Annotated in this window: 43 protein-coding genes; 27 read left to right on the forward strand and 16 right to left on the reverse strand. The window is 65.8% G+C overall.

The features are described 5' to 3' along the window. Positions 1-56: 56 nt before the first annotated feature. From catC to U4Y90_RS32745, 3 genes are all read right to left on the reverse strand, one after another. On the reverse strand, positions 57-335 hold the full coding sequence (gene catC / locus U4Y90_RS32735; RefSeq protein WP_321800948.1) for a muconolactone Delta-isomerase: 279 nt from the start codon (positions 333-335) through the stop codon (positions 57-59). A 32-nt stretch (positions 336-367) separates the two neighbouring features. Beyond that, entirely contained in the window at positions 368-1,495 is a 1,128-nt protein-coding gene (locus U4Y90_RS32740; protein ID WP_321800950.1) for a muconate/chloromuconate family cycloisomerase, read from the reverse strand. A 104-nt stretch (positions 1,496-1,599) separates the two neighbouring features. Then, positions 1,600-2,523 (reverse strand): LysR family transcriptional regulator, encoded by a 924-nt coding sequence (locus U4Y90_RS32745; RefSeq protein WP_321800951.1) that lies wholly within the window; start codon positions 2,521-2,523, stop codon positions 1,600-1,602. 176 nt (positions 2,524-2,699) lie between these two features. Here U4Y90_RS32745 and catA point away from each other — a divergent pair, with 176 nt between their 5' ends. The 7 genes from catA to U4Y90_RS32780 all read left to right on the forward strand — a co-directional run bounded on the left by catA (position 2,700) and on the right by U4Y90_RS32780 (position 9,361). Further along, positions 2,700-3,635 carry a catechol 1,2-dioxygenase gene (gene catA / locus U4Y90_RS32750; protein ID WP_321800952.1) on the forward strand — a complete coding sequence of 312 codons (936 nt, stop codon included), beginning with the start codon at positions 2,700-2,702 and terminating at the stop codon, positions 3,633-3,635. A 105-nt stretch (positions 3,636-3,740) separates the two neighbouring features. Continuing rightward, the gene (locus U4Y90_RS32755) at positions 3,741-5,099 is read left to right on the forward strand and encodes a Rieske 2Fe-2S domain-containing protein (protein ID WP_321800954.1); all 1,359 of its coding nucleotides are present in this window, start codon (positions 3,741-3,743) and stop codon (positions 5,097-5,099) included. Continuing rightward, positions 5,096-5,584 (forward strand): benzoate 1,2-dioxygenase small subunit, encoded by a 489-nt coding sequence (gene benB / locus U4Y90_RS32760; RefSeq protein WP_321800956.1) that lies wholly within the window; start codon positions 5,096-5,098, stop codon positions 5,582-5,584. The genes U4Y90_RS32755 and benB overlap by 4 nt, the downstream gene beginning before the upstream one ends. Positions 5,585-5,619: 35 nt before the next feature. Then, positions 5,620-6,648, forward strand: a complete 1,029-nt coding sequence (gene benC, locus U4Y90_RS32765) for a benzoate 1,2-dioxygenase electron transfer component BenC (protein ID WP_321800958.1) — start codon at positions 5,620-5,622, stop codon at positions 6,646-6,648. After that, positions 6,645-7,421 (forward strand): benzoate diol dehydrogenase BenD, encoded by a 777-nt coding sequence (benD, locus tag U4Y90_RS32770; RefSeq protein ID WP_321800959.1) that lies wholly within the window; start codon positions 6,645-6,647, stop codon positions 7,419-7,421. Before benC ends, benD begins: the two co-directional genes overlap by 4 nt. Before the next feature lie 20 nt (positions 7,422-7,441). After that, positions 7,442-7,849 carry a RidA family protein gene (locus U4Y90_RS32775; RefSeq protein WP_321800960.1) on the forward strand — a complete coding sequence of 136 codons (408 nt, stop codon included), beginning with the start codon at positions 7,442-7,444 and terminating at the stop codon, positions 7,847-7,849. A 171-nt stretch (positions 7,850-8,020) separates the two neighbouring features. After that, a complete protein-coding gene (locus tag U4Y90_RS32780; RefSeq protein WP_321800962.1) occupies positions 8,021-9,361 on the forward strand; it encodes an MFS transporter in 1,341 nt (446 codons plus the stop codon). Positions 9,362-9,380: 19 nt separating this feature from the next. Here the strand turns inward: U4Y90_RS32780 and U4Y90_RS32785 are convergent, their stop codons facing one another. Beyond that, positions 9,381-9,575 (reverse strand): hypothetical protein, encoded by a 195-nt coding sequence (locus U4Y90_RS32785; protein WP_321800963.1) that lies wholly within the window; start codon positions 9,573-9,575, stop codon positions 9,381-9,383. 59 nt (positions 9,576-9,634) lie between these two features. Continuing rightward, positions 9,635-10,471, reverse strand: a complete 837-nt coding sequence (locus tag U4Y90_RS32790; RefSeq protein WP_321800965.1) for a universal stress protein — start codon at positions 10,469-10,471, stop codon at positions 9,635-9,637. 247 nt (positions 10,472-10,718) lie between these two features. On the opposite strand from U4Y90_RS32790, the gene U4Y90_RS32795 reads away from it, so the two are divergent. The 3 genes from U4Y90_RS32795 to U4Y90_RS32805 all read left to right on the forward strand — a co-directional run bounded on the left by U4Y90_RS32795 (position 10,719) and on the right by U4Y90_RS32805 (position 11,917). Next, on the forward strand, positions 10,719-11,162 hold the full coding sequence (locus U4Y90_RS32795) for a universal stress protein (RefSeq protein ID WP_321800967.1): 444 nt from the start codon (positions 10,719-10,721) through the stop codon (positions 11,160-11,162). 42 nt (positions 11,163-11,204) lie between these two features. Beyond that, positions 11,205-11,516, forward strand: a complete 312-nt coding sequence (locus U4Y90_RS32800; RefSeq protein ID WP_321800968.1) for a hypothetical protein — start codon at positions 11,205-11,207, stop codon at positions 11,514-11,516. Positions 11,517-11,611: 95 nt separating this feature from the next. Continuing rightward, positions 11,612-11,917, forward strand: coding sequence for a DUF1488 domain-containing protein (locus U4Y90_RS32805; RefSeq protein ID WP_321800970.1), 306 nt, complete (start codon positions 11,612-11,614; stop codon positions 11,915-11,917). Here the strand turns inward: U4Y90_RS32805 and U4Y90_RS32810 are convergent. The 5 genes from U4Y90_RS32810 to U4Y90_RS32830 all read right to left on the reverse strand — a co-directional run bounded on the left by U4Y90_RS32810 (position 11,893) and on the right by U4Y90_RS32830 (position 14,063). After that, positions 11,893-12,042 (reverse strand): hypothetical protein, encoded by a 150-nt coding sequence (locus tag U4Y90_RS32810; protein ID WP_321800971.1) that lies wholly within the window; start codon positions 12,040-12,042, stop codon positions 11,893-11,895. The two genes, U4Y90_RS32805 and U4Y90_RS32810, sit on opposite strands and share 25 nt — an antisense overlap. A gap of 22 nt (positions 12,043-12,064) precedes the next feature. Further along, positions 12,065-13,135, reverse strand: a complete 1,071-nt coding sequence (locus tag U4Y90_RS32815; RefSeq protein WP_321800972.1) for a PAS domain S-box protein — start codon at positions 13,133-13,135, stop codon at positions 12,065-12,067. Between the two features lie 44 nt (positions 13,136-13,179). Continuing rightward, on the reverse strand, positions 13,180-13,410 hold the full coding sequence (locus U4Y90_RS32820) for a hypothetical protein (protein WP_321800974.1): 231 nt from the start codon (positions 13,408-13,410) through the stop codon (positions 13,180-13,182). 71 nt (positions 13,411-13,481) lie between these two features. Beyond that, the gene (locus U4Y90_RS32825; protein ID WP_321800976.1) at positions 13,482-13,733 is read right to left on the reverse strand and encodes a hypothetical protein; all 252 of its coding nucleotides are present in this window, start codon (positions 13,731-13,733) and stop codon (positions 13,482-13,484) included. A 159-nt stretch (positions 13,734-13,892) separates the two neighbouring features. Continuing rightward, positions 13,893-14,063, reverse strand: a complete 171-nt coding sequence (locus tag U4Y90_RS32830) for a hypothetical protein (protein WP_321800978.1) — start codon at positions 14,061-14,063, stop codon at positions 13,893-13,895. A gap of 378 nt (positions 14,064-14,441) precedes the next feature. Here U4Y90_RS32830 and U4Y90_RS32835 point away from each other — a divergent pair, with 378 nt between their 5' ends. Further along, a complete protein-coding gene (locus U4Y90_RS32835; protein ID WP_321800979.1) occupies positions 14,442-16,214 on the forward strand; it encodes a pyrrolo-quinoline quinone in 1,773 nt (590 codons plus the stop codon). A gap of 35 nt (positions 16,215-16,249) precedes the next feature. On the opposite strand, the gene U4Y90_RS32840 is transcribed toward U4Y90_RS32835, so the two are convergent. The 4 genes from U4Y90_RS32840 to U4Y90_RS32855 all read right to left on the reverse strand — a co-directional run bounded on the left by U4Y90_RS32840 (position 16,250) and on the right by U4Y90_RS32855 (position 20,229). After that, the gene (locus U4Y90_RS32840; protein ID WP_321800980.1) at positions 16,250-17,578 is read right to left on the reverse strand and encodes an MFS transporter; all 1,329 of its coding nucleotides are present in this window, start codon (positions 17,576-17,578) and stop codon (positions 16,250-16,252) included. A 78-nt stretch (positions 17,579-17,656) separates the two neighbouring features. After that, the gene (locus U4Y90_RS32845) at positions 17,657-18,589 is read right to left on the reverse strand and encodes a 3-keto-5-aminohexanoate cleavage protein (RefSeq protein ID WP_321800981.1); all 933 of its coding nucleotides are present in this window, start codon (positions 18,587-18,589) and stop codon (positions 17,657-17,659) included. A gap of 14 nt (positions 18,590-18,603) precedes the next feature. Next, a complete protein-coding gene (locus U4Y90_RS32850; RefSeq protein ID WP_321800983.1) occupies positions 18,604-19,395 on the reverse strand; it encodes an SDR family oxidoreductase in 792 nt (263 codons plus the stop codon). A 108-nt stretch (positions 19,396-19,503) separates the two neighbouring features. After that, positions 19,504-20,229 carry a GntR family transcriptional regulator gene (locus U4Y90_RS32855; protein ID WP_321801011.1) on the reverse strand — a complete coding sequence of 242 codons (726 nt, stop codon included), beginning with the start codon at positions 20,227-20,229 and terminating at the stop codon, positions 19,504-19,506. A 165-nt stretch (positions 20,230-20,394) separates the two neighbouring features. On the opposite strand from U4Y90_RS32855, the gene U4Y90_RS32860 reads away from it, so the two are divergent. The 4 genes from U4Y90_RS32860 (at position 20,395) to U4Y90_RS32875 (ending at position 26,001) form a co-directional block, all read left to right on the forward strand. Then, entirely contained in the window at positions 20,395-21,084 is a 690-nt protein-coding gene (locus U4Y90_RS32860) for an ABC transporter ATP-binding protein (RefSeq protein ID WP_321800985.1), read from the forward strand. Continuing rightward, complete coding sequence (locus U4Y90_RS32865) at positions 21,081-23,624, forward strand: FtsX-like permease family protein (RefSeq protein ID WP_321800986.1); 2,544 nt, start codon at positions 21,081-21,083, stop codon at positions 23,622-23,624. Before U4Y90_RS32860 ends, U4Y90_RS32865 begins: the two co-directional genes overlap by 4 nt. Next, positions 23,624-24,709 carry a lipocalin-like domain-containing protein gene (locus tag U4Y90_RS32870; protein ID WP_321800988.1) on the forward strand — a complete coding sequence of 362 codons (1,086 nt, stop codon included), beginning with the start codon at positions 23,624-23,626 and terminating at the stop codon, positions 24,707-24,709. The genes U4Y90_RS32865 and U4Y90_RS32870 overlap by 1 nt, the downstream gene beginning before the upstream one ends. A 290-nt stretch (positions 24,710-24,999) precedes the next feature. After that, positions 25,000-26,001, forward strand: a complete 1,002-nt coding sequence (locus U4Y90_RS32875) for a peptidoglycan DD-metalloendopeptidase family protein (protein ID WP_321800990.1) — start codon at positions 25,000-25,002, stop codon at positions 25,999-26,001. Between the two features lie 4 nt (positions 26,002-26,005). Here U4Y90_RS32875 and U4Y90_RS32880 read toward each other — a convergent pair whose 3' ends face one another. After that, positions 26,006-27,169 (reverse strand): GGDEF domain-containing protein, encoded by a 1,164-nt coding sequence (locus U4Y90_RS32880; RefSeq protein WP_321800992.1) that lies wholly within the window; start codon positions 27,167-27,169, stop codon positions 26,006-26,008. A 333-nt stretch (positions 27,170-27,502) separates the two neighbouring features. Here U4Y90_RS32880 and U4Y90_RS32885 point away from each other — a divergent pair, with 333 nt between their 5' ends. The 7 genes from U4Y90_RS32885 to U4Y90_RS32915 all read left to right on the forward strand — a co-directional run bounded on the left by U4Y90_RS32885 (position 27,503) and on the right by U4Y90_RS32915 (position 34,294). Further along, positions 27,503-28,195 (forward strand): RNA polymerase factor sigma-70, encoded by a 693-nt coding sequence (locus tag U4Y90_RS32885; RefSeq protein ID WP_321800994.1) that lies wholly within the window; start codon positions 27,503-27,505, stop codon positions 28,193-28,195. Positions 28,196-28,259: 64 nt separating this feature from the next. Beyond that, on the forward strand, positions 28,260-28,505 hold the full coding sequence (locus tag U4Y90_RS32890; RefSeq protein WP_321800996.1) for an MbtH family protein: 246 nt from the start codon (positions 28,260-28,262) through the stop codon (positions 28,503-28,505). Between the two features lie 55 nt (positions 28,506-28,560). Beyond that, positions 28,561-29,559: a TauD/TfdA family dioxygenase gene (locus tag U4Y90_RS32895; RefSeq protein WP_321800998.1), complete on the forward strand. Its 999-nt coding sequence runs from the start codon at positions 28,561-28,563 to the stop codon at positions 29,557-29,559. Beyond that, on the forward strand, positions 29,556-30,380 hold the full coding sequence (locus tag U4Y90_RS32900; RefSeq protein ID WP_321801000.1) for an ABC transporter ATP-binding protein: 825 nt from the start codon (positions 29,556-29,558) through the stop codon (positions 30,378-30,380). Before U4Y90_RS32895 ends, U4Y90_RS32900 begins: the two co-directional genes overlap by 4 nt. A 94-nt stretch (positions 30,381-30,474) precedes the next feature. Continuing rightward, positions 30,475-32,565: a Fe(3+)-hydroxamate ABC transporter permease FhuB gene (gene fhuB, locus U4Y90_RS32905; protein ID WP_321801001.1), complete on the forward strand. Its 2,091-nt coding sequence runs from the start codon at positions 30,475-30,477 to the stop codon at positions 32,563-32,565. Further along, positions 32,562-33,317 carry a siderophore-iron reductase FhuF gene (gene fhuF, locus U4Y90_RS32910; protein WP_321801002.1) on the forward strand — a complete coding sequence of 252 codons (756 nt, stop codon included), beginning with the start codon at positions 32,562-32,564 and terminating at the stop codon, positions 33,315-33,317. The genes fhuB and fhuF overlap by 4 nt, the downstream gene beginning before the upstream one ends. Continuing rightward, positions 33,248-34,294 (forward strand): ABC transporter substrate-binding protein, encoded by a 1,047-nt coding sequence (locus U4Y90_RS32915; protein WP_415749436.1) that lies wholly within the window; start codon positions 33,248-33,250, stop codon positions 34,292-34,294. Before fhuF ends, U4Y90_RS32915 begins: the two co-directional genes overlap by 70 nt. Positions 34,295-34,326: 32 nt before the next feature. Here the strand turns inward: U4Y90_RS32915 and U4Y90_RS32920 are convergent, their stop codons facing one another. Then, positions 34,327-36,066, reverse strand: coding sequence for a cyclic peptide export ABC transporter (locus tag U4Y90_RS32920; protein ID WP_321801003.1), 1,740 nt, complete (start codon positions 36,064-36,066; stop codon positions 34,327-34,329). 216 nt (positions 36,067-36,282) lie between these two features. On the opposite strand from U4Y90_RS32920, the gene U4Y90_RS32925 reads away from it, so the two are divergent. Genes U4Y90_RS32925 through U4Y90_RS32945 form a run of 5 tightly spaced genes read left to right on the forward strand, consistent with a single transcriptional unit; the run spans position 36,283 to position 55,309 of the window. After that, positions 36,283-45,834 carry a non-ribosomal peptide synthetase gene (locus U4Y90_RS32925; RefSeq protein WP_321801004.1) on the forward strand — a complete coding sequence of 3,184 codons (9,552 nt, stop codon included), beginning with the start codon at positions 36,283-36,285 and terminating at the stop codon, positions 45,832-45,834. 25 nt (positions 45,835-45,859) lie between these two features. After that, positions 45,860-50,821, forward strand: a complete 4,962-nt coding sequence (locus U4Y90_RS32930) for a non-ribosomal peptide synthetase (RefSeq protein ID WP_321801005.1) — start codon at positions 45,860-45,862, stop codon at positions 50,819-50,821. Between the two features lie 13 nt (positions 50,822-50,834). Beyond that, complete coding sequence (locus U4Y90_RS32935) at positions 50,835-52,196, forward strand: lysine N(6)-hydroxylase/L-ornithine N(5)-oxygenase family protein (protein WP_321801006.1); 1,362 nt, start codon at positions 50,835-50,837, stop codon at positions 52,194-52,196. Between the two features lie 48 nt (positions 52,197-52,244). Next, complete coding sequence (locus tag U4Y90_RS32940; protein ID WP_321801008.1) at positions 52,245-54,413, forward strand: TonB-dependent siderophore receptor; 2,169 nt, start codon at positions 52,245-52,247, stop codon at positions 54,411-54,413. Between the two features lie 50 nt (positions 54,414-54,463). Then, entirely contained in the window at positions 54,464-55,309 is an 846-nt protein-coding gene (locus U4Y90_RS32945; protein WP_321801010.1) for a N(5)-hydroxyornithine transformylase PvdF, read from the forward strand. Positions 55,310-55,355 lie beyond the last annotated feature (46 nt).

Here is a 55,355-nt window from a genome sequence, read left to right on the forward strand (position 1 = left end):
CGCGAGCGGCGTCAACGCCGGTTCCGTGTCGCGCTTCATGAGACCCTTTCGCCGTTTCAGCGAATGGACGACGGATGATGCGCGAGCGCGGTCACCTGCATCGTCATGTACGGAAACAAGGGCAGGCCCGAGAGGATGGTGTGCAGCTCGTCGTGCGAGTCGACATCGAAGACGCTGTAGTTCGCATACTCGCCGACGACGCGATGCAACTGCTGCCATTTGCCTTGGCGTTGCAGCGCTTGCGAGTATTCCTTCTCGCGGGCCTTGATTTCATCGGCCTGGGCGGCGGGCATGTCGTGCGGCAGATGGACGTCCATTCTTACGAGATAAAGCATGGTTTCCTCGATCGGGTGTTGAGTGTGGGCAATCAGGCGCGCTTGTCGCGACGATAGAACGCAAGCTTGTCTTCGTCGATCTGGAGACCGAGGCCCGGACCTTCCGGCATATGCAGATCGAAGTCGCGGTATTGCGGGCGGGCCGTGACGATGTCGTCCTTCAGCAGGAGCGGCCCGAACAGCTCCGTGCCCCACGCGAGTTGCGGCAGCGCGCTGAATCCGTGCGCCGATGCAATCGAGCCGATGCTGCCTTCGAGCATCGTGCCCCCGTACAGGGAAACACCCGCCGCATCGGCGATGGCGGCCGTGCGCATCATGCCGTAGATGCCGCCGGACTTCGCGATCTTCAGCGCGAAGACATCGGCGCATGCGTGGCGCACGAGTTCGAGCGCGTCTTCCGGGCCGGTCACCGCTTCGTCGGCCATGATGGGCACGATGAATCGCGACGCGAGCCGCGCGAGCGCGCCGCGCTGCTCGCGCGGCGTCGGCTGCTCGATGAGATCGATGCCCGCTGCCTGCAGCGCATCGATGCCGAGCGCCGCATCGGTCTCGCTCCATGCCTGGTTCACATCGACGGTCACCCTGGCGCGATCGCCGAGCGCGGCCTTGATCTTCGACACATGCGCGACGTCGTCGCGTACGCTGCGCCGGCCGATCTTCAGCTTGAACGTGTTGTGACGGCGCTCGGCGAGCAGCATTTCGGCTTCTTCGATATCGCGCTGGGTATCGCCGCTCGCGAGCGTCCAGAGCACCGGCAGCGTCTTGCGCACGGCGCCGCCGAGCAATTCCGACACCGGCACGTCGAGGCGCTTGCCCTGCGCATCGAGCAGCGCCGTTTCGAGCGCGCACTTCGCGAAGCGGTTGCCGCGCGCGACCTTGTTCAGCCTGAGCATCGCGGCGTTGATGTTGGCCGCGTCCTGCCCGATGAGCGCGGGCGCAAGGTAAGTATCGATGGTCAGCTTGATGCCTTCGGGGCTTTCATCGCCGTAAGACAAGCCGCCGATCGTCGTGGCTTCGCCAATGCCCTCGATGCCGTCGCTCGTGCGCAGACGGACGATGACGAGGGTTTGCTGCTGCATCGTCGCCATCGCGAGCTGATGCGCGCGGATGGTCGGGAGATCGACCAGGATCGCTTCGACGGAGGTGATTTGGGCGTTCATACCTGAAATGTCGGAATGGATGGGTTGTTGAGATATTGCGTGCCCATTAGCCGCCTGTCCAACACCGTTAGCGTCTAGTGTCATACCCGCCAGGTATGGCTTGTTCAGCGACCGCGATCCGTGCGCGGCGTATAGGCGATCTTTTCTTCCTCGTACAGCCGGTAGATCAGCTCGAGCATTTCCTTGATGTCGCGCGATTCGTCGAGCGCGCGCATGCTCATGATGATCGGCGAAACGAGCGTCGGATCGTCCAGTTCCTTGTAGCTCACGTCGTCGCGCTTCAGGCCGTAGACGCTGCTCGGCACGACGGAAATGCCTTCGCCCGCCGCGACGAGACCCAGCGCGATCTGCAGTTCGCGCACCTCATAGATCTTGCGTGGCGCGAGCGCGCGATCCTGAAACGCCGACAGCACCTGATCGGCATAGCTCGGGCGCGGCGCCTTAGGGAAGATGATCAGCGTCTCGTTGATGAGATCGCGCAGCGAGAGAACCGGCTTCGCGAGCGAAAGCGGATGCCCGATCGGCAACGCGACGATCAGTTGCTCTTCGCGCAGGATCACGCGGCGGATGTTGGCATCCTCATGACGAATGCGCCCGAAGCCGACATCGATGCGGCCGTCCTTGAGCGCGCGGATCTGGTCCATCGTCGACATTTCGTGCAGACTCAGCTCGACCGTCGCGTTTTCGTCGCGAAAGCGCCGGATGATCTTCGGCAACATGCCGTACAAGGTCGAGCCGACGAATCCCACCGACAGACTGCGCTCGATATTCCCCACGCGCCGCGTCATCGATTCGAGCTCGGCGGTCTGCGCGAGTAACTGCACCGCATGCGAATAAAAGAACTTGCCGGTCTCGGTGAGCTTGAGCGGACGTGAGTTGCGTTCGAAAAGCTGCACGCCGAGCGTTTCTTCGAGCTGCTGTATCTGCCGGCTCAGTGGCGGTTGCGCGATATGCAGCCGCTCGGCCGCGCGCGTGAAGTTTCGTTCTTCCGCCACCGCCACGAAGTAGCGCAGGTGTCGCAGCTCCATTCAATACCTCCTGGATATGGCCCGATACTAAATCAGTGTTGGACTGGGCTTGTTTGCGTCCATTATCCTGCCTTCACGCTCTGTTTCAACACCCGACTATACCTTCCGAGCATATCTACACCGGTGCTGAAGCAAGGGTTAACCCCACCAGAAAATTGCGAGATTCAGGAGCAGACATGAGCATCAAAGTGTTCGATACGAAGGAAGTGCAGGACCTGCTGAAGGCCGCTGCCAACCTCGGAAGTCAGGACGGCAGTGCTCGCGCCAAGGAGATTACGCATCGCCTGTTGAGCGACTTGTTCAAGGCGATCGACGACCTCGACATGACGCCCGATGAAATCTGGGCCGGCGTCACTTACTTCAACAAGCTCGGTCAGGACGGCGAAGCCGCGCTGCTCGCCGCGGGCCTCGGACTGGAAAAGTATCTCGACATCCGCATGGATGCCGAAGACCGCGAGGCGGATATCCACGGCGGCACGCCGCGCACCATCGAAGGCCCGTTGTATGTGGCGGGTGCGCCGGTGCGCGACGGCGTGTCGAAGATCGACCTCGACGCCGATGACGCCGCCGGTCCGCTCGTCATTCGCGGCACGGTCACCGGCCCCGACGGCAAGCCCGTCGCGAATGCGGTGGTCGAATGCTGGCACGCCAACTCGAAGGGCTTCTACTCGCACTTCGATCCGACGGGCGCGCAAAGCGACTTCAATCTGCGCGGCGCGGTGAAGACGGGCGCCGACGGCACGTACGAATTCCGCACGCTGATGCCCGTGGGTTACGGCTGCCCGCCGCAGGGCGCGACGCAGCAACTGCTGAACGCGCTCGCGCGTCATGGCAACCGCCCGGCGCACGTGCACTTCTTCGCGACCAGCGACAAGCATCGCAAGCTGACCACGCAGATCAACATCGAAGGCGATCCGCTGATCTGGGATGACTTCGCCTACGCGACCCGCGAAGAACTGGTTCCGCATGTCGTCGAAAAAACGGGTGGCAAGGCGCTCGGCTTGAAGACCGACGCGTACCGGGAAATCGAGTTCGACATCCGCCTGACTCCGCTCGTGGAAGGCAAGGACAACCAGATCGTCCATCGACCGCGCGCTTCCCTCACGGCGTAATCACGCACTGGCGGCGGCAAGCCTGCCGTCGCCCGAATCACCGCACGACTCATTCGACACCGATGCATGCGCTCCGTCGCCGGAACGCGCATAGGGAGAACTCATATGTCCGCCATCACCGACAAAGCCACGCAGCTCGACGAACTGCTGCAAAACGCCGTCCAGGACGACAAGGAGAGCGGCGTCTTCCGCTGCCGCCGCGACATCTTCACGAACGCCGATCTGTTCGATCTCGAGATGAAGCACATCTTCGAGAGCAACTGGGTGTATCTCGCGCACGAAAGCCAGATCCCGAACAACAACGATTACTACACGACGTGGATCGGCCGCCAGCCCATCGTCATCACGCGTGACAAGACCGGCGAGCTGCACGCGGTCATCAACGCATGTGCCCACAAGGGCGCGATGCTGTGCCGCCGCAAGCATGGCAACAAGGGCAGCTTCACGTGCCCGTTCCATGGCTGGACGTTCTCCAACACCGGCAAGCTGCTCAAGGTGAAGGACGAGAAGACCACCGAGTATCCGATTCAATTCAATACGCACGGCTCGCACGATCTGCGCCGCGTGCCGCGCTTTCAGAACTATCGCGGCTTCCTGTTCGGCAGCCTCAATGCCGATTCGATGCCGCTCGAAGACTATCTCGGCGAGACGAAGATCATCATCGATCAGATCGTCGATCAGGCGCCCGACGGGCTCGAAGTGCTGCGCGGCAATTCGTCGTACATCTACGACGGCAACTGGAAGATGCAGATGGAGAACGGCTGCGACGGCTATCACGTCAGCACCGTCCACTGGAACTACGCCGCGACGATGGGCCGCCGCAAGGTCGAAGGCACCAAGGCCGTCGATGCGAACAGCTGGAGCAAGTCGGTCGCGGGCGTGTATGGCTTCGATCATGGCCACATCCTGTTGTGGACCAAGACGATGAATCCGGAAGTGCGGCCCGTGTATCAGCATCGTGAAGAGATCAAGGCGCGCGTCGGTGAAGTGCAGGCTGATTACATCGTGAATCAGACGCGCAATCTGTGCCTCTATCCGAACGTGTTCCTGATGGATCAGTTCAGCACGCAGATTCGCGTGGTGCGTCCGCTCGGCGTCGACAAGACCGAGGTCAGCATTTTCTGCTTCGCGCCGAAGGGCGAAAGCGCGGAGGATCGCGCGACGCGCATCCGTCAGTACGAAGACTTCTTCAACGTGTCCGGCATGGGCACGAGCGACGACCTGGAAGAATTCCGCGCGTGCCAGTCGGGTTATGCGGGCATCACGGCGATGTGGAACGACCTGTCGCGCGGCGCGCCGCTGTGGGTTCACGGCCCCGACGAAAACGCGAAGAACATGGGCATCGAGCCGCTCATCTCGGGCGAGCGCAGCGAAGACGAAGGTCTCTTCGTCGTCCAGCACGAATACTGGGTGAACGTGATGCGCGATGCGCTGAAGAAGGAACAAGGAGAGGCACGGTCATGAGCTTCGATTACCTGAAAATCTGCGCGACGCTGTATCGCGAAGCGCGCCTGCTCGATGATCGTCAGTGGGACGAGTGGCTCGGTTGCTATGCGGAAGACGTCACGTACTGGATGCCCGCATGGGATGACGACGATCAGATCACCGACGATCACGAAAGCCAGATCTCGCTGATGTACTACCCGGATCGCGGCGGCCTCGAAGATCGCGTGTTCCGCATCAAGACCGAGCGCAGCGGCGCTTCGATGCCCGAGCCGCGCACGAGCCACAACGTGACCAACGTGGAAGTGCTGGCCGAGCGCGAGAACGAAGTCGACGTGCGCTACAACTTCGACACGCTCAATCATCGCTACAAGATCACCGACCATTTCTTCGGCACGATCTTCGTGACGCTGAGAAAGGTCGACGACATTCTGGTGATTTCGCACAAGAAGATTGTGCTGAAGAACGACTATATCCGTCAGGTGCTCGACGTCTATCACGTCTGACGCCCACGGTGACGAGACAGGAAGTAGGAGGCAACATGTCCAGCTACAACATTGCACTGAATTTTGAAGACGGCGTGACGCGTTTCGTCGAATGCAAGGCCGGCGAGAAGGTTCTCGACGCCGCCTTTCGCGCCAAGATCAATCTGCCGATGGATTGCTCCGACGGCGTGTGCGGCACCTGCAAGTGCCGCGCCGAAAGCGGCAACTACGATCTCGGCGACGACTACATAGAAGACGCGCTCTCCGACGACGAGAAGGAAAGCGGTCTCGTGCTCACCTGCCAGATGGTGCCGTCGAGCGATTGCGTGATCGCGGTTCCGGCATCGTCCACGGCGTGCAAGACCGCGCAAAGCAAGTTCGCCGCGACGGTCACGAAGATCGAGCCGCACAACGATGCAGCCGTCGTGCTCGAACTGGACGTGGATGCCGCCACGCCCGCGCCGGTGTTCCTGCCGGGCCAGTACGTGAATATCGATGTGCCGGGCAGCGGTCAGCATCGTTCGTATTCGTTCTCGTCGGCGCCCGGTGCGACGAAGATCAGCTTCCTCATCAAAAAGATTCCCGGTGGCGTGATGAGCACATGGCTCGAATCCGCGCAGACGGGCAACACGGTGGAGCTGACCGGGCCGCTCGGCAGCTTCTATCTGCGCGCGGTGGAGCGTCCGTTGCTGATGCTCGCGGGCGGCACGGGCCTCGCGCCGTTCCTGTCGATGCTCGAAGTGCTCGCGCGCACGAACTCGCGGCAGAAGATTCACCTGATCTATGGCGTGACGCGCGATCTCGATCTCGTGCAGGTCGAAGCCATCGAAGCCTTCACGGCGAAGCTGCCGAACTTCACGTTCAGCACCGTCGTCGCCGATGCGGATTCGAACCATCCGCGCAAGGGCTGGGTGACGCAGCATATGCCGGCCGAATCGCTGAATGACGGCGATGTCGATGTCTATCTCTGCGGCCCGCCGCCGATGGTCGATGCGGTGCGCAAGCACTTCGACGACAACGGCGTGAAGCCCAACAGCTTCCACTACGAGAAGTTCACTCCCAACGCCGCGCCGGTGACCGCATGAGCACACAACGATTTGCCGGCAAGGTGATGATCGTCACCGGCGCGGCGCAGGGCATCGGGCGCGGCGTGGCGTTGCGCGCGGCCGCCGAGGGAGCGAAAGTGCTGTTCGTCGATCGCGCGGACTTCGTCGCCGATGTAGCGAGGGAAGCGCAGGGTGCGCAGACGGCAGGCTTCGTCGCGGATCTGGAGACTTACGAGGGCGCGGCAGCGGCGATGGCTTTCGCCGCGCGCACGTTCGGCGGCATCGATATTCTCGTCAACGGCGTCGGCGGCGCGATCCGCATGCGTCCATATGCGGAGTTCGAGCCCGCGCAGATCGACGCCGAGATTCGCCGTTCGCTGATGCCCACGCTGTACGCGTGCCATGCGGTGTTGCCGCATATGCTCGAACGCGGTCGCGGGACCATCGTGAACGTGTCGTCGAACGCGACGCGCGGCATTCGGCGGGTGCCGTACTCGGCCGCGAAGGGCGGCGTCAACGCGATGACCCAGGCACTGGCGATGGAATACGGCGAGCGCAACATCCGCGTGGTCGCCGCCGCGCCGGGTGGAACCGAAGCGCCCCCGCGACGCGTGCCGCGCAATGCGGGCGGCGATAGCGAACAGGAAAAGATCTGGATGGGCGAAGCGGTGAAGCAGGTCACCGAATCGACCTTCCTCAAGCGCTACGGCACGCTCGACGAACAGATCGCGCCGATCCTGTTCCTCGCATCGGATGAAGCGAGCTATATCACCGGCGCGGTATTGCCGGTCGCCGGCGGCGACAACGGTTGATTTCGCGGGAGACGCATTTTATGAGTGATCGCAAAGCTATCGTTCCCGCCGGAATGGAGGCGGTGTACGAGAAGATTCGTTATGCGCCCGCCGTCAAGGCCGGCAATACGATATACGTGTCCGGGCAGATCGGCCGCGATGCCGCGATGCAACTGGTCGAAGGGCGCGAAGCGCAGATCGTGCAGGCCTTCGAGAACCTGAAGCTCGTGCTGGAAGCGGCGGGCGCTTCATTGAGCGATGTCGTCGACGTGACGACGTTTCACACCGACATGCGCGATCTGCCGTTGTTCATGCAGGTGCGCGACCGCTATCTCAACACGCATCCGCTGCCGGCCTGGACCGCGGTGGGCGCGCATATGCTCGGCGGTGCGGCCGGCTATATCGTCGAAATCAAGGCAGTGGCCGTATTGACGGCAAGCCCGTCGTAATACGCAAGTACGTCAACGCAGTTCCGTCAACGCAAAAAAAACTCATCGACACGTCCCGGCCTCGCTGCGTTTCCGACGCAGCAAGGAGAACGCGCGCGTTCATCGAGCCGTCGAATCGATCGAAGAAGAAATACGCGGATTCAAAGCAAGTCCTACATCAATGGAGACATCATGCGGCAAATAGACGTGCAAAAGCTATGCGACGATGCCCGGATCGGCAAATTCCATTTGCTGCTTCTTTTCTGGTGCGCGCTCATCATCATTTTCGATGGATACGATCTCGCCGTCGTCGGAATCGCGCTTCCGTCGATCATGAGCGACATGGGCGTTCAGCCGACGAGCGCCGGATTCATGGTCAGCTCCGCCTTGCTCGGCATGATGCTCGGCGCCGTAGGTCTCGGAACGATTGCCGACCGGATCGGCCGCGTGCGCGCGATCGTCATTTGTCTGCTGCTGTTCAGCGTGTTCACGGCGGCAGCGGGGCTTACGCGAGATCCCGTGATCTTCGGCATTGCGCGCTTCCTGGCGGGACTGGGCATCGGCGGCGTGATGCCGAATGTCGTGGCGCAAATGACCGAGTATTCGCCGCGCAAGGTCCGCAGCACCATGGTGACGGTGATGTTCAGCGGATATTCCGTCGGCGGCATGATCGCGGCGCTCGTCGGCAAAGCGATGATCGAGCGCTATGGCTGGCAATCCGTGTTCATCGCCGCGGGCTTGCCGGCGCTGCTCGCGCCCGTCATCCTGAAGTACATGCCCGAATCGCTGGCGTTCCTGGTTCGCAACAAGCGCTCGGAGAGCCTTAAAGCGATTCTTCCGCGCGTCGATTCCGGGTACGTGCCGCAACCGGCCGATAGCTTTTCCCTGTCCGACCGTGAAGCCGCGCCCGGCTCGCCGATCGCGAGACTCTTCGCGGAAGGACGCGGCCTGAGCACCGTCATGCTGTGGATCGCCTTCTTCATGTGCCTGTTCATGGTCTACGCGCTGAGTTCATGGCTGACGAAACTCATGGCGGGCGCCGGACATAGCCTCGGCTCGGCGCTCACGTTCGTGCTCGTGCTGAACTTCGGCGCGATGATCGGCGCGATTGGCGGAGGCTGGCTCGCCGACCGCTTCAACATCAAGTACGTTTTGATCGCGATGTATGCGCTCGCGGCCGTATCCATCGGCCTCCTCGGCGTGAAGGTTCCGCTCGGCGTGCTGTTCTTCCTGGTCGGCCTGGCCGGCGCGTCGACGATCGGCACGCAGATCGTGACCTACGCGTTCGCCGGACAGTTCTATCCGATCGCCATTCGATCGACGGGCATCGGCTGGGCGTCGGGCATCGGGCGCAGCGGGGCGATTCTCGCGCCTATCGTCATCGGCTTCCTCGTGAGCCAGGCCCTGCCGCTTCAGCAGAACTTCATCGCCATTGCCATTCCCGGCGTGATCGCGATGCTCGCGGTCTGCCTGATCGATGCGCGCCGTTCCAAAACGGATGCCATCGCCGTGGCCGCCGCCGATCCGGCCTGATGGCGCACGCGCCCCGCGTTCATTCGTTCGCGGATTCCGGTCGCCGTGGCTTTTGCGACTCGGACGGGGCGCCGCGTTGCGTCGGCGCCCTCGTGCATGCGTCGGGCGGCGTGACATAAGGCACGTCGTCGCAGCAGCACGCATAGACCGGAAAACCGTATGCGTTCGTGCGGATGATGGTCGTCGGCCCGTGCAGCGGGCACACCGCGTTCATGGCGTCTCCCGGATTGGTTGATCGGTTGTTTCCATCGTACTCGGTGTGCCGGGGCCGTATCAATGCGACATCAGCACAGGCACGGTCATCGATTCGAGAAACGTGCGCGTCGCGCCGCCGAGCACGAGTTCGCGCAAGCGCGTGTGGCCGTAGCCGCCCATCACGACGAGATCCGCGCCGAGATCGGACGCGCGCGACAGCAGCATGTCGCCGGCCGAGGCTTGGGCGTCGCTCACGCTCGACACCATCTCGACTTCCACGCCATGCCGCGCGATGCAAGCGGCGATATCGGCGCTCGCGATGCGTGGGCCCGCGTCGTCCGCTTTCGTATCGACCGTGACGATGCTCGCGCGCCCGGCCGCCTTCAGCAACGGCAACGCGTCGTGAACGGCGCGCGCCGCTTCGCGCCCGCCGTCCCACGCGATCATCGGAACCTGCCCCACCGTGGCGAAGAAGCCGGTGTAGGGCATCAGCAGCACCGGGCGTCCGGCGGACATGATCAGATGCTCGCGAAAGCTCTCGCCGATATACGACTCGGGATCGCCGGGATCGTCCTGGCCCGCGACCACGAGATCGGCGCAGCGCGCATGATGCGGCACCGCGCGATCCGCCGGCTCGCCCGGCGCGAGCCATTCGCCCGATACGCCCGCGCGCGTCAGTTCCGCGTGAAAGAGCCGTTCCAGCGCGCCCGCGCGCTCGCGGCGCATGGCCGCCTGCACCTCGTAGTAGCCGGCGCTGCCCGCCATCACGTTGAAGGCGCGCGCGTTCGGTTCGAAGACCGCATAGAGGCCGATCAGATACGCGTCGAATCGCTTCGCGAGCTGCAACGCGGTCTCCAGACGGGGATGGGCGCGCACGCTCGTATCGAGGTGCACGAGGATCGTCTTGTAGCTCATCGAATGACTCCTCGAGTCCGCTGAGAATGGATGCGCTCCGAGTCTAAGGAGATCCCGCCGCGATCCGCTTGACTCAAGTCAACGGAACCCGGCCTCGCGGGCATTCGCGCATGGGCTTGACTCAGGTCAACGGACGCCGCGAGCGTCGCGATAGAGTGGGGCGTTCATCCAGATCGCGCGCCATGCGTGCGCTCAGACAGTCCAAAGGGAGCGGCCGGAGCGGGAAGCCGTGCAGGCCGGAAACACGATGTACCGAAATATCATGGTTGCGTTCGATGGCAGCGAGTGCTCGCAACGCGCGCTCGACGAAGCGATCCGCATCGGCGCGCGCGCCAAGGTGTACATCGTCTACGTGGTCGACGGGGCCGCGCTTTCGTCGTACCCGTCGCAGCATCGCGTGAGCGTTCGCGAGGAGGCCGGCCACGCGCTGGACGTCGCGTACGCGCGCGTGATCGATGCGGGCATCGAGTGCGAAACGGAACTCGCCGAAACGCGCAACGTGACCGATACGGTCGCGAAATGCTTGCAACGACGTGTCGTGCATATGCCCGCGGATCTCGTCGTCATGGGCACGCACGGGCGGTCCGGATTGCAGAGGCTCGCGCTCGGCAGCGTTGCGGAAGCTTTCATCAGACGTTCGACATGCCCGGTGCTGCTCGCGCGTGCGAAGAGCGCCGTGAACGACATGTGAAGTCCGGCCCATCGGCATCGGCCTGAGAAGGAGAACAATCGCATGGGCCTCGGAATGCAGATTGCCTACCTCGGTTTCGCCGGATCGAGCGCGATCGAGCGCGAAGCGGGCGTCGAGCTCGTGCGGCTCGCGGGCGTCGCGAGCGATATCGTCGATTGCAGGCTCACGATCAAGGCGTGGCTCGACGGCGCGGGACAACCCGTCTTCGACGCGCAGCTCGTCCTGCTCACGCGCGATTTCGAGCAGGTCACGGTGCCGCGCAATACGGACCGCGATCCGAGCGTGGCGATGCGCGACACCTTCGACGAGGCCGTGCGGCTGCTGGCTCAGCGAAGCCTGCCCGATCCACTTTGATCCAGATCAATACGCGGGATAAAACGTTGACCAAGACTTAAGGGATATGTGCTTCGCGTCGAACCACCCCGATCAACGCTCCACGAGGTATCGGCATGATCATCACGTTTCCGAGTCAGGCGCCTGTCTATCAGGGCGATGTTCCGTCGCTCACGTTCGCCGCCTTCGCCGACGGCGAGCGCATCGCATGCACCATTTCGGCTGAAGCGCTGGAGGATCACTTCGGCGCCGCGTCATGGCGGGAGGAAGACCTGCAGCAGGCTTTCGAGAGCCATCGCTCGTCGATCGAAGGCGCCGCCGAGCAGGTGCTGAGCCGGGTCGGCGGCACGTCGGTGATGCTGCGCAGCGGCTTCTTCCGCTTCCGCGAGGCGCGCGCTCAGAGTTCGTCGAGCCGCGCCTGATCGAGATTCCGGACTTTCCGGTCGCGCGCGGCGATCACGGCCGGCCCTCTGCGGCCGGGCTGTCGGTCGCGCTGATCCACCGCGAAAACAGGTCGGCGCTGTCGCCCTCGAATCTTCTCGAACATGCGCGCCTCGCAGGTGTTGAGCTCAGCCGTCTTTGGCGGACGGGTTCAACGGAAGGTCCACGAGAATGCGAAAGCCCTCGCCGTGCGCGCTGTGAAACTCGATGACGCCGCCCAGCTGACGCACGCGCTCGCCCATGCCGAGCAGGCCGAAGGTGCCGGTGGCGCGCGGACGCGTGACATCGGCGCCGCAGCCGTCGTCTTCGATCGTCAGCTTGCAGCGCGACTGCGCGCAGACGATCCCGATGCGCACTTCGCCGGCTTGCGCGTGGCGCACGATGTTCGTGAGCGCTTCCTGCACCAGCCGGAAGACCGAAGTGGACGCGGCCGTATCGAATCCCTCTTCCTCGCCTTCGATATCCAGATCGATCGTCAGATCGTAGCGGCGGCGAAAATCGCAGACTAGCCAGTCGATCGCGGCGAACAACCCGAGGTCGTCGAGCACGGGCGGGCGCAGGCCCGCGGCGATGCGCCGCAGCGAGCCGATGATCGTATCGATCTGCGTGAGCGCCTGCTGTACGAAGCGCGCGTCCTGCGCGCTGGGCGTGAGTGCCGACAACTGCATCTTCAGCGCGGCGAACTGCTGGCCGAGATCGTCGTGCAATTCGCGGGCGATCGACGCGCGCTCGTTTTCCAGCGCGCTCTGCACATGCGCGGACAATTCGCGCGCATGCTGCAGTTCCGCGAGCCGCACCCGGTCGGTCACATCGCGCGTGACCTTCGCGAAGCCGATCAGATCGCCCTTTGCGTCGCGCAGCGCGGTGATGACGACGTTCGCCCAGAAGCGGCTCGAATCCTTACGAATGCGCCAGCCTTCGTCTTCCACGCGCCCGGCCCGTGTGGCGATCGCGAGTTCGTTCTGCGGCTTGCCCGCGGCGATGTCGTCGGGCGGATAGAAGACGGAAAAATGACGCCCGATGATCTCTCGCGCTTCATAGCCCTTGATCCGGTGCGCGCCGTTGTTCCATGTGGCGACGCGGCCGTGCGTGTCCAGCAGAAAGATCGCGTAGTCTTCGACCGCTTCCACCAGCAAACGGAAAGACGCGTCGGTTTGGAGCGCGGCGCGTTCGTCGTCGGGTTCGGTGGCGTGAGTCATCGTTGCAGTGGGCGAGCGCGCATGCAACGTCGGGCGCTGCGGCGCTATTGCGGCGTCATCTGGAAAGGCGGCAGCGGCAATTCGTCACCGTCGATGAAAGCGGTCGCGCAGCGCACCGCGAAACCGAGCGCGCCGTCCTTGCTCGCGAACGCGCCGAGATTGCCGAGCGAGGTCGAATGGCCGTCCTCTTCGAGAATCGAAGCGGTTGCGACGAACGCGTTGCCTACACGGTTGGCGAACGGCTGAAAAGCCGCTCCCCGATGATAGATGATCATGGATTTGACCTGTCGAAGGGATCGGAGGCGCGAGCGGCACGCATGCCGCGGCGCGCCCGGGATTCAGCGTGCTAGCGAATGCGCGCGCCACCGAAATGGCGCGGGTCCTGCGCAGACTGTCGATGGTCGATTTCGGCCATGCCATAAGCGAACGCATAGCGCAGCGCACCGCTGCCGCTGGCGAATTCGCCGAGCATTCCGGTCGAGCGGCGCGTGCCGCCCGGATCACGAATGACGAGCATCGCCGTGTATCGGTCGTCGTCGAATACGGCGCTCGCGCTTAGTACGTGCCCTTTGTAGATCATGTCGCTGGGTAGGTTCATCGCGCTCTCAGGTTCTATGTTTTCTCGGTGCGGCAATCTTGTGGATTACCTACATTCCGTAAGCGATAAGCCTAACCGTTCAATTTTTGTCGTCTTACGCGATTTAAGATTTTTTACTTTTCTTAGCCGGTTGCTTAAGTCAGATGAATCGGGCGCGGCTCAGGTCGCCGACTTACGCAGCGCTTGCACGAATTTCGATATCGATCTCGCCGCGAGCACGAACATCGCGCCGGAGAGGCCGGCATCGGATCGGGTCAACAGATCGGTTGCATAGAACGCCGCGAGCGCGACGAGCGGATGGCATATCACCTGAGCGGTCAAGCGTTTCATCAGCGTCTCACCTCGATAACCTTCGGAACCGGGCAAGACCTTCACTGAGAAATATCGCTATGACACCGGGCCCTGTCCTGAGCCGTCACTGTGCCTTTCGTTTCGGTTGCAGTCCTGCTCGCGAGTCGACGCTTCCTGCCCGATCGTCCGTGTTTTTCCGAAGATAAAGTAAGCGCCTGGAGGGTAATTTCGACGCGTTCCGATCTTCAGGCGGTAAGAGACGCGTGCTCGATGACATTCGTCGTACGCATACACACGGTCAACCGACCATTCCGCCGAAGCCTAGCCGCCGCCCGACGTTCTGTTCCCGTTTTAAGCCACCGCAGACAATAATCGCAAGGCACCGGGGCCGGCCCCTCCTGAAACGGAGATCCACAGATGAAAGGGCATTTATCGGTTGGCGTGATCGCAGTCGCTGTCGCAGCAATCGTCGGTGGATGCAGCGGAGGAAGCTCCGGTTCCGATCCGGCCGCGACGTCGGGCGGCGCATCGTCGGCATCCGGCCCTGCTGCGGCGTCCAGCCCTTCGTCGGCGGCGTCGTCCGCAAGCGGTGCAAGTGCGCCATCGGGAGCGAGCGCGTCGTCCGGTTCGAGCGCTCCCGCGACGACCAGGCCGTCCGCTTCGAATCCGATGGACGTCACCACGTATCACAACGACATCGGCCGCACCGCGCAGCAACTCGCGGAAACCACGCTCACGCTCGACAACGTCAATGCGTCGACGTTCGGCAAGCTCGGCTTCTATACCGTCGATGGCGCCGTCGATGCCCAGCCGCTGTTTCTCGCGGACGTGCCGATCGCGGGCGGCACGCATAACGTGCTGTATGTCGCGACCGAGAACGCGAGCGTCTATGCCTTCGATGCCGACACCGGCGCCGGGCTCTGGCGCGTCTCGACCCTCGGCGCGGGCGAAGTCCCGAGCGACGATCACGGCTGCGACCAGACCACGCCGACCATCGGCGTTACGGCGACGCCGGTCATCGATCGCTCGCGCGGGACGAACGGCGTGATGTATGTCGTCGGCATGTCGAAGGACAGCGGCGGCGCCTATCACCAGCGCCTTCACGCGATCGACATCGCGACGGGCGCCGAGCTGTTCGGCGGTCCTTCGGAAATCACCGGCTCGTACCCCGGCACCGGATCGGGCAGCGTGAACGGCGTCGTGCCGTTCACGCCCGGCCAGTACATCGAGCGCGCATCGCTGTTGCTGCTGAACGGCGTGGTCTATACGGCATGGAGCTCGCATTGCGACGCGCTGCCTTACACCGGCTGGCTGATCGGCTATAGCGCGGATACGCTGAAGCAGACGGGCATCGTCAACGTCACGCCGAACGGCGAGATGGGCGGCATCTGGATGGGCGGCGCGGGCCTCGCGTCGGATGGCGCGTCGATCTATTTCCTCGACGGCAACGGCACCTTCGACGCGACCATCAACGCGCAGGAGATGCCCATCAAGAACGACTTCGGCAACGGCTTTCTCAAGGTGACGCCGAGTTCCACGCTGGCGCTTCAGGTGTCCGATTACTTCGAGCCGTCGAACACCGTGGTGGAATCGAGCCAGGATCTGGACCTCGGCTCGGGCGGCGTGCTGGTCTTGCCCGATGTCACCGATATCGACGGCAACGTGCAGCATCTCGCGATAGGCGGCGGCAAGACGCGCGTGCTCTACGTCGTGAACCGCGACTCAATGGGCAAGTTCGATTCGAACGCCGATCACATCTATCAGCCGCTCTATTCGACGATCACCGGCCCGATGTTCACCGCGCCCGCGTTCTACAACAACACGATCTATGTCGGCCCGGCGGGCGATCACCTCAAGGCGCTGCCGGTCGTGAACGCAGTGGTGGCGACGGCCGCGTCGAGCCAGACGACGAGCCCGGCGGGCAACTGGAATTTTCCGGGCCTGGCGCCGGTCATTTCCGCGAACGGCGATACGAACGGCATCGTATGGGGCGTGGAGAACACCACGCCCACTGCCGTGCTGCATGCCTATGACGCGAGCAACCTCGCCATCGAGCTCTACAACAGCAATCAGGCGGGCACGCGCGATCAGTTCGGCAACAACAAGTTCATCTCGCCGACGATCGCGAACGGCAAGGTCTACGTGGGCACGAAGACGGGCGTCATGGTGTTCGGCCTGCTCGGCGATTGATGCCGCGCGCGCGGGCCGAACGACGCGCCGGGAGTTCAGGCGTTCGACATCACGCCGCGCTTGTCTTCGGCGCGTTGCTCGTTGCCGTGACGCAGGCGCGTGCTGCACACGGCCGCGATCAGGAGCGCGACCGCGAGACACACGAGCCCGTTCATCGCGCGGCCGGTGGTCTGCTCGATGATGCCCATCACCGTCGGTCCGACGAAGCCGCCCAGCAGACCGCACGAGTTGACGAGGCCGAGGCCGCCCGCGAGCGCGCTGCCCGACAGACGCGATTGCGGGAACGTGAAGATGATCGACTGCACGACGAAGAACATCAGCGCCGACAGGCATACGCCGAGCAGGCCGATCACCGGCGACGCCCATGCCGCGATCAGCATGCCCGACGCCATGATGACGAGCCCGGCGATCAGGATGCGGCGGCTCTTCGACGAATCGCTCGCGAAACGCGGCAGCGTGGCCGCGCCGATCGCGGCGGCGACCCACGGCGTCGCGGTGAGCAGACCGATCGTCAGCGGCGAGAAATGCCCCGATTTGCCGATGATGCCCGGCAGGAAGAAGATCACCGTGTAGATCGTCAGTTGATGGCAGAAGTAGACGAGAATCGCGAGCCACACCTGACGATCGCCGATGACGCTGCGCAATGCGCCCGCGCCGTGGCCGCCGCCTTGCGCATCCTGTTCGGCGGCGAGACGGCGCTCCAGCGCGAGCGCTTCATCGCGCGACAGCCACGGCGCGCTCGTCGGCCGGTCCGGCAGCATCTTCCACACGACGAAGGCGAGCAGGATCGCGGGCAGGCCCTCGATCACGAAGAGCCATTGCCAGCCGTGAAAGCCGAGCCGGCCGTCGAGTTCGAGCAGCGCGCCGCCGAGCGGACCGCCGACGATGTTCGCCAGGCACACGCCGAGCAGAAAGTAGCCGGTGGCGCGGGCGCGTTCCTCACGGCCGAACCAGTATGTGAGGTAGAGCATCACGCCGGGAAAGAGACCGGCTTCGGCCGCGCCGAGCAACAGACGCATCACGTAGAACGACGTCTCGCCGGAGACGAAGGCCATCGCGACGGACAGCGCGCCCCACGTCACCATGATGCGCGTGATCCAGAAGCGCGCGCCGACCTTGTGCATGATCAGGTTGCTCGGAATCTCGAAGGCCGCGTAGGTCAGGAAGAACAGACCCGCGCCGAGTCCGTACGCGGCGGCGGAGATGCCGAGATCGATGCTCATCGAATGCTTAGCGAGCGCGATATTCGTGCGGTCGAGGAAGCTGATCACATAGACGATCACCAGCAAGGGCATCAGCTTGCGCAGCAGCAGGCTGTTGAGCGATGCGCGCTGCGCGACGCTCGTCGTGTCGGGCTTGGACAAGGTATGTCTCCGTAGGCGTTGTATTTCTAATGGGGTGAAGGGTGCTCGCGCGCCGCATGCACGGCGCGCATCGAACGGTCAGAAGTTCACGTTGTCGCCGCCCTTGAGCGACAACATCCGGCGCGCTTCGGCGGGCGTCGCGATCTCGAGCGACAAGCCTTCGATCACTTGCCGGATCTTGCGAACCTGCGCCGCGCTCGATTCGGCGAGCTGACCCGGCCCGATCCACAGCGAGTCTTCGAGTCCCACGCGCACATTCGATCCCTGCGCGAGCCCGATCGAGCCGAGCGGAATCTGGTTGCGGCCCGCGCCGAGGATCGACCAGACGTAGTCGTCGCCGAAGAGACGATCCGCGGTGCGCTTCATGTGAGCCAGATCTTCGGGATGCGCGCCGATGCCGCCCAGCAGGCCGAACACGCTCTGCACGAAGAACGGTCCCTTGACGAGCCCGCGATCGACGAAGTGCGCGAGGTTATACAGATGCGAAATGTCGTAGCACTCGAACTCGAAGCGCGTGCCGTTGGCCGAGCACGAAGTCAGGATGTACTCGATATCCGCGAAGGTGTTCTTGAACACGAGATCGCGGCTTTTTTCCAGATGCTGGCGTTCCCAGTCGTGCTTCAGATCGGTGAAGCGCTCGAGCATCGGATAGAGACCGAAGTTCATCGAGCCCATGTTCAGCGACGCCACTTCCGGCTGAAAGTGATGCGCGGGCTTCAGACGTTCGGCGACGGTCATGTGCGGGCTTCCGCCCGTCGTCAGATTGATGACCGCGTCCGTTTCCGACTTGATGCGCGGCAAAAAACGCTGGAATACGGCGGGGTCCTGCGTGGGGCGTCCGTCTTCGGGATCGCGCGCGTGCAGATGCAGGATCGCCGCGCCTTCCTTCGCCGCCGCCAGCGCGGCATCGGCGATCTGGTCGGGCGTGACCGGCAGATACGGCGACATCGACGGTGTATGGATCGCGCCCGTCGGCGCGCACGTGATGATGACCTTGCGTTTCGTTGCCATGTTCCTTTCCTTGCTCAAAGCGTTTCGACGTTGCCGCAGACGGAGAGCGCCTGCCCTGAAATCGCGCTGCCGGCGGGCGAGCTGAGATACAGCACGCTCGCGGCGATTTCCTCTTGCGTGACCATTCGGCGAAGCGAAATCTTCGCGAGATATTGCTTCTCCATTTCTTCGTAGCTGATGTCGAGCTGCTTCGCGCGCGCGGCGATCACGCCTTCCATGCGCGGTCCCTTGACGATGCCCGGCTGCACAGCGTTCACGCGGATGTTGTCGGGGCCGAGCTCGATCGCGAGACTCTTCGCGAGACCGACGACGGCCCACTTCGTCGCGGAATACGGCGTGCGAAAGCCGTAGCCGAGCCGTCCCGCCACCGACGACATGAACACGATCACGCCGCCGTCGGTCGCCTCGCGCAGCATCGGCACCGCTTCGCGGGAGAAGTAGTACTGGCTGTTCAGATTCACGTCGATGGTCTTTTCCCAATCGGCGGAATCGATCGCGTCGATGCCGCCCGTCGGTCCCGCGATGCCCGCGTTGTTGATCAGCACATCGAGTCCGCCGAGCTCGCGCTTCACGTCTTCGAAGACGCGCTTCACGTCGGCCTGGCTCGCGACGTCCGCACGCGTGCCGGTGATCGACGGCGAAACGGTCGATACCGCGTCGATCGCTTTCGGGTCGACATCGCAGACATGCACGCGCGCGCCTGTCGACACGAACGCCTTCGCGATGGCAAGCCCGATGCCCGATGCGCCGCCCGTGATCAGCACGCGCAGGCCCGCACGCGGGGTGAGCAGTTTCATGAAATCCATCGTTAGACTCCTTTCTGGTTATGTTTTGCGGGACGTGCGAGGTCCTCGCTAAAGCGATTAGTCATACTGATAATCCTGTCGAAGGCGCGTGCCGCGCGCCTTGGCTGCTCAGCGCTGCGCCTGACGCAGCGTGCGCGTTTCCTGCGAGCGCAGATTCGCTTCGAGATCGCGCGCCGCGTCGCGAATGTCCTTCGCGATGCCTTCGCGCGCGGCCGCGCCGTCGTGCTTCCACAGCGCGTCGATGATTTGCCGGTGCGCCTGCATCGACACGCGCATGTGCGCCACGTCGGGCGCGACCATGTTCAGGAACGGGCCGATGCGCATCCACATGTTCTGGATCGTCGCGAGCGTCATCTCGCTTGCGCCGTGCCGGTAGATGCACGTGTGGAACGCGAAGTTGCAGCGCAGATAAGCGCGCGCATCGTCGGCTTCGACGTGGGCATCCATTTCGTCGAAAATGCGCTGCACGGCGGCGACGTCGTCGTCGGTCATTCGCGCGGCCGCGCGTTCGACGACACAACCTTCGAGCGCGATGCGCACGTCGCGCAGTTCTTCGAGCAAATCGAGCGTCATCGGCGGCACCATGAGACCGCGCGACGGGCCGTCGACGAGCGCGCCTTCCGCGCGCAAACGCGTGAGCGCGGCGCGCACGGGCATGGTCGACAGGCCGACGGCTTCCGCAACGCCGCGCAGACTGAGCGGCTGGCCAGCGGCGAAACTGCCGCTCATGATCGCTTCGCGTAGTTGCTGGTATACCTTCGTCGCCATTGTCTCCGTGGCAATGACTTCGAGTTGCGGAATGGGTTGCGATGCGGGTCGGGGCGCCACGGGCATGTCCTTGCAGATATTTGATGTTTGATATGTGATCACAGTTTGATTTCCGTGGCGATTCAAGTCAATGCAAAACGCCTAGGGGATAACCCGCGCCCGGTCGTTTTGGGCCGAATGCGCGCGACTTCGGCACAATGCTTGCGACAACCCGAACCACGACATTGCGCCATGCGACCCGCCGATCCGGACGTTTCTCCCGCTCTCGAATGCCGCCGCCTCACCAAGAAGTACGGCAGCGGCCGCATCGTGCTCGACGCGCTCGACTTCGCGCTCGGCGCGGGCGAGTTCGTCGCGGTCATGGGCGATTCGGGCGTCGGCAAATCGACGCTGCTCAATCTGATCGCGGGCCTAGATCAAGCCGACAGCGGCGACGTGCTGATCGACGGCGCATCGATTTCCACACTGTCCGACGACGCCGCCACGCGCCTGCGCCGGCAAAAGCTCGGCTTCGTGTTTCAGGCGTTTCACGTTCTGCCGCATCTGACGCTCTATCAGAACGTCGCGGTGCCGCTGCTGCTGAACGGCATGCCGCCCGCGCCGGCGCGCGCGATGCTCGCGGCGGTCGGTCTCGACGGACGCGGCGACGACATGCCGCGCGAGCTTTCCGGCGGCGAATTGCAGCGCGTGGCGATTGCGCGGGCGCTGGTGCATCGGCCGCGCCTGCTTCTCGCCGATGAACCCACCGGCAATCTCGATCCCCAGACCGCGCACGAAGTGCTCGAATTGCTGCGCGCGGAAACGAAGGCGACGCGCGCCGCGACCGTGATGGTCACGCACTCGGAAGCGGCGGCCGCATTCGCGGATCGCGTCGTGATTCTGAGCGACGGCGCCTTGCACGCCGCGACGCTCGCACGATGAGCGATACCGCCACCACGCGCGCAACGTTCGACACGCTCACGCGCTGGCTGCTCGGCGCGCAATGGCGCAGTCATCGCGGACGCGCGCTGGTCGCCGTGCTGACGATCGCGCTCGGCGTCGGGCTCGGCTATGCGGTGCAACTCATCAACGGCGCGGCGTTCACCGAGTTTTCGGCTGCCGCGCGCAGTCTCTCGGGACAAGCGGATCTGCAGGTGCGCGGCGCGCAGCCTTTCATCGACGAGAACCTCTATCCGCGGCTCGCGATGCATCCGGGTGTCGCGGTCGCGAGTCCGGTGCTCGAAGTCGACGCCGCCGTGCCCGGCAAGAATGCGCCGCTCAAGGTGCTCGGCATCGACGTGTTCCGCGCGAAGCGCATCGCGCCGGATCTGACCGGCGTGCCGTCGCCGGAAGCATCGCTCGATGTGCTGGCCGGTGACGCCATTTTTCTGTCGCCCGCGGCGCTGACCTGGCTCGGCGCGCGCGACGGCGGGCCGGTCGAATTGCAGAGCGGCACGGCGCGGGTGTCGCTGCGCGTCGCGGGCGGCATCGCGCGCACGCGAGCCGGGCAGCGTATCGCCGTGATGGACATCGCCGCCGTGCAGAACCGCTTCGGCATGACGGGCAAGCTGTCGCGCATCGATCTGCAGCTCGCGCGCGGCATCGATCGCGATGTCTTTCGACAGACGCTGCAACGCGAACTGGGCGGGCGGCTCGTCGTGACCCGGACGCAGGACATCGAAAGCCGTACGGATCGCCTGTCGCGCGCGTATCGCATCAATATGAACGTGCTCGCGCTCGTCGCGCTCTTCACCGGCGCGTTTCTCGTCTTCTCGACGCAGGCCGCGGGCGTCGTGCGCCGCCGCGCGCAATTCGCGATGTTGCGCGTGCTCGGCATGACGCGCGCGTCGCTCGTGCGGCAGATCATGCTCGAAGGCGCGCTTCTGGGCGTCGCGGGCGGCTTGCTCGGCATCGCGCTCGGCTTCACGGTCGCGGCGCTCGCGCTGCGTTTCTTCGGCAGCGATCTCGGCGGCGGATATTTTCCGGGCGTCGAACCGCGTGTCGCGTTCGAGCCGCTCGCCAGCGCGATTTTTCTCGCGCTGGGCCTGGGCGTCGCGCTCGCGGGCACGCTGGTTCCCGCGCTCGAGGCGGCGCGCGCGCGGCCCGCGCCCGCGTTGAAGGCGGGCAGCGAGGAAGCCGCGCTCACGCCGCTCGGCACGCCGTGGCCCGCGCTCGCGTGCCTCGCGGGCGGCGCGGCGCTGACGCAGGCGCCGCCCGTCTTCGATGCGCCCGTCGCCGGCTATCTGGCCGTGGCGCTGCTGCTCGTCGGCGGCATCGCGTTGATGCCGCGTCTCACCGCGATCGTGTTTCGCGGCGCGATGAAACCGCGCGGCGCCATCGCGACGCTCGCGCTCGCGCGTCTCGCCAATGCGCCCGGGCAGGCGTCGATCGCGATGGGCGGCGTGCTGTCGAGCTTCACGCTGATCGTCGCGATGGCGATCATGGTGACGAGCTTTCGCGTGTCCGTCGAAGACTGGCTCGCGCATCTGCTGTCGGCGGATCTCTATGTGCGGATGGCGTCGAGCGGCGATACGGGCGGCCTGAGCGCCGACCAGCAGAAGCAGATCGCTTCGGCCGACGGCGTCGCGCACGCGGCGTTCACGCGCGCGTCGAAACTGACGCTCGATGCCGCGAAGCCGCCGGTCGCGTTGATCGCGCGTGAATTGAACGCCGCCGATCCCGGCGCGACCCTGCAAATGACTGGCGATGTGCTGGCGCCTTCCGCATGGCGCGAAAACGAGACGCCGGTGTGGGCCTCGGAAGCGATGGCCGACCTGTACGGCTATCGCGTGGGCGAGCGCGTGAGCCTGCCTTTGGGCGGCACGGGCGAGCGCTTCGTCGTCGCGGGCATCTGGCGCGACTACGTGCGGCAGACGGGCGCGCTGCAAATCCGCATCGCCGATTACCGGCGGCTCACCGGCGACGCGACCGCCACCGATATCGCCATCACGCTGCGCGCGGGTTCGAGCGCGAATCAGGTTATCGACGCGATCAGGACGCTGCCCTTCGGCGGCGCGCTCGAGTTCTCGCAGCCCGGCGAGATTCGCGCGCGCACGCTGACCATTTTCGATCGCAGCTTCGCCGTGACGTATCTGCTGGAGGCGGTGGCGATCGTGATCGGTCTGTTCGGCGTCGGCGCGACATTCTCGATGCAGACGCTCGCGCGCTCTCGGGAGTTCGGCATGCTTCGGCACGTCGGCGTGACGCGCGCGCAGATTCTCGCGTTGCTCGCGTCGGAGGCGGGATGGCTCACGGCGCTCGGCATCGCGATGGGCTGTGCGCTCGGCTTCGCGATCAGCCTGATTCTCGTGTTCGTCGTGAATCCGCAGTCGTTTCACTGGAGCATGTCGCTGCATGTGCCGTGGACGATGATCGCGGTGATCGGATGCGTGATGCTGCTGTCATCGTGCGCGACGGCGGTGCTGTCGGGCCGGCGCGCCGTTTCCGTCGATGCGGTGCGCGCCGTGCGGGAGGACTGGTGATGCGCGTCCTGCTGCTCGCGTTGCTGTTTTCGTCGATGACCGCGCTGGCGGGCGGACCGGCGTTCGCGCCCGTCGTGCCGGGACGGGCCATCGACTGGCCGGCGGACAGCGGCGCGCATCCGCCGTATCGCACCGAATGGTGGTACGCGACCGGCTGGCTCGACACGCCGGATCACCAGCCGCTCGGTTTCCAGATCACGTTCTTTCGCTCGAACACGGGCACGAAGCCCGGCGCGAGCGCGTTCGATCCGTCGCAGCTGATCATCGCGCACGCGGCGCTGTCGGATCCCGCGTACGGACGGCTCGTGCATGATCAGAACATCGCGCGGCAGGGCTTCGGGCTGGCTTACGCGAAGGAAGGCAACACCGAGGTCAAGCTCGACGCGTGGCGCATGACGCGCGCGGCGGACGGCAGCTATGCGGTCGTCGCCGATGCGGCCGGCTTCGCGCTCCATCTCGCCTTCACGCCGACGCAGCCGCCGATGATCCAGGGCGAGCAGGGCTATTCGCGCAAGGGTCCGTCGCCGGAACAGGCGAGCTATTACTACAGCGAGCCGCAACTCAAGGTGACGGGCAGCGTGGTGCGGCCATCGGCATCGGGCACGGCGAACGCGAGCGTCGATGTGACAGGCCGCGCGTGGCTCGATCACGAATGGTCGAGCACGCTGCTGTCGTCCGATGCGGCGGGCTGGGACTGGCTCGGCGCGAATCTCGACGACGGCTCCGCGTTGATGGCCTTCAAGGTTCGCGCCCGCGACGGCCGGGCGGTCTGGGCGCACGCCGCGTTGCGCGATCGCGAAGGCCGCGCGCGGCAATTCGGCCCGGGCGACGTCGAATTCACGCCGCAACGCCAGTGGCGCTCGCCGCGCACGAATACGGTCTATCCCGTCGCGATGAACGTGCGCATCGGCGGCATGCAATGGCGGCTCACTCCGTTGATCGACGATCAGGAACTCGATTCGCGCGATTCCACCGGCGCGCTGTACTGGGAAGGCGCGGTGACGCTGAGCGGAGACGGCGCGAAGGGGCGGGGCTATCTGGAATTGACCGGCTACGCCAAGGCGATCGAGCTGGAAAAGCACTGAATTTTCGCGATTGGCATGCAACTACGCTAAAACTTCGTACAAAAGCATTAAAACGGGGTCGGCTTAAGTTTCGGTTAAGATAGCTCTCATAGTCTCGATGCGACCCGCCTACCCGTTTCGCTTTGTTGCATGCACGCGCGCCGCTTTTCATCCATATCCCCGACGATATGCCCGAAATCGCGGCAAATAGAGTGACGTACGCGCCTGAACGCTCGCGGCCCGCGCGCCGCGCCTTCTGATCCCTCGAATGATGCGCCGCACGCGCGCGTCGCTCGTTCCGTCTTTCACCGATGCCGTTTTCTCCCTCTACCGCCTCGCCCGGCAAGGCAGGCAGACTGCTTTTTACATGCGCGATCGGCTCCGTCTGTACCGTCGTGATCTGCAACGCGCTGCATCGTCCGCATGCGCCTTCGGTCGAAAAGGACGACGCGCCCGCTGTTTCGCTCGGGCAACGCGCCGCGCCGGCTGCGCCCGCATCGACGCCCCCGGCCCCTCCGCCCGCGCCGGCGCGCACTACCGAAAGCGCGACCGTCGATCAGACGTTCTCCGACGCCGCGCAAAGTCTCGGCATCGACCAGAGCACGATCGCGACGCTCACCGAAGCGTTCGGAAGCACGATCGACATGCGGCGCGACCTCAAAAAAGGCGACACGCTCAGCGTGATCTACGATCGCCCGCAAGGCGGCGCGAGCGCCCATGACGAGCCTCTCGCCGTGCGTCTGACGACCGGCGCGTCGTCGCACGACGTGTTTCTCTATCGCGATCCGGCGGGCGAAACGCGCTGGTACTCGAAGGACGGCAAGAGCACAAAACCCGGGTTCTCGCGTTATCCGGTCGCGTTCACGCGCGTATCGTCGGACTTCTCGCTGCGCAGGCTCGACCCCGTGACGCATCGCTGGCAAAGTCACGACGGCGTCGATCTCGCCGCGCCGACCGGCACGCCGGTACGTGCGACCGCGCAAGGCACGGTGAGCTTCGTCGGCAGGCAGATAGGCTACGGCAAGGTGATCATGCTGGAGAATCCGCCGCCGTATTCGACGGTGTACGCGCATCTGTCGCGCTTCGCGATGGGCCTCCGCAACGGCGACTCGGTGAGGCGCGGGCAGGTGATCGGCTATGTCGGCAAAACCGGCTGGGCGACGGGACCGCATCTGCACTACGAAGTGCACGTCGACGATGTCGCGATGGACCCGCTCACCGTCGATCTGCCCGGCGACGACCGTTTGCACGGCGAAGAACGCCGACGCTTCGCCAAGGAGGCGGAGAGCCTGAGCGACGCGCTGAGCGGCTGACGATTCAGGCGACGAGCCCGATCGCTTCGCTCGCGCCCGCCGACACCCAGCGGCTCTTGCCCGCGCGCTTGGCTTCGTAGAGCGCGTTGTCGGCATCGCGCAGAACGCCGTCGAGTTCGTCGTGATGATGGTCGAATCGCGCGACGCCGATGCTCGCGCCGATGTCGAGCACCACGCCGGCATCGGTGAGGAACGGCTTCGACAACTCGCGCACGATCACGTCGGCGAGCGCGAGCGGATCGGCCTGCGGCGGCGTGACGATCACGAACTCGTCGCCGCCCAGCCGCGCGACCAGCGATCCTTCGCCCGACAGATGCCGCAGCCGCCGCGCGACCAGCGCGAGCAGCGTGTCGCCGACTTCGTGGCCGTGCGCGTCGTTGACTGCCTTGAATCCGTCGAGATCGAGATAGAGCAACGCCGTGGGCATGCGGTCGCGCGCCTGCGCCGGTGCGCGCGAACGCACCGCCTGGAACAAGCCCGCGCGGTTGAGCAGTCCGGTCAGCTCGTCGTGGCGCGCGCGGCGGTCGTTTTCCTGCTCGGCTTTCATCGTCGAGACGAGCATGCCGTTCAGGCGCCACGCGGCGGCGCTCATCGCGAAGAGATAAAAGGGGATCTGCAGAAGCGTGAGCCAGAGCGTCGGTTCGCCCGCGAGGACCGCGCCGATGCAGCACGGCCCGAGCGACAGAAAGATCATCACGGCGACGAGACGCGGTGCGCCGAAATTGCGGAAGCAGATGCCGCCGACCATCGCGGCCGCCGATAAAAACGAGAGCGTCGCGGCGATCCAGTCGCCCGATAGCACCGAAACCAGCGCGCCGTAGCCGACCGTCGCGCCCCAGAGCGGCGCGAGCAGCACGTAGGTGTCGGTCGGCGTGGATCGACGCTCGCGTGCGCGTCGCCGCGCGACCACGAGCACGACGAGGCGCGCGAGACACACGGCGATTTCGAGTGCGAGCCAGACATGGAACGCGTTGGTGGGATGCCGCCGGTCCAGCACCCACGCGACGGCGACCGTGTTCAGCACGCCGCCGGCGAAGATCGGCAGCGTGCCGAACAGGCTGCCGACGAGGGCGACGCGGATCGCGCGGGGAATGTCGGCTCCCGCGTGCAGCAACCACGTAGCCGCGCGCCCGCGCGGCAGGGTGAACACCTCAGTTTGTTGGTCCATGTCGGATTCCCGCGGCGGTCCGGCAATGGCTGAACCCTGCTCGGGAAGGCCGGACTACACCTCGGATTAACGGTCGACCGGACTGAAACTTTAGCGACGTCGGCGCTTGAGGAAAACGCTCCCTGGCGTGCAATCGGCATATCACTCGCGATTAAAAATATTCATTCGGCGGGTGTTCTTGACATTTTGTCTACCTCTCGGGCTCCCGCTTCCCTAAAGGGAATGCGCCTGAATCGGGCATGAACTTACATCCTGCTAACACAAAAGGACTAAGTTGAGAATGATTCGCGTTTACGTTAGCTTTCCGAGTCCTACGAAAGTGGAGCACGATTTATGGCTTACCTGTCTGTTCAGCCGGCATCGTCGAAACGTCCTTCGACCTCGCCGCCGCCTTCGAATCTGTCTCTCGATGCGTTCTGGCCTCGGCTCGAACCGGTCGCGCGCGCGGATATCGCGCCGGAGTTGCCGGAACGCAAACCCGCCGAGCCGAGCCTGCTCGATCTCGCCATCGCCAACCGGCAGATGCTCGTGAACATGGCGCGCGGCGTCGTCGGTTGCGCGAGCCGCGCAGAGGACGTGGTGCATGACGTCTTCGTTCATCTCATCGATCTGCCGCAACAGGACGTTCGTCAGCCGATGGGCTACATCGCGCGCATGGTGCGCAATGCGTCGATCGACGCGTGCAGGCGGCAAAGCCTCGAAAACGTCTATCGCGCGGACGAGGAGGACGGCTTCGACGTGCCCTCGCAGGAACTCACGCCCGAAGCGCGCGCGCAGGCGCGCGACACGCTGCGCCGCGTCTGCGATGCGCTCGCGCAGTTGCCCGAGCGCAACCGCGCCGCGTTCGAGATGGTGCGGCTGCGCGAGGAGACGCTGCAGAGCGCGGCGCGCGCGCTGAATGTCTCGCAGACGCTCGTGCATTTCATGGTGCGCGATGCCCAGCAGCATTGCGCCGACTGCCTCGACGCGTGCGAGCGCAATGTCGCGTGTCCAGCGTTCGTCGGCGGGCGGGCGCGGCGGCGGTAAAAAAGCGCGCGCGCCAGACGTCTATTCGATGAAGGCCCGCTCCGAATCCGACAGAGACATCACCATGACGCAACAGCAAAACCCCGCAACGGACGATCTCGTCTACACGGTCGTCATCAACGACGAAGAGCAGTACTCGATCTGGCCGACCTTCCGCGACGTACCCGCGGGCTGGCGCGAAGCCGGCATGCGCGGCGCGAAGGCCGATTGCCTCGCGTACATCGAGAACGCCTGGACCGACATGCGTCCCGCGAGCCTGCGCCGGCACATGGACGCGCTCGCGGCACAGGCGAAGTCGCGTCTCAACTGATTCGCGCGTCTTCAGGCAAACGATCGAGCATGAAACAGGGGCTAGAGGACATCGCATGACCGAACTATCCGTGACCGCGCCGGCGCTCGCCGATCTGCGCATCGAGCCGGGCCTGCCGGTCGTCGTGTCGCCGCGCGCGGGCGCCGACATGACGCTCGCCGACGCCGCGCCGCTCCTGCACGCGATCGTCGCCGATTCGCTCGAGCGCGCGGGCGGCGTGCGCTTCACCGGCTTTCGCGTCGAGTCGATCGAGGCGTTCCAGCGCTTCGCCGCGTCGTTCGGCGATCCGCTGATCGGCTACGAATTCGCCTCGACGCCGCGCAGCCAGGTCGAGGGCGCGGTGTACACGTCGACGGAATATCCGCCGCATCGCTCGATTCCGCTGCACAACGAACAGTCGTACACGCGCGAATGGCCGATGCGCATCTGGTTCCACTGCGCGCTCGCGGCGCGCTCGGGCGGCGCGACGCCCATCGCCGACAGCCGCGCGGTGTATCGCGCGCTCGATCCGGCGCTCGTCGAGCGATTCGCGCGGCGCGAACTGCTCTACGTGCGCAACTTCGGGCAAGGGCTCGATCTGCCGTGGCAGAACGCGTTCGGCACCGACGATCCGCGCGAGGTCGAGCGCATCTGCGCGGCGCGCGGCATTGCATGCGCGTGGCGCGACAGCGACGACGGCGAGCTGCTCCTGCGCACGGAGGAGCGTTGTCAGGCGGTCGCGCGCCATCCGCGCACCGGCGATTGCGTCTGGTTCAACCAGGCGAATCTCTTCCATCTTTCGACGCTCGACGAAGACATGCAGGAAGCGCTCGTCGATGCCGTCGGCCTGGAGAACGTGCCGCGCAATGTCTTTTACGGCGACGGCGCGCCGCTCGAAGCCGATGCGCTCGCCGAGATCCGCGCGGTGCTGGACGAGCAGCGCATCGTGTTCCCGTGGCTCACGGGCGATGTGCTGATGCTCGACAACATGTTGACCGCGCATGCGCGCGATCCGTTCGAAGGGCCGCGCCGCGTCGTCGTCGCGATGGCGCAGAGTTGCCGCGAGGCGCGATGACCGTGCCCACGGCGCTGCGTGCGCGCTCCCTGACGGTCGGTTATCGCGACGACGTCGTGCTGGAGAATCTCGATATCGACATCGCCGCGGGGCGCGTCACCGCGTTGTGCGGGCCGAACGGCTGCGGCAAGAGCACGCTCCTGCGCACGCTCGCCGGCTTGCAGCCCGCGCGCGCGGGCGCGGTGGAGGTAAACGGCAAGCCGCTCGCTTCGATGCGCCGCCGCGCGCTCGCCCGCACGCTGACGATGCTCGCGCAGTTCAACCAGATTCCGGCCGGGCTCACGGTGCGCGAACTGGTCGCGTACGGGCGCTACGCGCACGGCGGCTGGCTGCGCGGCTTGTCGACGCTCGGGCGCGCGGACCACGCGGCGATCGATGCGGCGCTGCGCGCCAGCGGCCTCATCGACGACGCCGCGCGCGATGTCGCCGCGCTCTCGGGCGGCGAGCGTCAGCGCGCGTGGATCGCGATGGCGCTCGCGCAGGAAGCGCCCATCGTTCTGCTCGACGAGCCGACGACCTATCTCGACATCCATCATCAACTCGACATCCTGCAAGAGCTGCGGCGGCTCAATCGTGAGCGCGGGCTCACCATCGTCTGGGTGCTGCACGACCTGAACCAGGCGGCGGCGTTCTCCGATGAGATCGTGCTGATGCGCGCGGGGCGCATCGTCGCGCAAGGCTCGCCCGAGGCGATGATCGATCCGCGGCATTTGCAGGAGACCTTCGGCGTGCGCATGTTGCGCGTCACGCATCCGCAGACGGGCGCGCCGATGTGCGTGCCCGCGTACGAAAGTGTCGAGGAAAGGAATATCGCCGCATGACGACGCTCGCAACCCGCCGCCGCTTGCATCGCGCCCATTCCTTCTGGGCGCGCGTGCTCCTCGTCATCGATCTGATCGCGGGACGCGGCAGGACATGACGACGCTCGCCACATCGAAGGCATCGCGACATCGCGTGGCCGCGCCGAGCCGCGTCGGCGCGATCGCGGTCGCGTTGCTCGCGCTGATTCTCGCGCTCGCTGCGCTGCGCCTCTACCCTGAGATGCGCGCGTGGCTCGATGCGCCGCCGGGCACCGATGCCGCGCAACTCGCGCATCTCTTTCTCTTCGATCTGGGCGTGCCGCGCGTGGCGGCGGCGCTCGTCGCGGGCGGCTGTCTCGCGGTCGCGGGCACGCTGTTTCAGGCGTTGACGCGCAATCCGCTCGCCGCGCCCGATCTGCTCGGCATCACCGGCGGCGCGCAACTCGGCCTGCTCGCGGCGATGATCGCGCCGGAGCTCGTCGGCGCGGCGTCGGTGCCTTTGCTGTTCGTCTGCGGACTCGCGGCGGCGGGCTGCGTCGCGGCCGCGGCGGGCGGCTGGCGCGCGACGCCCTTGCGCCTCGTGCTCGCGGGCAGCGTCTGCATGCTGCTCTTTTCCGCGGTCTCGACGCTGTTGCTCGCGTTCTTCGAGCAGACGGTCGTCGGCGCGTCGCTGTGGGCGAGCGGCAGTCTGTATCAGCCTGGCGCGTCGGGACTGATGTCGGCGCTTCGCTGGCTTGTGCTGCCGCTGCTCGCGTTGCCGTTCGTGATGCGTCCGCTCGATCCGCTCGCGCTCGGCGACGATGCCGCCGCGTCCGCCGGCGTGAACGTCGATGCGACGCGCCTCTTCGCGATGACCGTCGCGGTCGGCTTCGCGAGCGTCGCGGTGGCGATTGCCGGTCCGCTGTCGTATGTCGGGCTGATCGCGCCGAACCTGCTGCGACAGATGCGCGGCGCGAAAGCGTCGAAGCTGGCGGCGCTCGTGCCGCTCTCCGCGCTGGCGGGCGGCGCGCTCGTGCTCGCCACCGACAGCGCCGTGCTCGCCCTCGATCTCGATTCGACCTTGTCGACGGGCGTCGCGATCGCCTTCGTCGGCACGCCGCTGATGCTCGCGATGATCCGCAGCGGCGCGGCGTGGTCTGGCGCGCTGCACGCGGGCGAGGCGCGCGCGTCGGCGAATCGGGGCATGCGCGCGGTGCGGACGTTAGCGGCGTTGCCGTGGCCCGCGCTGGCCGCGTTGCTGCTCGCGGCCGGATGCGCGGTGCTCGTGATCGGCGCGTCCGTCGGCACGACGATGCTCGGTCCCGCGCGCTGGATCGACGCGCTCACGCATCGCGACGACGTCGCCCGCATGCTGCTCGAACTGCGCGTGCCGCGATTGCTCTGCGCGCTGCTGGCGGGCGCGTTGCTCGGGGCGAGCGGCGTGCTGATGCAGAGCATCGTGCGCAATCCGCTCGCGGGACCGGAAGTGCTCGGCGTGACGCAGGGCGCGGGACTCGCGACGCTCGCCGCGCTGATGATCTGGCCGCTCGCCGGGCATCTCTTTCTCGCCGCGGCCGCGTTGATCGGCGGCGGCGCGACGCTCGTCGTCACGCTGCTTTTCAACCGGCGGCATCGGTACGCGCCGCTCGCGGTCGCGCTGACGGGCATCGTCATCGGCACGCTGTGCACGACGCTCGCGCAATGGCTCATCACGCAGCAGAGCGTGCAGCCGGCGCGCTTCGTCGTGTGGCTCGTCGGCGGCACGTATGGGCGAAGCTGGGGCGAAGTCGCGACGATCCTGCCGTGGTGCGCGCTCGCGCTGCCGGTGCTGGCGCTGCTCGCGCGCCCGCTCGATCTGCTCGCGCTCGGCGACGAGCAGGCGTCCGCGCTCGGTCTGCCGATCGCGCTCTTGCGTCCGCTCGTGCTGACCGTGGCGACGCTGGCCGCGTGCGCGGCGGTGGCGGCCGTGGGGCCGGTCGGCTTCATCGGCCTGATGGCGCCGCATCTCGCGACGATGCTCGGCGCGCGCCCGCACGGCACGCGGCTCTGGCTCGCCGCGTCGCTGGGCGCGCTGGTGCTGGCCGCCGCCGATCTCGCCGCGCGCACCGTGCTCGCGCCGCGCGAGATTCCGGCGGGCGTGCTGACCGCGTTGATCGGCGCGCCGTACATGCTGGCGCTGCTCGTCATCGAGACGCGGCGCGACCAGGGACGAGGGCGCGCGCGATGACGCTTCATGCGCGCAGCTTCGCCGAATTCGCGCCGCCCGAGCTTGCGCCGTATCTGCAGAACGTGTGGCTCGGCAGGCCGGACGATGACGGCGTGCGAATCCCTTTGACATCGCTCGCCGCTCATCGCGATGCGTTGCTCGCCGCGATGATCGCGCTCTACGGCGGCGACGCCGGTCTGCACGCGCGCGCGCTGCTCTCGCAATGGAGCAAGTACTACTTCGGGCTCGCGGTGCCGGCGGGCGTGGCGGCGGCGCGCCTGCTCGGGCGTGCGCTCGACATGTCGCCCGGGCGCACGTATCTCGTGCTGCAGCAAGGCATGCCCGCCGCCCTTCATTTCGATGCCGATGCATTGCAGGCGTCCGACGCCGATCCCGCGATTCGCTATGCGAGCCTCGTCGCGCATCTCGACAGCGTGATCGGCATGATCGCGGGCATGACGAAGATCGCGCCGCGCGTGTTGTGGAGCAACGCGGGCAACCTGCTCGATTATTTGCTCGCCAATTGCCCGACGATTATGGCCGATGCCGACAGCGACGCGCGATGGCTCTTCCGCTCATCCGATGCGAACCCGCTGCGCACGCCGATACGCGACGCGACGCCGCGTTCGCCGCTCTTGCCCAACCCGTTCCGCGCGCGCCGCGTGTGCTGCGTGCGCTATGAGATTCCAGGAGAGACGCAACTGTGCGCAAGCTGCCCGCTGCTTTTGACGATGCGCGACGAAGAGCTCGCGTTGCAGAACGCCATCCGCTGAAGCGCGCGGTTTCGCTTGCGGCGTGTCTGTGCATCGCGCTGGCGGTCCGTCACGCGCTTGCCGAAGACAGCAACGCATGCGCGCCGCTCGCCGGCAATCCGACGGTCTCGCAGTTCAGCAAGACGATGCCCGCGCATCCTGTGCGCATCGTCGTGCTCGAATTCATGTTCGCGGAGGACGTGGCGGCGCTCGACATGACACCCGTCGGCGTCGTCGATCCGCAGTATTACGACGGCTGGATCGGTTACGACAGCGCGCGCTTCAAGGGCGTGCCGACCGTCGGCACGCGGCAGGAGCCGAGCCTGGAGGCGATCGCATCGACGCGGCCGGATCTGATCATCGGCGTGGGTTATCGGCATGCGCCGATTTTCGCCGCGCTGGACAGGATCGCGCCGACGGTGCTGTTTCAGTTCAGTCCCGATGTCGAAAGCGGCAACGCCGATGGCGCGCGCACGCAGCTCGAATGGACGCGCAGCATCTTTCACACGATCGCGTGCATGACGGGGCGCGAAGCGCAGGCGCGCGCCGCCGATGCGAAGCTCGATGCGGGTCTCGCCCGCGATGCGGCGCGTCTGAAGGCGGCCGGTTTGTCGGGCGCGCGCTTCGCACTTTTGCAGGATCTCGGCTTGCCGGATCGTTACTGGGCCTATACCGGCAACAGCACGGCGGCGGGCGTGGCGCGCGCGCTCGGCGTTCGCCTGTGGCCGGAAAAGCCGACGCGCGAGGGCACGGTGTATCTGACGTCGGCGGACTTCCTGAAGCGGCCCGATGTGGCGGTGCTGTTCGTGACGACGTCGAACACCGATGCGTCCGTCGATGCGACGCTCGCTTCGCCCGTATGGCGCTTCGTGCCGGCGAAGAAGGCGAAGCGCGTGACGCTCGTCGAGCCGAATATCTGGGGATTCGGCGGGCCGATGTCGGCGTTGCGGCTCGGCGACATGATTACGGAGAAGCTGCTGGCGTTGCCCAAGCAGTGACGAAAAACGGGGCGTGGCGCCCCGTTCCTCTTTCACCCCAACGTCCCGTTCGCCTGCGCATCCGCCATCGCGGGCCTCATGCCGCCGCGTGTCTCGTTCACCACCATCCCGTTCTCCAGCTTGAGGACCCGATCCGCGATCGAAAAATAGCGGTCATCGTGGGTCACGACAATCACCGTCTTGCCACGCGCGCGCAACTCAGGCAACAACTGCTCGTAGAACACCGCCTTGAAGGCCGGGTCCTGATCCGCGGCCCATTCGTCGAAGAGATAGAGCGGCCGGTCCTCAAGATACGCGACCACCAGCGCGAGCCGCTTGCGCTGTCCGGTGGAAAGCGAGCGCGTGGAGAAGGCGCCGTCGACGACCTTGACCTTGTGATCCAGCGACAGCTTCGCGACGAGCGCGTTCGCGCGCGCATCGGCGGCGGCGCGCGATGCATCGTTCGGATCGACGATGCCGAGCAGCGCATCGAAGAGATGGAAGTCGTTGAACACCGCCGTGAAGCGCTCGCGATACGCCGCGCGATCCTCCACGCCGACCGCCTTGCCATCGACTTCGATCACGCCCGACTCGGGCTCGTAAAGCCCGGTCAGGACCTTCGCGAGCGTCGTCTTGCCGCTGCCGTTTCCGCCGACGATGAACACGAGCTCGCCCGGCCTGAACGTCAGATCGACGGGACCGATGCGGAACACGCGCTCGTCGCGCTCATGGAAGTACGAGTGCGTGACGTCGCGCATCGTGAGCGTGCGAAAGCCCGCATCGTGCGTCGATGAAGCCGCCGGCGAAGACACGCGCAGACTGCCGAACTCCGCCATCACCTTCTCGATGCGCGCAAGCGAAACGCGCGCCGCGTTCAACGTGGGAATGTTGTTGAGCAGGCCGTCGAGCGGCACGAGCATGAAAAGAAACACGACGACATAGCCCGCGCTCGCGCCCGCATCCGCGCGCACGCCGAGCGACGGCCAGAACGCCGCCGCACCGAGAAACCCATAGAACAGGAAGATGATCCAGCCCACGCCGACCGCATACGCGCTGAACGCACGCCGGCGATGATCGCGCACTTCGCCGATCGCCGCGCCCAGTTGTCCGTCGACGAACTGTTGCGCGCGCGCGCGATGCAGCTTCAGTTCCTTCGCGCCCGCGAACAGCGCGCCGAGATAGCCGAACAGCTTGTCCTGCGATTGCCCCGCCGCTTCGAGCGATGCGATCGCGCGTCTGTCGCCGAGGTGATAGCCGAGCGATCCCGTGACGATGGCGGCGAGCGCGAGCAGGCACACCGGCCACGAGAGCCACGCGAGATAACCGAGGCAGCCGAACACGATCGAACCGTGCATCACGATGTTCGGCAGCGCGAAGAAGAGCATCGACACGTTGGTGGCGTCGTCGGTCAGCACGGACTGCACGGGCGCCGCGCCGATGCGCTCGACATCGCGCAACTCGGCCGCCGCGACGCGACGCGCGACGTGTTCGCGCAGTTGCGCCATCGTGTCCTGCGAGAGACGCGCGAAGAGCACGCCCGAGATCACGCGCGTGAAGAGCGCGATCACCGCGCACGCCGCGAAGCGCCAGGCGAGCGCGACATCGGCGGACGATGGCGTCGATAACGCGCGATCGAGTGTGGCGACGAGCATCACGCTCGCGATGCCGTTCATCACGCATGCGACGAGCGCGACCGCGAATGCGCCGCGTGAGCGCCTGAGCAGCGCGAGGATCAAACGTGCCGCGGGCTTGTGCGTGGCGGAGGAATCTAAAGGCTCGTTGATGGCAGTCATAGGCAAGGCGTCATGAAGTCCGGAAAGCGGCGCTGAACGCGCCTCTACATAGAGACGTTTCAGCGCGGCGAATCTTTAGCGCGCATCGAGCGCACGAAATGCGGTAAAAATTTTTTCGCGCGAATCGTCATCCCGAGTGAAGCCGCATTTCCAGCGGCCCTCCGTTCGTGCCGCAGCTTTTTCCGATGCGGCCAGAACCCGAAGGAATTCATGCCGATGACGAGTTTCCCGACCGCGCTGCATCTTCGTATCAAGGCTCTTGCGCGCCTTCAACCCGACGCGCCCGCGCTCGCATTCAATGCACATGCCGGTGCGCGTCTCACACGCGGCGAACTCGATGTACGTGCGTCGCGGCTCGCCGCGCGTCTGCGCGCATCGGGCGTGGGCGCGGAAGTGCGCGTCGGCGTGCGTGTCGAGCGTTCGTGCGAATTGTTCGTCGCGTTGCTCGCCGTGCTGAAGGCGGGCGGCGTGTTCGTGCCGCTCGATCCGCATCATCCCGCCGCCCGCCTCGACTGGATCGCGAAGGATGCGAGCCTCGCGCACGGCATCGTCGATGCGAGCGCCGACACCGCGATGCGTGCGCGTTTCGCCCGATGCTTCGACGTCCAGCAGGACATCGCCGATGCACCCGCGTTCGATGAAGCCGCGCTCGTGCATCCGCGCGCGGCCGCGTACATGATCTACACGTCGGGATCGACGGGCACGCCCAAGGCCGTCGTCGTCGAGCATGGTCCGCTCGCCGCGCATTGCGATGCGCTCGTGGCCGCGCTCGGCATCGGCGAGGGCGATGGCCTGCTGCACTTCGCGTCGGTCAATTTCGATGCGGCGCACGAATGCTGGCTCGCGCCGCTCGCGGCGGGCGCGCGCGTCGTCATCACCGCGCCGCCGCCGTTCGCGCCCGAAGCCGCTCATGCGCTGATCGAACGCGAAGGCGTGAACGTCGCGGCGTTTCCGCCTGCATATCTGCGCGAGTTCGCGTCCGTGGCCGAACGCAAGGGCGTGCCCCCCTCGTTGCGCGTGCTCGCGTTCGGCGGCGAGGCGCTGTCGCGTGAAGCGTTCGCGCGCGTGCGCCGCGTGTTCCCGGTGCAGCGTCTCATCAACGGATACGGACCGACCGAAGCGGTCATCTCGCCGATGCTGTGGCCGGTCGAGCCGCACGTCACGCCCGAGCTGGGCGATGCCGATGCGTATGCGTCGCTGCCGATCGGACGCGTGATCGGTCCGCGTGTCGCGCGCATCGACGACGGCGAGTTGCTGCTCGGCGGCGCTTGCATCGCGCGCGGCTATCACGGGCGCGCGGCGCTGACCGCCGAGCGTTTCGTGCCGGATGCATCGGGCGAGCCGGGCGCGCGCATCTATCGCACGGGCGATCTCGCGCGCGAACGTGCCGACGGCGCTTACGACTATCTCGGCCGCATCGACGATCAGGTGCAGATTCGCGGCGTGCGCGTCGAGCCCGCGGAAATCGCCGCGTGTCTGCGTGCGCATCCATCGGTTCGCGATGCGGCCGTGCTCGCCCATTCGAGCAATGGCCGCACGCAACTAACCGCCTGTCTCGTGTTCGCCCACGATGCTGCAAGCGATGCCGCGCTGAAGACGTATCTCGCGGAGCACTTGCCCGCAGCGTGGCAACCGCATCGCCATGTGCGGCTCGAGCGCCTGCCTTATACCTTGAACGGCAAGCTCGACCGCGATGCGCTCAAGGCGCAAGTCGCTTCGGCATCCGCGACGCCATACGGCGCGGAATACATCGAACCGTCGACCGATACCGAGCGACGCCTCGCGCAAATCTGGCAACGGATTCTCGACGATGCCGCGCCTGTCGGACGCGCCGATCGCTTCTTCGTGCGCGGCGGCGATTCGCTCGCGGCGATGCAATTGCAAGCGGCGATTCGCATCGACTGCTGCGTGAATCTGCGTCTCGATGCGATCTTCGCCGATCCGTCGCTGCAAGCGCTGGCCGCTACGCTCGATGCGAGCGACAAGGAGAAGGGCGGTCCGATCATCGTCAAAGGCGCGGCATCGACGAACGCGCGTCATATCGACCGGCCCGCATCGTTCGCGCAGCAACGCTTCTGGGTGCTGGCGCAGACGCGCGACGCCGGTTCGGCGTATCACATCGCGGGCCATTGGGATATCAGCGGCAAACTCGATGCGGACGCGTTGCAGTGTGCGCTCGACCATGTGATCGAGCGGCACGAGGCATGGCGCACGACGCTCGTCGAGAACGAAGACGGCATCGTGATGCAGCGCATTCACGCAGCCCTGCCGGTGACGATTCAGCGTGTGAGCGCGAATTCCGACGCGCTGGAGCAACGGCATGCGAGCGAAGCATTCGATCTGTCGAACGGTCCGCTGTTGCGCGCGACGCTCGTATCGTCGGGCGATGCATCGCATCGTCTGCTGTTGACCGCTCATCACGCGATCACCGATGGCTACAGCTCGCGCGTCGTCTTCGACGAGCTCGCTCATGCGTACAGCGCCTATGCGCGAGGAAAGTCGCCCTCGCTGGCTCCGCTGCCGATTCAATATGCGGACTATGCGCAATGGCAGCGCGAACTCGTCGCGGGTGAAGAGGGCGAACGTCAGCTCGGATATTGGCGCAAGGCGCTCGATGCAGCGCCCGGTCCGCTCGCGCTTCCCTATGACCGCGCGCGTCCCGCCGAACGCGATCATCGTGGCGGACGCGTGTCGTTGCGTCTGTCCGTCGATACGTCGAATGCGTTGCGGGAACTCGCACGCGACAGGCACGCATCGCCGTTCGTCGTGCTGCTGAGCGCGTTCGATGCATGGCTTCATCGGCTCACCGGCGCAAACGATTTCGTTGTCGCGACGCCGGTCGCGCATCGGCAGCGCCCCGAGACCGCCGCGCTCATCGGCCTGTGCCTGAACACGCTGGCCTTGCGGGCGCGCGTCGATGCCCGTCAGACGTTCTCCGAGTTGCTCGACGCGACGCGCACGCACGCGCTCGATGCGTTCGCGCATCAGGACGTGCCGTTCGATCGCGTGCTCGATGCGGTGAAGCCGCCCGTCGCGCGCGGCGACGAATGGTTGCGCGTGAAGCTGGCGCAACAGTTCGATGCGGAGCTTACGGCCACGTTGCCGGATGCATCCGCGATCGCGACGCCCGGCCCCGATCTCGCGGCGCGCTTCGATTTCGCGCTCGATTTCACCGACGATGCGCGCGGCATCGAACTCGTTGCGGCCCACGCGCGCGATTGCATCGACGACGGCACCGCGCACGCATGGCTCGCGAGCTTCGCGACGCTCGTCGCGGATGCGGTGCGCGATCCCTCGCGTTCGATCGCGGCGCTCGATTGCACGACGCAACGCGCATCGCAGCAAGGCCGCGTGCTCGCTTTCGACGCCGACGACGTACTCTCGCTGATCGCGCAACATGCAGGCGCGACGCCGCATGCCATCGCGCTTGCGGACGCGCATACGCAAATCAGCTACGCCGAACTCGACGATGCATCGAACCGCGTCGCGCTCGCGTTGCGTCACAACCGCGCGCGGGCGGAAGCGGCGGTGGCGGTGTGCATCGAACGTTCGGTGCGCTTCGTCGTGGCGTTGATCGGCGCGATGAAGTCGGGCGCGTATGCGGTGCCGCTCGATCCGTCGATGCCGCAAACGAGGCTCGACGCCGCGATCGAAGCATGCGGCGCGCGCCTCGCGCTCATCGCGACGAAGGACGACAACGCGCCGCGCGCGCTCGGCCATGCGCGATTGCTCGATGCCGACACCCTCGCGCACGATGCATCGCTCGCGAATGCCGCTGTGCAGCGCGTACGGCCCGCACCGGCGCAAACCGCTTACGTGATCTTCACATCCGGTTCGACAGGCACGCCGAAAGGCGTCGCGGTGTCGCATCGCGCGCTCGCCGATTACGTGCAAGGCATGCTCGACGAACTCGCGTTCGCGCCCGGCGCATCGATGGCGATGGTCTCGACCGTCGCCGCCGATCTCGGTCACACGACGCTCTTCGGCGCGCTGTGCTCGGGCCGCACGCTGCATCTCTTGCCCGCTCGATGCGCGTTCGATCCGGACCGCTTCGCCGCCGAAATGCGTGCGCGCGAAGTCGGCGTGTTGAAGATCGTGCCCAGTCATCTGCATGCGCTGCTCGAAGCGCAAGATCCCGCCGACGTCCTGCCTTCGCATGCGCTCGTGACGGGCGGCGAGTCGTTGCCGTGGGCGCTCGTCGACCGCGTGAAGGCGTTGAAGCCGTCGTGCCGCGTGATCAATCACTACGGTCCGACCGAAGCGACGGTGGGCGCGATCGCGTGCGACGCCTCCGCGTTCGCCGCTCATGAACGTGGCGCGCAGGGTGTGCCGCTCGGACGTCCGCTGCCCAATGCCCACGCCTATGTTTTCGATGCATCCGGCGCGTGTGTGCCGCCCGGCGGTATCGGCGAATTGCATCTCGGCGGACCGGGCATCGCGCGCGGGTATCTCGGACGTGCCGCGGCGACGGCGGAGCGCTTCGTGCCGCATCCGTTCGCGCAGGGCGAGCGGCTCTATCGCACGGGAGATCGCGTGCGTCTGCTCGCGGATGGCCGGCTCGCATTCCTCGGCCGCCTCGACGATCAGGTCAAGATTCGCGGCTATCGCGTCGAGCCGGGCGAGGTCAGCGCGGCGCTGCGCGCGATCGAAGGCGTGGCCCAGGCCGAAACGCTGCCCGTCGATCGCGATGACCGCCTGCAACTCGCGTCCTTCGTGACCGGTTCCGTGCGAAGCGAGACCGCCTTGCGTGATGCGCTCGCCGCGCGCTTGCCCGACTACATGGTGCCCGCGACGATCATCGTGCTCGACACGCTTCCGGTCACGTCCAACGGCAAGATCGATCGAAGCGCGTTGCGCGCCATCGCGCTGAAGCCTGTCGAGCCGGCTGCAACGAGCGATGCGCCGCGCGGCGGAGCCGAAGAAGCGATCGCGTCGGTGTGGAAAGACGTGTTGAAGGCGAAACACGTCGGCCGCGACGACAACTTCTTCGAACTCGGCGGCGATTCGATTCTGGTGCTGCAAGTGATCGCGCGTTTGCGCAAACGCGGTCTGCGCGCGACGCCGAAGCAAGTCTTCGATAACGCGACGGTGGCGCAACTCGCGCTCATCGCGAAGCCGATCGACAGCGCCGAAGCGAAAGCGCCGGTTGCCGCGGCGAAACACGCGGACGAAGCCGCCGCGCTGACGCCCGCGCAACTGCGCTTCTTCGCGCTCGATATCCCGCAACGCGGCCACTGGAATCAATCGGTCGAATTCGACGCGCATGCATCGTTCGATCTCGATGCCTTCGCGCGCGCGTTCGATGCATTGCTCACGCATCACGCGATCTTCCGCCAGCGCTTCGAGCGCGATGGCGCGACCAACGCATGGCGCATCGTGCAGGCGCCGAAGGCCTTCGATGCGCTGCCGCTCGCGGCCCTCGCCGCGAACGATGAAGCCGATGCGCTCGCGCAGTTCGATGCGATTCAACGCGCGCTCGACATTTCACGCGGGCCGCTCGCATGCGCGCTGGCCGCGTCGCTGCCGAACGGACGCACGAAGCTGTATCTGGCGATTCATCATCTGATCGTCGATGGCGTCTCGTGGCGCATCCTGCTCGACGACCTGCTGAGCGCCTATCGGGCGGCGCAAACGCGCGGCATCGCGCGTCTGACGCGCACCGGTACAACGGCGTCGCAATGGGCCGCGCGCCTTGCCGAGGCCGCACGCGATCCGCGCGCTCCGTTCGCCGGCGAGGCGAACTACTGGACGACGACGCTCGCTTCAGGCGATGACCTGCGTCTCGACCATCCCGAAGCGAAGGCGACGAACGCCGATGCCGTCGTCATCGAACAGACGCTCGATGCCATGCTCACGCGCGCCGTGCTCGCGGATGCGAACCTCGCGTATCGCACGCAGACGATCGAAGTGTTGATCGCGGCGCTCGCGCATGCGATCGGCGCGACATGCCGCATCGAACTCGAAGGCCATGGCCGGGAAGCGCTCTTCGACGATATCGACGCGAGCCGCACGCTCGGCTGGCTGACGAGTCACTATCCGGTGTCGGCGCCGGTGGAAGCGTCGCCGATCGAAACGCTCGCGGCTGTGAAAGACATGCTGCGCGGCGTGCCGAACAAGGGTCTCGGCTTCGGCGTGCTGCGCCATTACGGCGAAGAGGCGACGCGCGCATCGCTCGAAGCCTTGCCGCGCCCGCGCGTGACCTTCAACTATCTCGGCCAGTTCGATTCGCACGATTCGCACGATTCGCGCGACGCGGCATTCACGCCGCGCTTCGGCGGCGCGGGCTGCGAGCGCGATCCTTCGGGCCCGCTCGGCAATGCGCTCGCGATTCACGCTCACGTCGACGACAACACGGAACGCACGCTCAAATTGCACTGGGTCTACGGCTCGACGCAATTCGAACGAACGACGATCGAAGCGCTCGTGCAGCGGTTCGAAGACGCGCTCGCCGATATCGTTGCCGCGTGCGCCGCGCGCATCGCGAACAAGGGCGCAGGGGCGACGCCGGGCGATTTCCCGCTCGCGCGCGACGGCGGCCTGACGCAAGCGGCGCTCGAACGCCTCGCCGTCGATCTGCGCGGCGTCGCCGATATCTATCCGCTGGCGCCGATGCAGCAAGGCATCCTGTTCCACTCGCTGTTCGCGCCGGAGCAATCGACGTATGTGAATCAGCTTGCGGCGACGCTGATCGCACCGGATGTCGGGCGCTTGCGCGCGGCGTTCGAAGCGGCCGTGCCGCGTCACGATATTCTTCGGACCGGCTTTACACCCGACGAAGCCGCGCCGATGCAGATCGTGCATCGCCAGGCGCGCTTGCCGTTCGATGTGCTCGACTGGCGCGAACGCAGCGATGCATCGGCTGCGTTCGAAACGTGGCTTGCCGAAGATCGCGCGCGCGGCTTCGATCTCGCAGCGCCGCCGCTGATGCGCGTCACGCTGATCCGCCTCACGCACGACGAATGGCGCATCGTGTGGACGCGTCATCATCTGTTGCTCGACGGCTGGAGTACCGCGCGCATGTTCGCCGACGTGCTGCGCGATTACATCGAGCCGCCGCGCGCTCAGCCCTTTGCCGCGCATGCGAAGACGCGTTATCGCGACTTCATCGAATGGCTCGCCGCCCGCGACATTCAGGCGGATCAGGCGTTCTGGCTCGAACGTGTCGCGCGGCTGGACGAACCGACGCGCATTGCGCAACGCGACGCGAGCAACGAACCGACGCTCGGCGATCATCGCGCCTGGCGCGCAACGTTCGACGCCGCGACGACCGCACGTCTCACCGATACCGCGCGCCGTCTGCGCGTGACGCTCAACACGCTCGTGCAAGGCGCGTGGGCGCTCGTGCTGCAACGCATGACGCATCAGACGAGCGTGGCTTTCGGTGCGACGGTCGCGGGCCGTCCGGACGCACTCGCGGACATCGACGACGTCCTCGGGCTCTTCATCAACACGCTGCCGGTGATCGCCGCGCCGTTGCCGCAACGCGCCGCGTCTGACTGGTTGCGCGAACTGCAAGCGGATAACGCCGCGGCCAACGAACACGCGCATGTGCCGCTCGCGGACATCCAGCGTTGGGCGGGTCAAGGCGGCGGCGAATTGTTCGACACGCTCGTCGTGTTCGAAAACTATCCCGTCGATGAAGCATGGGCCGGCCGCGATGAACGCGCGTTGAAGATGCGCGGCCTGCGCAACATCGAATCGACGGACTTCGCGCTGACGCTCGTGGTGGAGGCGGGCGAGTCGATCGTCATCGATTACGGATACGACGCGGCGCGCCTCGACGAATCGCGCGTGGCGGCGCTGCATCGCACGCTGTCCGCATGTCTCGATGCATTCGCCGCGAACGCCGATGCGCCGCTGGGCGCGATTTCCCTCGCCGCCGATGTCGTTCGTTTCAATGCGACGGCGCGCGCATGGAGCGATGTCGAAAGCCTGCCGCTGCAGCGGCAATTCGAACGGATGGCGAAGTCCGCGCCGGACGCCGTCGCGCTCGAAATGACCGCGGACAACGGCGCGGTGGAACGCATGACGTATGCCGAACTGAACGAGCGCGCGGATCGCGTCGCTGCCGCGCTCGCCGGTGCGGGCGTCGCGCAGGACACGGTGGTCGCCTTGTGCGTGGAGCGTTCGTTCGACATGGTCGTCGCGCTGTTCGGCGTGCTGAAGGCAGGCGCGGCGTATCTGCCGATCGATCCGGATTATCCGGCGGATCGCATCGCCTACTTGCTCGACGATGCAAAACCGGCTGTCGTGCTGACGCAGGCGCATTTGCATGGACGTGTGAAATCGGCCGCTTCGGCTGCGCGCGTCTTCGATATCCGCACGCTCATGCAGGCCGACGCGACGCACGCCGCGCCCATCGAAGTCTCCGACGCGCAACTCGCGTATCTGATCTACACATCCGGCTCGACAGGCAAGCCGAAAGGCGCGGGCAACACGCATGGCGCGCTGGCGAACCGGATCGCATGGATGCAGGACGCATATCGCCTGACGCGCGACGACGTCGTATTGCACAAGACGCCCTTCGGCTTCGACGTATCCGTATGGGAATTCGTGTGGCCGCTCGCGACCGGCGCGACACTCGCCATCGCGGCGCCCGGCGATCATCGCGATCCGGCGCGGCTCGTCGCGGCCATCGAAGGTCATCGCGTGAGCACGCTGCATTTCGTGCCGTCGATGCTCGCCGCGTTCGTCGCGCATATCGACGAGTTCGGCGACGCGCATCGCTGTGCAAGCATCGAGCGGATCGTCGCGAGCGGTGAAGCGCTCGCGCCCGAACTCGTCGCGCGCGTCGCGCGGTTGTTGCCGAACGCGCGGCTCTTCAACCTCTATGGCCCGACCGAAGCCGCCATCGATGTCTCGCATTGGACCTGCGGCGCGGGCGATATCGAATCGTCGTCGGTGCCGATCGGTCATCCGATCGCGAATCTGCAACTGCACGTGCTCGACGCGGCGCTGCATCCGGTGCCCGAGGGCGGCATCGGCGAACTGTATCTGGGCGGGGCGGGCCTCGCGCGCGGCTATCTCGGGCGCGCATCGCTGAGCGCCGAGCGCTTCGTGCCCGATCCGTTCGTCGCGGGCGCGCGGCTGTATCGCACGGGCGATCTCGCGCGTCGCCGCGACGACGGCGCGCTCGACTATCTCGGCCGTATCGACACACAGGTGAAGCTGCGCGGACAGCGCATCGAGCCGGGCGAGATCGAGGCGCTGCTGCGCGCCGAGCCAGACGTGCGCGATGCGGTCGTGATCGTGCGCGACGAGCAGTTGATCGGCTACGTCGCGTGCGCGGCGTCCGCTTCTTTCGATCAAGCCGCCGTGCTCGCATCGTTGCGCTCGCAGCTTCCTGCCTACATGGTGCCCGCGCATGTGATCGCGCTCGACGCGTTGCCGGTCACGCCGAACGGCAAGTGCGACCGCAATGCGCTGCCCGCGCCGGCGCGCACGCAACGCGCGCTCGAAGCGCCGCACACGCAGACCGAACGCGAACTGGCCGCGATCTGGCAGCGCGTGCTGCATCTCGACGCCATCGGCCGCGACGACGACTTCTTCGCGCTGGGCGGCCACTCGCTGCTCGCGACGCAAGCGAACGCGCAGGCCAATCTGCGCTGGTCGCTCACGTTGCCGCTGCGCACGCTATTCGACGAACGCACGCTCGCGCGCTGCGCCACGGCGATCGACGAAGCGCTCGCTCGACGCGATGCGCAAGGCGGCGCACGCGACGCGGCGAGCGCCATCGATGCCCTGCTCGGCGAACTGGAGACGCAATGAAAACCGTAAGAGAAAGAGGAAACGCATGACGCAGACCCAACCCGATCTGCTCTCGCTCGCGACGCGCTTCGCGCAGTTGCCCGATGCGCAGCGCAAGGTGTTCGTCGCGCGGCTCGCCGATGCAGGCATCGACTTTCGCATGTTGCCGATTCCGCCGCGCGCGAGAGGCGACGCGTGCGAAGCGAGCGTGCCCGCATCGTTCGCGCAGACGCGTCTCTGGCTGCATGCGCGCATGATCGACGAACCGGCGGCCTATCACATCACCGAGCGCCTGCGGCTCGACGGTGCGCTCGATGCGAACGCACTGCGCCTCTCGTGCGATGCGTTGATCGCGCGTCATGAAGCGCTGCGCACGACGTTTTCCGAAGGCGCGGAGGGCGTGCTGCAAACGGTGCATGCGCCGATGCGCTGTCCGTGGCAGTCGGTGGATCTCACGCACGTTGCCGTTGCCGAGCGCGAAGCGCGGGCCGCCCCGCTCGCGCTCGCCGACGAGTCGCGCCCGTTCGATCTCGCGCATGCGCCGCTCGTGCGCGCGCATCTGATCAGGCTCGATGCGAACACGCACTGGCTTTCGCTGACGACGCATCACATCGTGTCGGATGGCTGGTCCGCCGATATCGCGCTGGCCGAACTCGCATCGTTCTATCGCGCGTATGCACGCGGCGAGGCGGTATCGGTCGCGCCGTTGCCGATTCAATACGCGGATTATGCGCTCTGGCAGCGTCGCTGGCTCGATGCGGGCGAGCGCGAGCGGCAGCTCGATTACTGGCGCGCGCGGCTCGATCCGTCACGCGACGTGTTGATGCTGCCCGGCGCGGCCGCGCGTCCCGGCGAGCGCAGCGCGCGCGGCGCACGTCATCTGTTTACGCTCGACGCAGCGCTTGCGGCGCGAGTGCGCGCCTTCGCCAACGAATATCGCGCGACGCCGTTTGCCGTGCTGCTCGCCGCGCTGAATGCGCTCTTCGCGCGCGCATCGGGTGAAGCGCATATCCAGATCGGCGTGCCCGCGGCGAACCGGGAGCGCGCGGAAACCGCGGGACTCATCGGCTTCTTCGTCAACACGCTGACGCTGGCCGCGCGCGTCGATGCAACGCGGCCGTTCTCGACGCTCGTCGATGCCGCGCACGGCGCGCTTGTCGATGCGCAGTCGCATCAGGACGTGCCGTTCGAGCACGTGGTGGAAGCGCTCGGCGTCGTGCGCAGCGCGAGCCATCATCCGCTGTTTCAGGTGATGGCGGCCTACGGCGCGCGCCGCACGCTGCCTTCGTTCGCCGATGTGCGCGCCACCGAACTGCCTTCCGGCACGCCGTTCGCGAAGTTCGATCTGACGGCGAACTTCGAGGAGCGCCCGGACGGATCGCTGGCCGGGGCGTTCATCTATGCGCTGGATCTGTTCGAGGCCGATGCCGTCGCGCGGCTCGCGCGCCGCTTCGTCGAGCTATTGCGCAATGCGCTCGATGCGCCGCGCACGCTCGTCGGCGATCTGCAATGGCTGCCGCAGGACGAGCGCGCGCAACTCGATGCATGGAATCGCAACGCGCCCGAGCGCGCGCCGGAATTCGTTTCCGTGCAGGCGCGCATCGCGCGTCATGCGCACGCGAAGCCGCACGCGCGCGGCTTCGCCGACATGGAGCGCGCCTTCACGCGCGGCGAAGCGGATGCGCGCGCGACGCGTATCGCGCAACGCCTCATCGATGCCGGCGTGCGCGCCGAAATGCGCGTGGGCGTCGCGTTGAACCGTTCGGTCGATCTGCTCGTCGGACTGATCGCGGCGCTGAAGTCGGGCGGCGCATTCGTGCCGCTCGATCCGAGCCATCCGCGCGAACGTCTGGCGCAGATTCTCGACGATGCGCATATCGAACACATCGTCACCGAGCGCGCGAGTCTCGATGCGTTGCCCGTTTCGCCGGACGCGCGCATCCTCCTCCTGGACGACGACAGCCTGTACGCCGACGATGAAACGTCGCGCATCGCCTTGCCCGACGTCGCAGCGGAACAGGCGGCCTACGCGATCTATACATCGGGATCGACTGGCAAGCCGAAGGGCGTGATCGTCGATCACGGCTCGTTCGCGCGCCATTGCGTGGCCATCGCGGAACGTTATGGCGCGACGGAGCGCGACACGTTCATGCTGTTCCAGTCGGTGAACTTCGACGGCGCGCACGAAGGCTGGTTCTCGCAGTACATCTCGGGCGCGGCGGTCGCGATCACCGCCGACACGCTCTGGCCGCCCGCGCTGACCTGCCGGCTCATGCGCAAGGAAGGCGTGACGATGACCTACGTGCCGCCCGGCTGCGCGACGCAGCTCGCGGAATGGGCGCTCGTGCACGGCGCACCGCCGACGCTGAAGTCGATCACGGTCGGTGGCGAAGCGACCTCGCGCGAGGCATTCGCGCTGATGCGCCGGGCGTTTCCGCAGGCGCGCATCGTCAATGGCTACGGTCCGACGGAAACCGTCATCACGCCGATGCTGTGGATGTTCAATCCGGGCGACGATCCCGCGAAGCTCGCGGACTGCGCGTATCTGCCGATCGGCACGCTCGTCGGTGCGCGCACCGCGCACGTGCTCGATGAGCGGTTGAATCCGCTGCCCGTCGGCGTGATCGGCGAGCTGTATCTCGGCGGCGAGGGCGTGGGCGTGGCGCGCGGCTATCTCGATCGTCCCGCGCTCACCGCCGAGCGCTTCGTGCCCGATCCTTATAACGTGCCGGGCGCGCGTCTCTATCGCACCGGCGATCTCGTGCGGCGCCGCGCCGATGGCGTATTCGATTTCATCGGCCGCGTCGATCATCAGGTGAAGCTGCGCGGCTTGCGCATCGAGCTCGGTGAAATCGAAGCGCAGCTCGCCGCCCATGACGATGTGCGCGAAGCATGTGCCGTGGTGCGCGGCAAGGGCGCGCAGGCGGCGCTCGTTGCCTATGTCGAATTGAAAGCCGATGCGCGCGAACGCGCCGCGCTCGGCCGCGCCGCCGACGCCGCCGAACTCGACGCGCATCTGCGTCGCACCTTGCCCGATTACATGGTGCCCGCGCATATCGTCGTGCTCGATGCGTTGCCGCGCAACGCGAACAGCAAGGTCGATCGCGCGGTGCTGCCGGAGCCGCCGAAGAAGGAGCGCATCTACGAAGCGCCGGCCGCCGGCACGGAAGCCGCGCTCGCGAAAATCTGGCGCGACGTGCTGAGCGTCGAGCGCGTGGGACGTGCGGATCATTTCTTCGAACTGGGCGGGCATTCGCTCGCGGCTGTGCGCGTCGCGACGCGCATCGCCGAAACGCTCGGGCGCGACGTGCCGGTGCGTGCGTTGTTCGAAACGCCGGTGCTCGCGCAATACGCGAAGCGCGTGCTGCAGGCGAATGCGTGCGAAGGGGCATCGGATGCCGGTCATATCGCATTCGAGCCCGACGACAAGGGCGTGTGGCCGCTTTCCGCCGCGCAACTCGGCCTCTGGTTTCTGTGGCGCGCGCAGCCGCAAAGCGCCGCTTACAACATCCCGGTCGCGCTGCGCCTGCGCGGTTCACTGGATGCCGACGCATTGCGTGAAGCGCTCGCGCAAGCAGCGGCGCGTCATCCGGCGTTGCGCGCGCAACTGGTCGAACGCGATGGCGCGCTGCCCGGTCAACGCATCACCCCGATGTGGCATGTCGAGCTGCCGGTGATCGATGTTGCGGGTTGCATCGACGAAGCGAAGCGCATCGCCGATGAAGACGCGCTCACGCCGTTCGATCTGGCCGGCGCAAAGCCGCTCTGGCGCGCGCGTCTGCTGCGTCTTGCCGATGACGATCACGTGCTGTCGCTCGTCGTGCATCACATCGTGTCGGACGGCACGTCGATCGATCTGTGGCTCGACGATATCCGCGCCACGTATGTCGCGTTGCAGAAGGGCGCGTCGGTGTCCGAGCGCGCGTCGGATGCGCTGGTGTTGCCATCGTCCGCGACGGCCGCGCGGCTCGCGTTCTGGCGCGATGCGCTGAAGGATCCGACGGCGATCGCGCTGCCCGCGCCCGCGTCGGGTCGCGTCGAGAATCCGCAGTGGCTCGCGAGCCGCATCGCATTCGATCTCGACGATGCGCTCGTTCAACGCGTGCGCGCGCTCGCCATGGACTGCCACGCCACGCTGCCGATGCTGCTGCACGCGGCGCTCAACGCGGCGCTGCATCGTCTGACGGGCGCGTGCGATCAGCCGGTCGGCGTGCTCGCATCGACACGCGAATCGACCGGCGATGCCGCGCGCGATGCACTGGGGCTCTTCATCAACGCGGTCGTCGTGCGCACGCACATGACGCACGACGATACGCCCGCGACCTTGCTCGCGACGGTGCGCGACGCGGCGCTCGCTGCCTATGCACACGCCGACGTGCCGTTCGCCGAGGTCGTCTCGGCGTTGAGCGCGCAGCGTCCCGGCGCGGGCAATCCGCTTTTCCAGGTGATGTTCAACTACCTTCGCCCCGCCGCGATGGCGACGCGCGACTGGGCCGGACTCGCGATCGAAGGCTTCGATGACGTACGTCATCGCGTCGTGTTCGATCTGGAGCTTGACGTCACGGAATATCCGGACGGTCGCGTGAGCTGCGCGTTTTCTTACGCGAACGAGCGCGTGGATGGCGCGTTCGTCGAGACGCTCGCGAAGCGTTACCTCGCGACCGTCGAACGGTTCGCGCATGCGCCGCATGAAGCCTTCGGCGCATGCGAACCGACGTTCGATGGCATGCGATACGACACAGATTCGACGCCTTCGAGCGAGGAAACCGACGAGACCCGGGCGCTCGCGGCGATCTGGAGCGAAAGCTTCGACGGTCAGCGCCTGACATCGCGCGACGACCTCTTCGCGGCGGGCGCGACTTCATTCGCCGTCGTGCGCTTCGTCGATGCGGCGCGCAAGGCGGGCTTCGACATCGCCATTCAGGACGTTTTCGCCACGCCGCATTTTGCGGGCCTCGCCGCGACGCTTGTGCGCCGCGTCGCGCTGGCATCGATCAATGACATCTGAGAGACACAGGGAAATGAAGAAAGAAACCGTATTCGATCTGATCGGCGTCGGCTTCGGGCCGTCGAATCTGTCGCTCGCCGTGCGCCTCGCGGAAGAGCGCGGCGCTTCGGGCACGAAGCATTGCTATATCGAACGGCAACCGGAGTTCGGCTGGCATCGCGACATGCTGCTCGACGATTGCCGCATGCAGATTTCGTTCCTCAAGGATCTCGTCACGCAGCGCGATCCGACGAGCCGCTTCACGTTCATCAACTATCTGTTCGAGCGCGGCCGTCTGAACGAGTTCGTGAACCTGAAGAACTTCTATCCGACACGCGTCGAGTTTCACGACTATCTGAGCTGGGTCGCGCGGGCCTTCGACGATCGCGTGCATTACGGGCAGAGCGTGACGGCCGTCGAGCCGGTGCTCGAAGCGAACGGCGACGTGAGCGCGCTGCGCGTCGTGTCGCAGGACGAGGATGGCCGCGAATGGCGACGCGTGACGAATGCGCTCTCGGTGGGCGTCGGCGGCACGGCGCGCGTGCCGGAGCCGTTCGCTTCGCTCGGGCCGCATAACGTGATTCATTCGTCGGCGTATCTGAGCTCGATCGAGCGCATCGCGGGCGATGGCCGCAACGGCAAGAAGCGCATCGCGGTGATCGGCGCGGGGCAGAGCGGGGCCGAGGTGTTCTCGGATCTCACGCGCCGCTTCCCGCATGTCGACGCGACGCTCGTGATTCGCGCGAGCGCGCTCAAGCCCGCCGACGACACGCCCTTCGTCAACGAGATCTTCAGCCCCGAGTTCACCGACGTCGTGTTCGCGCAATCGGAAGACGGACGGCGCGCGTTGATCGAGCGCTTCCGCGATACGAACTACGCCGTCGTCGATCGTCCGTTGATCGAGCAGATCTACGAAATGCTCTATCTGCAAAAGGTCTCCGACGAGACGCGGCATCGGCTGCTCGCGAACACGGCCATCGAAAACACCGCGCGCCGCGCCGACGGCGAGATCGAACTGACGATACGCGACGTGCTGACCGGACACGCGCGCGCGGAGCGCTTCGATGCGCTCGTGCTTGCGACGGGGTATCGGCGCGATACGCATCTGGCGCTGCTCGACACGCTCGCGCCGCATCTGGGCGATGCACTCGCTCAAGGCGACGTGGGCCGCGATTATCGGCTCGTCACGCCGTCGAACTTCAAGGCGCGCATCTATCTGCAAGGCTGCTGTGAAGACAGTCACGGCCTCTCCGACACGCTGCTTTCGGTGCTCGCGGTGCGCTCGGACGAGATCGCCGCATCGCTTGCCGAGGCGGGTCGTGAAAACGCCGCGGCACAAGCGGCGCAGACGAGGAAAACCGGGGTGAGCGGCGGCCGCGTGGCCGTGGCTCTTTGACGAAGTGGCGGCGTCGACGAGGCCGAATTGCGATTGGAGAAAAGAAGAATGATGCGGGGAAGAGGGAGACGCAGGAACGCGTTCGCGATAGCGGCAAGCGTGGCGTTCTGCGTGGCGGCAGCCGATCATGCGCGAGCGCAGGACGCGGCGCAGACGAGCACGTTGCCGGCGGTGCGCGTGAACGCTTCGGCGGGCAGCGACGACACGGTCGGACTCGTCGCGCGCAAGAGCCGCACCGGCACGAAGACCGATACGCCGATCGACGAGATTCCGCAGACGATCAACGTCGTCACGTCGACGCAGATCGAGGAAACGGGCGCGACCACCATCAACGAAGCGTTGCGCTATGTACCGGGTTTTTCGTCGTATGGCTCGGATGTGCGCTCCGACTGGTATTCGGCGCTGCGCGGCTTCACGCCGACGGTGTTCGTCGATGGCTTGCAAGTGCCCAATACGCTGAATCTTTCGAGCTGGCGCGTGGACCCGTACATGATCGACAGCATCACGATCCTGCGCGGACCGACATCGGTGCTCTATGGCCAGGGCGATCCGGGCGCGATCGTCGATGTGCAGAGCAAGCTTGCGGATGGCGGGCGCTATCGGGAAGCGGGCGTGCAGATCGGCAATTACGCGCGCAAGCAGGTGATGTTCGATATCGGCGACAAGATCGACAAGGACGGCACGTGGTCGTACCGCGTGCTCGCCGTCGGCCGGGATGGCAATTCGATGACCGGTCCGCATGCGGAGCAGCGCTTCGCGATCTCGCCATCGGTGCGCTGGCAGCCGAGCGCGAATACGTCGCTGACGATCGCGGCGAGCTATCTGCAGGACTGGGGCGATGCATCGAACAACTTCCTGCCCGCGCAAGGCACGGTGCTGCCGAATCCGAACGGAAAGATCTCGCCTGATCTCTACACCGGCGATCCGACGTATTCGTACTATCGCAAGAAGGAATGGTCGATCGGCTATCAGTTCGAGCACAAGTTCAACGATATCTGGACGTTCCGCCAGAACACGCGCTGGATGCATCTGTCGCTCGATAACGGCGCGGTGTGGGGCGCGGGCCTCGATCCGAGCGATCCGACCGAGCAGACGCTCGCGCGCTATGCCGGCTTGTTTCAGCCGAACTACAGCCGCTTCGATATCGACAATCAGGCGCAGGCGCGCTTCGGCACGGGGCCGCTCGAACATACGGTGCTGCTCGGCTTCGAGTACAACCGCCAGAACTCGACCGACAGCGAATGGCTCGCTCAGGCTCCGAGCCTGAACATGTACAACCCGGTCTATACGCCGGTATCGACTGCGATCTTCAGCGGCCCCGATTCGTTCGGCCAGACCAACACGCGCACGACGCTCGATTCGTTCGGGCTCTATGCGCAGGATCAGGTGAAGTGGAATCGCTGGGTGCTGACGGTTGGCGGCCGCGAGGACTGGAGCAACACGAAGCAGGATGACATCGTCGGCGGCACGCAACTGAAGCAGGACGACAGCGCGTTCACGGGCCGCGTCGGGTTGACGTATCTCGGCGATTACGGCCTGTCGCCGTACATCAGCTATTCGACATCGTTCAATCCGGTCATCGGCGTGAAGATGGCCGATGGCAGCCTGCCCGCGCCGACGAAGGGCAGGCAGATCGAAGCGGGAGTGCGCTGGCAACCGCCGGGCAAGAACCTGATGCTCGGCGCGGCGGTGTATCAGATCAACCAGAAGAATGTGCTCACGCCCGATCCGAACGATCCGACCGGCACGTTCTCCGTGCAGACGGGCGAAGTGCGCTCGCGCGGCATCGAGCTTTCGGCGGTGGGCAACGTGACGCGCAATCTGTCGGTGATCGCGGCATACGTCTATCAGGACGTGAAGAACATCAGCGCGAACGACGTGACGCTCGACAAGTGGCCGGTGTCGATTCCGCTGCCGCGTCAGATGGCATCGCTGTGGGCCGACTGGACGTGGCATTCGGGACCGCTCGACGGGCTCGGCTTCGGCGCGGGCATTCGCTATCAGAGCGGTCTTGCGGGCGCGGCGAACAACTCGCTCTATATCCCGAGCTACACCGTGTACGACGCGGCCGTTCACTACGACATCCCGCATTGGCGTTTCGCGGTGAACGCGTCGAACATCTTCAATCGCATGTTCGTGAGCGGTTGCCAGTCGGATTCGGCCTGCTTCTATGGCAATCCGCGCACGGTGATCGCGAGCGCCCGTTATAACTGGTGATGATCGTCGGCGGCGCTGCGTGCGTCGCCGATTCTTACGAGCAGGATTCAATGACGAAGCTAAAGCTGGTCTACATCATGTCCTTGCGCAACGCGGCGGCGGATCGCGCGGGACAGCATATCGAATACAAGGGCGGCACGCGTTACATGAAGTCGCCGCTCGAATATCTCGTCGAGCAACTCAATGCCTCGCCGCTGGGCGATTTGTATTCGCTCGAAGGCGTGATCTATGACGACGATGAAGGCTCGCCGCGAGATCGTGAAAAACTCGCTGGATATGGCTTTCGCCACGCGCAGGGCGGACAGTGGATTCATCCGCCGGAACTTGCCGTGCGGGGCGTGCCGGTGACGAGTCTGCTGCATGCGATTCCGTCTTCTTATCGGCGTCTGGCGATGGATGACGTCGTCGGGCGCGCGGCGCAGAAGAGCGCTTTCGAGAAGCGTCTGCTGGACAAGCTGCGTGCGCTCGAAGCGGATTTCGTCGTGCTCGACGGGCTGCTCGTGATTCTCGACGAGCTGATTCGTCCTGGTGCGGAGTATTGCCGGCGCATTGCGAATATTCATCCGGGGGTTACGCGGCTGGGCTCGCCGTTCGAACGGCGCGGTGCTTGTGCGACGCTCGATGCGCTGTATGGGGCGCGCGGCGAGCGCGTGGTCGACTGGAACACGATGCAGATGCAGGCCGCGCCGGTGATCGACCGGACGGGGGCTTCGTTTCATTACGTCGATAACGGGATCGATTCGGGTGAAGTGATTTTTGATGTGCTCGGGACGAGTATCGATCCTGCGGATTCCATTCTGGAATTGCGCTGGAATAACTTTCAGCGGAGTTTGTTTCCTGCGCTGGAAGGGGGGCTTTTGGCTATGGCCGAGAGTCTTGCTGGGGATGTGGTGTAGGGGGTTGGTTTTGGTTTGGTTTGGCTTTCGCCGGATCCCGTATTCG

The sequence above is a fragment of the Caballeronia sp. J97 genome (genome assembly GCF_905220305.1).
GTDB lineage: Bacteria > Pseudomonadota > Gammaproteobacteria > Burkholderiales > Burkholderiaceae > Caballeronia.

Excerpts from the sequence above, each read along its gene's own strand:
- U4Y90_RS32790 (WP_321800965.1), bottom strand. The coding sequence starts at position 10,471 with ATGAGCTACAAGACGATCCTCGTGCACCTCGATACGAGCGTGCGCGCC.
- benD (WP_321800959.1), top strand. The coding sequence starts at position 6,645 with ATGAGCACACAACGATTTGCCGGCAAGGTGATGATCGTCACCGGCGCG.
- U4Y90_RS32945 (WP_321801010.1), top strand. The coding sequence starts at position 54,464 with ATGACGAAGCTAAAGCTGGTCTACATCATGTCCTTGCGCAACGCGGCG.
- U4Y90_RS32780 (WP_321800962.1), top strand. The coding sequence starts at position 8,021 with ATGCGGCAAATAGACGTGCAAAAGCTATGCGACGATGCCCGGATCGGC.
- U4Y90_RS32885 (WP_321800994.1), top strand. The coding sequence starts at position 27,503 with ATGGCTTACCTGTCTGTTCAGCCGGCATCGTCGAAACGTCCTTCGACC.
- U4Y90_RS32920 (WP_321801003.1), bottom strand. The coding sequence starts at position 36,066 with ATGACTGCCATCAACGAGCCTTTAGATTCCTCCGCCACGCACAAGCCC.
- U4Y90_RS32940 (WP_321801008.1), top strand. The coding sequence starts at position 52,245 with ATGATGCGGGGAAGAGGGAGACGCAGGAACGCGTTCGCGATAGCGGCA.
- fhuB (WP_321801001.1), top strand. The coding sequence starts at position 30,475 with ATGACGACGCTCGCCACATCGAAGGCATCGCGACATCGCGTGGCCGCG.
- U4Y90_RS32880 (WP_321800992.1), bottom strand. The coding sequence starts at position 27,169 with ATGGACCAACAAACTGAGGTGTTCACCCTGCCGCGCGGGCGCGCGGCT.
- U4Y90_RS32845 (WP_321800981.1), bottom strand. The coding sequence starts at position 18,589 with ATGGCAACGAAACGCAAGGTCATCATCACGTGCGCGCCGACGGGCGCG.
- U4Y90_RS32820 (WP_321800974.1), bottom strand. The coding sequence starts at position 13,410 with ATGATCATCTATCATCGGGGAGCGGCTTTTCAGCCGTTCGCCAACCGT.
- U4Y90_RS32755 (WP_321800954.1), top strand. The coding sequence starts at position 3,741 with ATGTCCGCCATCACCGACAAAGCCACGCAGCTCGACGAACTGCTGCAA.
- U4Y90_RS32850 (WP_321800983.1), bottom strand. The coding sequence starts at position 19,395 with ATGGATTTCATGAAACTGCTCACCCCGCGTGCGGGCCTGCGCGTGCTG.
- catC (WP_321800948.1), bottom strand. The coding sequence starts at position 335 with ATGCTTTATCTCGTAAGAATGGACGTCCATCTGCCGCACGACATGCCC.
- U4Y90_RS32855 (WP_321801011.1), bottom strand. The coding sequence starts at position 20,229 with ATGCCCGTGGCGCCCCGACCCGCATCGCAACCCATTCCGCAACTCGAA.
- U4Y90_RS32935 (WP_321801006.1), top strand. The coding sequence starts at position 50,835 with ATGAAGAAAGAAACCGTATTCGATCTGATCGGCGTCGGCTTCGGGCCG.
- U4Y90_RS32865 (WP_321800986.1), top strand. The coding sequence starts at position 21,081 with ATGAGCGATACCGCCACCACGCGCGCAACGTTCGACACGCTCACGCGC.
- U4Y90_RS32805 (WP_321800970.1), top strand. The coding sequence starts at position 11,612 with ATGATCATCACGTTTCCGAGTCAGGCGCCTGTCTATCAGGGCGATGTT.
- U4Y90_RS32895 (WP_321800998.1), top strand. The coding sequence starts at position 28,561 with ATGACCGAACTATCCGTGACCGCGCCGGCGCTCGCCGATCTGCGCATC.
- U4Y90_RS32740 (WP_321800950.1), bottom strand. The coding sequence starts at position 1,495 with ATGAACGCCCAAATCACCTCCGTCGAAGCGATCCTGGTCGATCTCCCG.
- U4Y90_RS32875 (WP_321800990.1), top strand. The coding sequence starts at position 25,000 with ATGCCGTTTTCTCCCTCTACCGCCTCGCCCGGCAAGGCAGGCAGACTG.
- U4Y90_RS32775 (WP_321800960.1), top strand. The coding sequence starts at position 7,442 with ATGAGTGATCGCAAAGCTATCGTTCCCGCCGGAATGGAGGCGGTGTAC.
- U4Y90_RS32800 (WP_321800968.1), top strand. The coding sequence starts at position 11,205 with ATGGGCCTCGGAATGCAGATTGCCTACCTCGGTTTCGCCGGATCGAGC.
- catA (WP_321800952.1), top strand. The coding sequence starts at position 2,700 with ATGAGCATCAAAGTGTTCGATACGAAGGAAGTGCAGGACCTGCTGAAG.
- U4Y90_RS32830 (WP_321800978.1), bottom strand. The coding sequence starts at position 14,063 with ATGAAACGCTTGACCGCTCAGGTGATATGCCATCCGCTCGTCGCGCTC.
- U4Y90_RS32785 (WP_321800963.1), bottom strand. The coding sequence starts at position 9,575 with ATGAACGCGGTGTGCCCGCTGCACGGGCCGACGACCATCATCCGCACG.
- U4Y90_RS32930 (WP_321801005.1), top strand. The coding sequence starts at position 45,860 with ATGACGCAGACCCAACCCGATCTGCTCTCGCTCGCGACGCGCTTCGCG.
- U4Y90_RS32900 (WP_321801000.1), top strand. The coding sequence starts at position 29,556 with ATGACCGTGCCCACGGCGCTGCGTGCGCGCTCCCTGACGGTCGGTTAT.
- U4Y90_RS32835 (WP_321800979.1), top strand. The coding sequence starts at position 14,442 with ATGAAAGGGCATTTATCGGTTGGCGTGATCGCAGTCGCTGTCGCAGCA.
- U4Y90_RS32890 (WP_321800996.1), top strand. The coding sequence starts at position 28,260 with ATGACGCAACAGCAAAACCCCGCAACGGACGATCTCGTCTACACGGTC.
- U4Y90_RS32815 (WP_321800972.1), bottom strand. The coding sequence starts at position 13,135 with ATGACTCACGCCACCGAACCCGACGACGAACGCGCCGCGCTCCAAACC.
- U4Y90_RS32745 (WP_321800951.1), bottom strand. The coding sequence starts at position 2,523 with ATGGAGCTGCGACACCTGCGCTACTTCGTGGCGGTGGCGGAAGAACGA.
- U4Y90_RS32795 (WP_321800967.1), top strand. The coding sequence starts at position 10,719 with ATGTACCGAAATATCATGGTTGCGTTCGATGGCAGCGAGTGCTCGCAA.
- U4Y90_RS32925 (WP_321801004.1), top strand. The coding sequence starts at position 36,283 with ATGACGAGTTTCCCGACCGCGCTGCATCTTCGTATCAAGGCTCTTGCG.
- benB (WP_321800956.1), top strand. The coding sequence starts at position 5,096 with ATGAGCTTCGATTACCTGAAAATCTGCGCGACGCTGTATCGCGAAGCG.
- U4Y90_RS32825 (WP_321800976.1), bottom strand. The coding sequence starts at position 13,733 with ATGAACCTACCCAGCGACATGATCTACAAAGGGCACGTACTAAGCGCG.
- U4Y90_RS32860 (WP_321800985.1), top strand. The coding sequence starts at position 20,395 with ATGCGACCCGCCGATCCGGACGTTTCTCCCGCTCTCGAATGCCGCCGC.
- U4Y90_RS32810 (WP_321800971.1), bottom strand. The coding sequence starts at position 12,042 with ATGTTCGAGAAGATTCGAGGGCGACAGCGCCGACCTGTTTTCGCGGTG.
- U4Y90_RS32870 (WP_321800988.1), top strand. The coding sequence starts at position 23,624 with ATGCGCGTCCTGCTGCTCGCGTTGCTGTTTTCGTCGATGACCGCGCTG.
- fhuF (WP_321801002.1), top strand. The coding sequence starts at position 32,562 with ATGACGCTTCATGCGCGCAGCTTCGCCGAATTCGCGCCGCCCGAGCTT.
- benC (WP_321800958.1), top strand. The coding sequence starts at position 5,620 with ATGTCCAGCTACAACATTGCACTGAATTTTGAAGACGGCGTGACGCGT.